This is a genomic window from Vallitalea maricola (genome assembly GCF_036985595.1).
Classification (GTDB): domain Bacteria; phylum Bacillota; class Clostridia; order Lachnospirales; family Vallitaleaceae; genus Vallitalea; species Vallitalea maricola.
This window is the reverse complement of record NZ_BTPU01000023.1, coordinates 57,672-115,342: the sequence shown is the minus strand read 5'-3', so window position 1 is coordinate 115,342 and position 57,671 is coordinate 57,672. Positions and strand designations below refer to the sequence as shown.

60 protein-coding genes and 7 tRNA genes (2 of these 67 cut by a window edge) are annotated in these 57,671 nt (G+C 30.8%); 14 read left to right on the top strand and 53 right to left on the bottom strand.

The annotated features are described in order from the left end of the window. From AACQ14_RS07835 to AACQ14_RS07800, 8 genes are all read right to left on the bottom strand, one after another. A protein-coding gene (locus AACQ14_RS07835; protein WP_339363022.1) for a sugar isomerase domain-containing protein crosses the window boundary here: on the bottom strand, positions 1–103 show its 5' portion. 638 nt of this gene lie to the left of the window's left edge; the window shows 103 of its 741 coding nt (coding positions 1–103); the start codon lies at positions 101–103; its stop codon lies beyond the left edge, outside the window. Then, entirely contained in the window at positions 81–1,076 is a 996-nt protein-coding gene (locus AACQ14_RS07830; protein ID WP_339363021.1) for a BadF/BadG/BcrA/BcrD ATPase family protein, read from the bottom strand. Before AACQ14_RS07830 ends, AACQ14_RS07835 begins: the two co-directional genes overlap by 23 nt. Beyond that, a complete protein-coding gene (locus AACQ14_RS07825) occupies positions 1,076–1,825 on the bottom strand; it encodes an SIS domain-containing protein (RefSeq protein WP_339363020.1) in 750 nt (249 codons plus the stop codon). The genes AACQ14_RS07830 and AACQ14_RS07825 overlap by 1 nt, the downstream gene beginning before the upstream one ends. Before the next feature lie 101 nt (positions 1,826–1,926). Beyond that, complete coding sequence (locus AACQ14_RS07820; RefSeq protein WP_339363019.1) at positions 1,927–3,279, bottom strand: ABC transporter substrate-binding protein; 1,353 nt, start codon at positions 3,277–3,279, stop codon at positions 1,927–1,929. A gap of 76 nt (positions 3,280–3,355) precedes the next feature. Then, positions 3,356–4,192, bottom strand: a complete 837-nt coding sequence (locus tag AACQ14_RS07815; RefSeq protein ID WP_339363018.1) for a carbohydrate ABC transporter permease — start codon at positions 4,190–4,192, stop codon at positions 3,356–3,358. A gap of 14 nt (positions 4,193–4,206) precedes the next feature. After that, positions 4,207–5,106, bottom strand: coding sequence for a carbohydrate ABC transporter permease (locus tag AACQ14_RS07810; RefSeq protein WP_339363017.1), 900 nt, complete (start codon positions 5,104–5,106; stop codon positions 4,207–4,209). Positions 5,107–5,208: 102 nt separating this feature from the next. Next, positions 5,209–5,913 carry a GntR family transcriptional regulator gene (locus AACQ14_RS07805; RefSeq protein WP_339363015.1) on the bottom strand — a complete coding sequence of 235 codons (705 nt, stop codon included), beginning with the start codon at positions 5,911–5,913 and terminating at the stop codon, positions 5,209–5,211. Positions 5,914–6,220: 307 nt separating this feature from the next. Beyond that, positions 6,221–6,436, bottom strand: a complete 216-nt coding sequence (locus AACQ14_RS07800; protein ID WP_339363014.1) for a hypothetical protein — start codon at positions 6,434–6,436, stop codon at positions 6,221–6,223. A 205-nt stretch (positions 6,437–6,641) separates the two neighbouring features. On the opposite strand from AACQ14_RS07800, the gene AACQ14_RS07795 reads away from it, so the two are divergent. Continuing rightward, entirely contained in the window at positions 6,642–7,715 is a 1,074-nt protein-coding gene (locus AACQ14_RS07795; RefSeq protein WP_339363013.1) for an HD-GYP domain-containing protein, read from the top strand. Positions 7,716–8,141: 426 nt separating this feature from the next. Here the strand turns inward: AACQ14_RS07795 and glpK are convergent, their stop codons facing one another. After that, positions 8,142–9,635, bottom strand: coding sequence for a glycerol kinase GlpK (gene glpK / locus AACQ14_RS07790; RefSeq protein WP_339363012.1), 1,494 nt, complete (start codon positions 9,633–9,635; stop codon positions 8,142–8,144). Positions 9,636–10,030: 395 nt separating this feature from the next. Here glpK and AACQ14_RS07785 point away from each other — a divergent pair, with 395 nt between their 5' ends. The 5 genes from AACQ14_RS07785 (at position 10,031) to AACQ14_RS07765 (ending at position 13,169) form a co-directional block, all read left to right on the top strand. After that, the gene (locus AACQ14_RS07785) at positions 10,031–10,309 is read left to right on the top strand and encodes an autorepressor SdpR family transcription factor (RefSeq protein WP_339363011.1); all 279 of its coding nucleotides are present in this window, start codon (positions 10,031–10,033) and stop codon (positions 10,307–10,309) included. Next, on the top strand, positions 10,296–10,937 hold the full coding sequence (locus AACQ14_RS07780; RefSeq protein WP_339363010.1) for an SdpI family protein: 642 nt from the start codon (positions 10,296–10,298) through the stop codon (positions 10,935–10,937). Before AACQ14_RS07785 ends, AACQ14_RS07780 begins: the two co-directional genes overlap by 14 nt. Before the next feature lie 181 nt (positions 10,938–11,118). Continuing rightward, positions 11,119–11,571 (top strand): hypothetical protein, encoded by a 453-nt coding sequence (locus AACQ14_RS07775; protein ID WP_339363009.1) that lies wholly within the window; start codon positions 11,119–11,121, stop codon positions 11,569–11,571. After that, a complete protein-coding gene (locus AACQ14_RS07770) occupies positions 11,540–12,481 on the top strand; it encodes a TIGR01212 family radical SAM protein (RefSeq protein WP_339363008.1) in 942 nt (313 codons plus the stop codon). The genes AACQ14_RS07775 and AACQ14_RS07770 overlap by 32 nt, the downstream gene beginning before the upstream one ends. 160 nt (positions 12,482–12,641) lie before the next feature. Continuing rightward, complete coding sequence (locus tag AACQ14_RS07765; protein WP_339363007.1) at positions 12,642–13,169, top strand: DUF4364 family protein; 528 nt, start codon at positions 12,642–12,644, stop codon at positions 13,167–13,169. Positions 13,170–13,333: 164 nt separating this feature from the next. Here the strand turns inward: AACQ14_RS07765 and yihA are convergent, their stop codons facing one another. The 6 genes from yihA to AACQ14_RS07735 all read right to left on the bottom strand — a co-directional run bounded on the left by yihA (position 13,334) and on the right by AACQ14_RS07735 (position 20,185). Next, complete coding sequence (gene yihA, locus AACQ14_RS07760) at positions 13,334–13,927, bottom strand: ribosome biogenesis GTP-binding protein YihA/YsxC (RefSeq protein WP_339363006.1); 594 nt, start codon at positions 13,925–13,927, stop codon at positions 13,334–13,336. Positions 13,928–13,943: 16 nt separating this feature from the next. Further along, positions 13,944–16,268 carry an endopeptidase La gene (gene lon / locus AACQ14_RS07755; RefSeq protein WP_339363005.1) on the bottom strand — a complete coding sequence of 775 codons (2,325 nt, stop codon included), beginning with the start codon at positions 16,266–16,268 and terminating at the stop codon, positions 13,944–13,946. A gap of 104 nt (positions 16,269–16,372) precedes the next feature. Further along, complete coding sequence (gene clpX, locus AACQ14_RS07750) at positions 16,373–17,677, bottom strand: ATP-dependent Clp protease ATP-binding subunit ClpX (RefSeq protein ID WP_339363004.1); 1,305 nt, start codon at positions 17,675–17,677, stop codon at positions 16,373–16,375. Positions 17,678–17,695: 18 nt separating this feature from the next. Further along, complete coding sequence (clpP, locus tag AACQ14_RS07745) at positions 17,696–18,277, bottom strand: ATP-dependent Clp endopeptidase proteolytic subunit ClpP (RefSeq protein WP_113672210.1); 582 nt, start codon at positions 18,275–18,277, stop codon at positions 17,696–17,698. Positions 18,278–18,327: 50 nt separating this feature from the next. Beyond that, entirely contained in the window at positions 18,328–19,614 is a 1,287-nt protein-coding gene (gene tig, locus AACQ14_RS07740) for a trigger factor (protein WP_339363003.1), read from the bottom strand. 376 nt (positions 19,615–19,990) lie between these two features. Continuing rightward, complete coding sequence (locus tag AACQ14_RS07735) at positions 19,991–20,185, bottom strand: alpha/beta-type small acid-soluble spore protein (protein WP_339363002.1); 195 nt, start codon at positions 20,183–20,185, stop codon at positions 19,991–19,993. A gap of 213 nt (positions 20,186–20,398) precedes the next feature. Here AACQ14_RS07735 and AACQ14_RS07730 point away from each other — a divergent pair, with 213 nt between their 5' ends. After that, a complete protein-coding gene (locus AACQ14_RS07730) occupies positions 20,399–20,800 on the top strand; it encodes a hypothetical protein (RefSeq protein WP_339363001.1) in 402 nt (133 codons plus the stop codon). Between the two features lie 158 nt (positions 20,801–20,958). On the opposite strand, the gene AACQ14_RS07725 is transcribed toward AACQ14_RS07730, so the two are convergent. From AACQ14_RS07725 to AACQ14_RS07705, 5 genes are all read right to left on the bottom strand, one after another. After that, positions 20,959–21,897, bottom strand: a complete 939-nt coding sequence (locus AACQ14_RS07725) for an ABC transporter ATP-binding protein (protein ID WP_339363000.1) — start codon at positions 21,895–21,897, stop codon at positions 20,959–20,961. After that, positions 21,897–22,934 carry an ABC transporter ATP-binding protein gene (locus tag AACQ14_RS07720; protein WP_339362999.1) on the bottom strand — a complete coding sequence of 346 codons (1,038 nt, stop codon included), beginning with the start codon at positions 22,932–22,934 and terminating at the stop codon, positions 21,897–21,899. The genes AACQ14_RS07725 and AACQ14_RS07720 overlap by 1 nt, the downstream gene beginning before the upstream one ends. 14 nt (positions 22,935–22,948) lie before the next feature. Next, entirely contained in the window at positions 22,949–24,379 is a 1,431-nt protein-coding gene (locus tag AACQ14_RS07715) for an ABC transporter permease (RefSeq protein WP_339362998.1), read from the bottom strand. A gap of 1 nt (position 24,380) precedes the next feature. Further along, a complete protein-coding gene (locus AACQ14_RS07710; protein ID WP_339362997.1) occupies positions 24,381–25,343 on the bottom strand; it encodes an ABC transporter permease in 963 nt (320 codons plus the stop codon). Positions 25,344–25,458: 115 nt separating this feature from the next. Next, positions 25,459–27,435 (bottom strand): peptide ABC transporter substrate-binding protein, encoded by a 1,977-nt coding sequence (locus tag AACQ14_RS07705; protein ID WP_339362996.1) that lies wholly within the window; start codon positions 27,433–27,435, stop codon positions 25,459–25,461. A 423-nt stretch (positions 27,436–27,858) separates the two neighbouring features. On the opposite strand from AACQ14_RS07705, the gene AACQ14_RS07700 reads away from it, so the two are divergent. Further along, the gene (locus AACQ14_RS07700; protein WP_339362995.1) at positions 27,859–28,275 is read left to right on the top strand and encodes a DUF3899 domain-containing protein; all 417 of its coding nucleotides are present in this window, start codon (positions 27,859–27,861) and stop codon (positions 28,273–28,275) included. A gap of 105 nt (positions 28,276–28,380) precedes the next feature. Further along, the gene (locus AACQ14_RS07695) at positions 28,381–28,854 is read left to right on the top strand and encodes a CYTH domain-containing protein (RefSeq protein WP_339362994.1); all 474 of its coding nucleotides are present in this window, start codon (positions 28,381–28,383) and stop codon (positions 28,852–28,854) included. 118 nt (positions 28,855–28,972) lie between these two features. Here AACQ14_RS07695 and AACQ14_RS07690 read toward each other — a convergent pair. The 19 genes from AACQ14_RS07690 to AACQ14_RS07600 all read right to left on the bottom strand — a co-directional run bounded on the left by AACQ14_RS07690 (position 28,973) and on the right by AACQ14_RS07600 (position 42,346). Further along, positions 28,973–29,054, bottom strand: a tRNA-Leu gene (locus AACQ14_RS07690). A 90-nt stretch (positions 29,055–29,144) separates the two neighbouring features. Next, positions 29,145–29,218, bottom strand: a tRNA-Lys gene (locus AACQ14_RS07685). A 4-nt stretch (positions 29,219–29,222) separates the two neighbouring features. Next, a tRNA-Gln gene (locus AACQ14_RS07680) sits at positions 29,223–29,294 on the bottom strand. 11 nt (positions 29,295–29,305) lie between these two features. Then, a tRNA-His gene (locus AACQ14_RS07675) sits at positions 29,306–29,379 on the bottom strand. A 34-nt stretch (positions 29,380–29,413) separates the two neighbouring features. Next, a tRNA-Arg gene (locus AACQ14_RS07670) sits at positions 29,414–29,487 on the bottom strand. A 43-nt stretch (positions 29,488–29,530) separates the two neighbouring features. Next, positions 29,531–29,601 (bottom strand) — tRNA-Gly (locus AACQ14_RS07665). A gap of 8 nt (positions 29,602–29,609) precedes the next feature. After that, positions 29,610–29,684, bottom strand: a tRNA-Pro gene (locus AACQ14_RS07660). Between the two features lie 66 nt (positions 29,685–29,750). After that, the gene (locus tag AACQ14_RS07655; RefSeq protein WP_339362993.1) at positions 29,751–30,248 is read right to left on the bottom strand and encodes a metallophosphoesterase family protein; all 498 of its coding nucleotides are present in this window, start codon (positions 30,246–30,248) and stop codon (positions 29,751–29,753) included. Between the two features lie 48 nt (positions 30,249–30,296). Further along, a complete protein-coding gene (locus AACQ14_RS07650) occupies positions 30,297–30,905 on the bottom strand; it encodes an XTP/dITP diphosphatase (RefSeq protein ID WP_339362992.1) in 609 nt (202 codons plus the stop codon). Between the two features lie 240 nt (positions 30,906–31,145). Continuing rightward, positions 31,146–31,865: a ribonuclease PH gene (rph, locus tag AACQ14_RS07645; protein WP_339362991.1), complete on the bottom strand. Its 720-nt coding sequence runs from the start codon at positions 31,863–31,865 to the stop codon at positions 31,146–31,148. Next, positions 31,852–32,346 carry a GerMN domain-containing protein gene (locus AACQ14_RS07640; protein WP_339362990.1) on the bottom strand — a complete coding sequence of 165 codons (495 nt, stop codon included), beginning with the start codon at positions 32,344–32,346 and terminating at the stop codon, positions 31,852–31,854. Before AACQ14_RS07640 ends, rph begins: the two co-directional genes overlap by 14 nt. 154 nt (positions 32,347–32,500) lie before the next feature. Beyond that, entirely contained in the window at positions 32,501–34,864 is a 2,364-nt protein-coding gene (locus AACQ14_RS07635) for an N-acetylmuramoyl-L-alanine amidase (RefSeq protein ID WP_339362989.1), read from the bottom strand. A 315-nt stretch (positions 34,865–35,179) separates the two neighbouring features. After that, the gene (locus AACQ14_RS07630) at positions 35,180–35,713 is read right to left on the bottom strand and encodes a Gx transporter family protein (protein ID WP_339362988.1); all 534 of its coding nucleotides are present in this window, start codon (positions 35,711–35,713) and stop codon (positions 35,180–35,182) included. Further along, positions 35,697–36,071, bottom strand: coding sequence for a NusG domain II-containing protein (locus tag AACQ14_RS07625; protein WP_339362987.1), 375 nt, complete (start codon positions 36,069–36,071; stop codon positions 35,697–35,699). The genes AACQ14_RS07630 and AACQ14_RS07625 overlap by 17 nt, the downstream gene beginning before the upstream one ends. Before the next feature lie 317 nt (positions 36,072–36,388). Continuing rightward, positions 36,389–37,186, bottom strand: coding sequence for a M23 family metallopeptidase (locus AACQ14_RS07620; RefSeq protein ID WP_339362986.1), 798 nt, complete (start codon positions 37,184–37,186; stop codon positions 36,389–36,391). A 176-nt stretch (positions 37,187–37,362) separates the two neighbouring features. Beyond that, positions 37,363–38,283: an alpha/beta hydrolase gene (locus AACQ14_RS07615; protein WP_339362985.1), complete on the bottom strand. Its 921-nt coding sequence runs from the start codon at positions 38,281–38,283 to the stop codon at positions 37,363–37,365. Between the two features lie 85 nt (positions 38,284–38,368). Next, positions 38,369–39,358 (bottom strand): DHH family phosphoesterase, encoded by a 990-nt coding sequence (locus AACQ14_RS07610; RefSeq protein ID WP_339362983.1) that lies wholly within the window; start codon positions 39,356–39,358, stop codon positions 38,369–38,371. Positions 39,359–39,412: 54 nt separating this feature from the next. Further along, positions 39,413–41,152, bottom strand: coding sequence for a lectin like domain-containing protein (locus tag AACQ14_RS07605; RefSeq protein ID WP_339363031.1), 1,740 nt, complete (start codon positions 41,150–41,152; stop codon positions 39,413–39,415). A gap of 33 nt (positions 41,153–41,185) precedes the next feature. Beyond that, a complete protein-coding gene (locus AACQ14_RS07600) occupies positions 41,186–42,346 on the bottom strand; it encodes a THUMP domain-containing class I SAM-dependent RNA methyltransferase (protein ID WP_339362982.1) in 1,161 nt (386 codons plus the stop codon). A gap of 275 nt (positions 42,347–42,621) precedes the next feature. Between AACQ14_RS07600 and AACQ14_RS07595 the strand changes: the two genes are divergently transcribed. Further along, entirely contained in the window at positions 42,622–43,455 is an 834-nt protein-coding gene (locus AACQ14_RS07595) for a DUF1189 domain-containing protein (RefSeq protein WP_339362980.1), read from the top strand. A gap of 122 nt (positions 43,456–43,577) precedes the next feature. Here AACQ14_RS07595 and yfcE read toward each other — a convergent pair whose 3' ends face one another. Then, positions 43,578–44,123, bottom strand: a complete 546-nt coding sequence (gene yfcE / locus AACQ14_RS07590; protein WP_339362979.1) for a phosphodiesterase — start codon at positions 44,121–44,123, stop codon at positions 43,578–43,580. 618 nt (positions 44,124–44,741) lie between these two features. Between yfcE and AACQ14_RS07585 the strand changes: the two genes are divergently transcribed. Then, entirely contained in the window at positions 44,742–45,056 is a 315-nt protein-coding gene (locus AACQ14_RS07585; protein ID WP_339362978.1) for a DUF202 domain-containing protein, read from the top strand. A gap of 100 nt (positions 45,057–45,156) precedes the next feature. Here the strand turns inward: AACQ14_RS07585 and AACQ14_RS07580 are convergent, their stop codons facing one another. Both AACQ14_RS07580 and AACQ14_RS07575 read right to left on the bottom strand, forming a co-directional pair. Next, positions 45,157–46,350 (bottom strand): ROK family protein, encoded by a 1,194-nt coding sequence (locus tag AACQ14_RS07580; RefSeq protein ID WP_339362977.1) that lies wholly within the window; start codon positions 46,348–46,350, stop codon positions 45,157–45,159. A 72-nt stretch (positions 46,351–46,422) separates the two neighbouring features. Further along, entirely contained in the window at positions 46,423–47,181 is a 759-nt protein-coding gene (locus AACQ14_RS07575; protein ID WP_339362976.1) for a peptidylprolyl isomerase, read from the bottom strand. A 210-nt stretch (positions 47,182–47,391) separates the two neighbouring features. On the opposite strand from AACQ14_RS07575, the gene AACQ14_RS07570 reads away from it, so the two are divergent. Continuing rightward, positions 47,392–48,438, top strand: a complete 1,047-nt coding sequence (locus AACQ14_RS07570) for an aldose epimerase family protein (protein WP_339362975.1) — start codon at positions 47,392–47,394, stop codon at positions 48,436–48,438. 37 nt (positions 48,439–48,475) lie between these two features. On the opposite strand, the gene AACQ14_RS07565 is transcribed toward AACQ14_RS07570, so the two are convergent. After that, entirely contained in the window at positions 48,476–49,183 is a 708-nt protein-coding gene (locus AACQ14_RS07565) for a PrsW family glutamic-type intramembrane protease (RefSeq protein ID WP_339362974.1), read from the bottom strand. A gap of 236 nt (positions 49,184–49,419) precedes the next feature. On the opposite strand from AACQ14_RS07565, the gene AACQ14_RS24910 reads away from it, so the two are divergent. Beyond that, the gene (locus tag AACQ14_RS24910; RefSeq protein ID WP_423247989.1) at positions 49,420–49,866 is read left to right on the top strand and encodes a PspC domain-containing protein; all 447 of its coding nucleotides are present in this window, start codon (positions 49,420–49,422) and stop codon (positions 49,864–49,866) included. A 123-nt stretch (positions 49,867–49,989) separates the two neighbouring features. On the opposite strand, the gene glnA is transcribed toward AACQ14_RS24910, so the two are convergent. After that, complete coding sequence (gene glnA / locus AACQ14_RS07555) at positions 49,990–51,420, bottom strand: type I glutamate--ammonia ligase (protein ID WP_339362973.1); 1,431 nt, start codon at positions 51,418–51,420, stop codon at positions 49,990–49,992. 273 nt (positions 51,421–51,693) lie between these two features. On the opposite strand from glnA, the gene AACQ14_RS07550 reads away from it, so the two are divergent. After that, positions 51,694–52,530 (top strand): AraC family transcriptional regulator, encoded by an 837-nt coding sequence (locus AACQ14_RS07550; RefSeq protein ID WP_339362972.1) that lies wholly within the window; start codon positions 51,694–51,696, stop codon positions 52,528–52,530. A 118-nt stretch (positions 52,531–52,648) separates the two neighbouring features. On the opposite strand, the gene AACQ14_RS07545 is transcribed toward AACQ14_RS07550, so the two are convergent. From AACQ14_RS07545 to AACQ14_RS07505, 9 genes are all read right to left on the bottom strand, one after another. Beyond that, complete coding sequence (locus AACQ14_RS07545) at positions 52,649–53,968, bottom strand: alpha-L-fucosidase (RefSeq protein ID WP_339362971.1); 1,320 nt, start codon at positions 53,966–53,968, stop codon at positions 52,649–52,651. Positions 53,969–54,102: 134 nt separating this feature from the next. Next, the gene (locus AACQ14_RS07540; RefSeq protein WP_339362970.1) at positions 54,103–54,651 is read right to left on the bottom strand and encodes a BMC domain-containing protein; all 549 of its coding nucleotides are present in this window, start codon (positions 54,649–54,651) and stop codon (positions 54,103–54,105) included. 93 nt (positions 54,652–54,744) lie between these two features. Then, the gene (locus AACQ14_RS07535; protein WP_339362969.1) at positions 54,745–55,014 is read right to left on the bottom strand and encodes a EutN/CcmL family microcompartment protein; all 270 of its coding nucleotides are present in this window, start codon (positions 55,012–55,014) and stop codon (positions 54,745–54,747) included. Positions 55,015–55,165: 151 nt separating this feature from the next. Continuing rightward, positions 55,166–55,795 (bottom strand): phosphate propanoyltransferase, encoded by a 630-nt coding sequence (pduL, locus tag AACQ14_RS07530; RefSeq protein ID WP_339362968.1) that lies wholly within the window; start codon positions 55,793–55,795, stop codon positions 55,166–55,168. 102 nt (positions 55,796–55,897) lie between these two features. Next, positions 55,898–56,176, bottom strand: a complete 279-nt coding sequence (locus AACQ14_RS07525; RefSeq protein ID WP_339363030.1) for a BMC domain-containing protein — start codon at positions 56,174–56,176, stop codon at positions 55,898–55,900. A 223-nt stretch (positions 56,177–56,399) separates the two neighbouring features. Next, the gene (locus tag AACQ14_RS07520) at positions 56,400–56,699 is read right to left on the bottom strand and encodes a BMC domain-containing protein (protein WP_339362967.1); all 300 of its coding nucleotides are present in this window, start codon (positions 56,697–56,699) and stop codon (positions 56,400–56,402) included. Positions 56,700–56,850: 151 nt separating this feature from the next. Beyond that, positions 56,851–57,129: a BMC domain-containing protein gene (locus AACQ14_RS07515; protein WP_113672246.1), complete on the bottom strand. Its 279-nt coding sequence runs from the start codon at positions 57,127–57,129 to the stop codon at positions 56,851–56,853. A gap of 67 nt (positions 57,130–57,196) precedes the next feature. Next, on the bottom strand, positions 57,197–57,508 hold the full coding sequence (locus tag AACQ14_RS07510; RefSeq protein ID WP_293753498.1) for a BMC domain-containing protein: 312 nt from the start codon (positions 57,506–57,508) through the stop codon (positions 57,197–57,199). Positions 57,509–57,541: 33 nt separating this feature from the next. After that, positions 57,542–57,671: the end of a zinc-dependent alcohol dehydrogenase gene (locus AACQ14_RS07505; RefSeq protein ID WP_339362966.1), read on the bottom strand. 1,082 nt of this gene lie beyond the right edge of the window; 130 of the gene's 1,212 nt are visible here — the last part of the coding sequence; the start codon falls outside the window, past its right edge; its stop codon occupies positions 57,542–57,544.

Genomic DNA, 57,671 nt, shown 5'->3' with positions numbered 1-57,671 from the left:
TATCACCTATTACCTTAGCACACTTATCTATAGTTTCGCCCTGTGTCTTTTCTATCTTATCCAATACTTTTTTCATTTCATCATAAAATCTTTCTCTTAACATTGCTGTCACTCCTCAAAATTGGATTTTTCTCTTGATAACTTTTCTGTAGATTATCTAAAATATCTTCATTAATTGTAATTCCATATTCCTTCATAGCCATAATCAAAGCCCCTACTGAAGGTTCAAACCTAGGTTCTTGTATAATAACTTTTGGAAATGCTTCTAACAGCTCATTTGTAAAAGGTTTGATTATAGTATCCTTCATCTTACTGACTCCGCCTGTCAGAACAACCGTAATAATTTCATTGTGTAATCTTAATTGAGAAATGGCTGTTTTAGCAAGATTGGCTAATTTTATTGCAGCTTCATTGATGATCTGTAATGATATCTTATCTTCTATACAAGCATTTTTATATACAACTTTACACAATCCAGCAATTTTCTCTCTATCTACATTATCCCTATACAGAGCTTTCCTCAACTGGATTATATTATTGATATTAAAATATTTTTCTACTTCATTAGATAATGTGGTAGTCAAATTATTCTCATAAGCTCTAATTACTTCTTTTAAACATGATAATCCAATATAATATCCACTGCCTTCGTCCCCTACCAATGGTCCCCAACCACCAAATGTCTTAAATTCATCTTTTTCATTTTTACCTATAACAAATGATCCTGTACCACTTAATACAACCACCCCTGGACAATCTCCTATTGCTGAATAATAGGTATTTAGCTCATCTGCTCCAGTTATTACTTTTTTACTTATATTTGAGTATTTTTTACTAATCTCTTCCCCATACTGTTTTAACCCTGGTATACATATTGTCAGACACCCAAACTCCCTATTAACTTGCTTTGATATTTCATTTATCCCATTATCCAGATTGGCAAAAGCCAATTTTTCATCAATGAAAATAGGGTTAGTAGGTCCATTTCTCAATATGTCTGATATGTATCCTGATTCATCACATACTACAAATTCAGTCTTGGTTCCTCCACCATCAATACCTAAAAATCTATTCATTAATATAGACCCCTTACCCTTGATTTATATTCATATATTAATTTACTATTATGTTCATCTCCACCAGGCATATTAGCACTAGTATATATAGGTGGAATCTTACCTTCTTCATAACAATTATTAACAATATCCAATATTAATCTCTGGACGATGAATATACCTGCTATAGAAGATACACTTCCTATTTTTTGATCGGTACTACCCACATCTATTATTGTATCTCCTCTTGGTACACAATTATCTATTACTATATCAGCTACATCCATCAGCTTTTTATTTGATTCATGCCTTGATTCTATTGTACTGGATGTTTGAATGGAAGTTATTGCAATAACATTCAAGCCTTTTTCTTTCGCTAACATAGCCATCTCTATTGGTACACTATTAATTCCTGAATTAGATATAATGATGATTGGTTCATTCTCTTTAAAATCAACACTTTCTATCAAGATTTCTGCATATCCCGATAACCGTTCAAGCTTAGTGCTTTTGATAGCTCCTTCATGCTGCATAAGACCTGGGTCGAGTATTGGATTGACTTGAACTAATCCACCTGCACGATAAAACATTTCTTCGACAATCATATGTGAGTGCCCTGTTGAAAACACATGCAGTATTCCTTTATTTTGTATGCATCTACTAATTATATTACTTGCTTCTTTTATATTTTCTTTTTGGGTTTTCTCTATATCGTTTAACATCTTTTTGACGTAATCTAGATATTTATTGATACAAATATTATTATTCATTATTACTTCCCCCAGATTGTATATTATTATATTGGTTTATAATTAATAACCCCTTATTAACTAATCCAATAATATGGACTCTATTTATATTCCTTCTTCAATTATTCAAAGAGCTCTGCTGATTTTTTCATGATATTATTTACTACCTTATCAACATCAGCTTCATCAAGCCATAGCTTTTCTCCTTCTTCTTTGAATATTGTATAGAACTGTGCTCCGTTAACAAACGTCTCAAATGGAACTGTATAATCAAGTCCATCTATGAATACATGATTATCAGGTCTCTTATTAACAAAATCAGTAGTATCAACGTCTTTACTTGCTGGTAGACCCATATTAGTATCTAATACAATCTGCTGACCTTCTTTACCTGATAAGAATTCAAGTACTCTCCATGATAACTCAGGGTTCTTAGCTCCTTTTGGTACTGCCCATGTATTAACAAAAGAGTGAGTTATTGATTTACCTTTCATTTTAGGTAAAGGTACTACAACATATTCTACAGCAGGACTAGCAGTATTGAAGTTATTACTAGCAGATAATCCACCCATAGTCATAGCTACTTTACCAGCTACAATAGGTGCCAAACTGCTTTTTCCATATTGTTTTGCTTGTGATTCTGAAGGTACTACTTTATGTTTGTAGATTAAATCATGTAAGAATTGAAGAGCTTCTTTACTTTCTGGAGTATCAAGTGTACATTTTGTACCGTCTTCATTGGCAAATGTACCACCATGTCCTATTAACCAATCATAGATACCGTCTGCATATTTTGGAAAATAAAATCCCCATTGGATTGGTTTTCCATTATCATCTACCTTAGTAAGTTTTTTTGCTATGTCAACGAATTCTTCCATTGTCCAATCCTCTGATGGAATAGGAACTCCAGCTTCTTCAAACATTGCCTTATTACAATACATAGCCATAGTAGTTACATCTCTGGCAACACTATACACTTTGCCTTTATATCTACATGATTCTTTAACAACTGGGTATAGAGAATTAAGATAATCATCAGTAATGAATTCATCTAGACATAGTATTGCTTCTGAATCTGCAAATTTTGGAACTTTATCCATAGCCAGCATCATTACGTCTGGAATAGAATCTCCACCACCAGCTATCATTGTTAGAATTTTATCTGCATATCCACTTCCAACCATAGTGAATTCTAATTCCAAATCAGGATTCAATTCTTCAAATCTTGTTTTTAGTTTTTGTAATGATTCTGACTTAGTAATATCCCACCATGATATAACTGTTACTTTTTGTCTTTTTACAGTTTCCTTATCTGTGTTACCAGATTCTTTGTTGCTAGTATCTTTATTATCTGTTGTTGCATTAGTCTTAGTTGAGGCATCATTATCTTTGTTTGTATCTTTTTTACCTCCACAACCTGACAAACCCATAACCAATGTTAATACAAGAATAACACTTATCAATTTTTTAAACATAATAAAATCCTCCTTATAATAGATATATAGATTAAAATTAGTTTATATATTATGGTGGAATCTCCACCTTAATACCTTATTTACCCCCAAATCCAGAGTCCATAGAAGTCTGTATAAAATACTTCTGGAATATTAGAAACACAACAAGTACTGGTATTAATGCAACAGTTGTACCTGCTAACAACTCTCCCCAATTACTGACTACACCTTGAAAATATTTTAACCCCACAGTTAAAGTCATCTTATCGTATGTATTCAAAACTATACTTGGCCACAAGAACGAATTCCATATTGATCTAAAAGATAATATTCCAACTGTTGCTATAGCTGGTTTGGAATTAGGCATGATGATAGTAAAAAACAACTTAAATCTTGAACATCCATCAATAATTGCCGCATCCTCTAATTCTTTTGGTATTGACAAGAAATATTGTCTGAAGAAGAATATGTTGAATGCATTAATACCAGTGAACAATGGCGGTATCATAATAGCTACATATTTATCAATCCAGTGAAGCATCCTCACTATTGAATAATTAGGTATCAAGGTAACATGGGAAGGCAGCATCATAGTAGCTAGAATCAGCATAAATATAATATTTTTCCCTTTGAACCTTAACTTAGCAAAAGCATAAGCAGCCATTGAAGACAGCAGTATCATAAGAGATGGAACTATCATTGAGATAAATAATGAGTTCCTTAAAAATGATGTAAATGGCAATAGCTCCCAAGTTCTCTTATAATTTTCAACTATAAATGGTTTTGGTATAAGTTTAAGAGGACTCTCATTATATAATTGTCCTGTAGTCTTGAATGAAGCACTTATAGTCCATATAAATGGAAAAATGCTTAATAATGCTAAAAATATCATAACAACATGAAAAATTATTTTACCTGCTTTTCTTTTCTTCATTTTCTTCACCCCACCTAATTAGTTTTATCTTCTCTAGTCTTAAATCTTATTAATGTAAAAACAAAAAGAATAGCAAAGAAAATCCAAGCCAAAGAAGAAGCATATCCCATTTTATAAAAGCTAAAACCAGAGGTATAAATGTAATACATTATAGTATTTGTAGATCCTGCTGGTCCACCTTCTGTCATTACATAAATAGATTCAAACATATTGAAGGATTCAATAATCAACATTATGAGTACAAAAAATGTTGTGTTGGAGAGCATTGGAATGGTAATGTACTTTATTCTTTTCCACTTAGTTGCACCATCCACTTTTGCAGCTTCATATAATGTTTTTGGTATTGTCTGAAGACCAGTCAGAAACATTATCATATAATAACCACTCATCTGCCAGATTCTCATAAATATAAGTGAGGGTTTTGCCCAAAATGTACTCTCTAACCAATTAGGAGGATTCTTTACCCCAAAAGAATATAAAATCGAATTAATGATTCCATTGTCTGGATTAAATATACATAACCAAACCATACTAACAGCAATTGTAGCTGTAACACATGGCATGAAAAAAGAAATTTTATAGAACTTTCCTACTTTACCAATACATCTGTTAATGGCGATTGCTAGACTCATTGATATAACAAGTACTATTGGAACTAGGAATATTACAAAGAATAAAGTATTTCCCATACAATTATAGAACTCAGGGTCTTTAAAAACTTTTATATAGTTCCCCAACCCTATGAATTCTGGTGATGATAATAAATCCCATTTCGTTAATGATATACAAAAAGAATAGATTATAGCTCCAAAAGTAAAAATTGAATAACCTACAAGAACAGGTAATATAAAAATCCAAGCTGTTAATGTTTCTTTTTGTCTTAAAGTAAACTTATGTGTTCTAAAACCCCACAAAACAAAAACCTCCTTTTTTATTTATTATGTCTACATGTTGTCATAACAAGTTAGTATATAGTATATGTCTGTATGTTGACATAACAAGTTCTTTTAAAATTTTTACGAATTAAGTTCCACTACAAATTTATATTTATCCCCTCTATATATTGATTTTACATACTCGAAAGGTTTGTTATCAATATAAGAAACTCTCTCTATTATTAACCCCACTGATTCAGGTTCAATATTCAATAATTCAGCAACCTCTGAATCGATTAAACCTGCCTCTATACTTTGAGTTCCTTTTGTAATAACGATTCCATATCTTTCACGTAAAATCTCATATAATGAACCTTCCAAATTACATTTATCTATATCTGGAATTAAATAAAAAGGTATGAATACTTTTTCTATAGCCATTCTTATACCATCTGCACATCTTATTCTTTCAATACAATATACTTTTACATTTATATCCAACTCTAATTTCTTAGCAATTTCAATTCTAGGTTCTATTACATTTATAGAGATTAATTTAGTCGACGGTACTAACCCTTTACTTTTCATTTCTTCTGAAAAACCCTTTATGGCATTTAATTGCATTCTCTTCTTCTCTAAGCTGACAAAAGAGCCTTTACCTTGCTTCTTTATAATATAGCCTTGATTGACTAATTCATTTAGTGCTTTGCCTACTGTAATTCTGCTTACATTAAACATATCTCCAATAGCTTTTTCTGTAGGCAGCTGCTCTCCTTCACCAATTTCACCATTATCTATTTTATGAATGAAATAATAAGTTATCTGTAAGTATTTAGGAGCATACATATTTAAATTAATATCGTTAATGAATTCCACCTCCTATTGTCATGTTGATATAACATGTTTTATGTATATACTATACTCTTAAAATAATATCTTGTCAAATATTATTTTGTCATATTTTACTATTTTTTGTCTTGGTGATATGTGTTTTTAGTATTAATGTACAAAAAAGTCTAAGATCAGAGGTTTTCTGTAATAAAAAATTAATCCTAAAAGCATTTAAGCTATAATAGGATTAATTTATAAATAAGATGTTTTACAGTAGAAAGCTACTGATATTTTACCAGTAGCCTACCAAGGAGTAGAAATATTATTTGCTATACTTATTTTTTTTATCTTTCATATTATTGTCGTACATGCTGTTGTTCATGTTGTTATCGTCCACGTTATTAATGTCTTCCATATTGTTGTTATACATATTATTATCCATGTTTTCGTCTCTCATGCGGTTACTACTGTTTTCATTATACATGTTGTTATCCATGTTTTCATTATTCATGTTTTTTGATTTATTTCTCTTAGCCATTTAATGACCTCCTTTTTAATTTACATCTTACAGTTATATTATTTGTTATAAAAATTATTTTATGCATATAAAAAAAGTATTATTTTACTTATTTTATAATAAAAAAATAAAAACTAGGTATAAAAAATTATTTTCATAATTAGCAAATTTTGGTATAATATTAAAAAATAAACTGGAAATATTATTTGAAAAGAGGTTTATTGATATGGAATATAAGATTAACAGAATAAGCATTCATGATCTGGAAATAGGTATGGAACTTGCCAATGATGTACTTACATCCAATGGTCTGATACTGATTCCATCTAATACTATTATTACCCAAAATCATATCTTTAAATTAAATTTATATCAAATACTAAGCGTAGATATAAAGGACTACATAGATCTTATAAAATATACCTATATTAATAATAATGACGATATAGAATTCACAAAAAAATTTTTACAATTCAAAGATAGCTATGATACCAATAAGAAAAAATTGACAAAACAATTAGATGACATCGGTAACGGTGGAAATGTTAACATTAGAGACCTTTTCAGGCTTAGTAATGATCTGATAAAAGCTCTCAAAACCAAGAGCGAGCTTTTCAATTACCTTAATCATTTAAGAAGTGTAGATGAATACACATATTCCCATTCATTGAATGTATCAATGCTGTGTAATATATTTGGTCAATGGTTACACCTAGATAAACAAGATATTGAAAACCTGACAGTTGCAGGACTATTACATGATATAGGTAAATTATCAATTGATACAAAAATAATTAATAAACCTGGCAAACTAACTGATGATGAATTTGCAATTATAGAAAAACATCCTGAAATAGGATTCAATCTTGTAAAAAATCTTGACCTTCCAGAAGAAATAAAACTGGGAATACTTATGCATCATGAAAAGATAGACGGCTCTGGATATCCTCTTCACTTAAAAAATACACATATACATGATTACGCTAAAATAATAGCTATAGCAGATATCTATGATGCTATGACATCAGTTCGTTCATATCACAAGAAAACTTCCCCATTCAAAGTTATAAGATTATTTGAAAGAGAATCCTATGGATTACTTGATACTAAGTATCTCTTTGTATTTCTAGAAAATATTGCTTATAATTATTTACATAGAACCGTAAGATTATCTAATGGTGAAGTCGGAAGAATAATCTTCATTCATAGGACAACTCCTTCAAAACCTATTGTGGATGTTGGCATTGCGATAGTTGATATGCAAGATGAAACAGATTTAGATATAGAAGAAATTATGTAAGGTAAAACCTTTAAAACAGGTCATTTTTTATATGAAGAACACCTTTAAAACATTTTTTTATTATTTTTTTAATAAAAATTTAATTTTTTTGTTGAAATTATATAAAATATATACTATAATGTGAATATATGAATGTGTTGTTTACCCTTCTTTTTAAGGAACGATACATATCATATACACTATATAACCCCTTATTAATTATTTATACTCCCCTCATCAAAATAACCACATGGAGACATGTGGTTATTTTATTGTTTAAAACCTTATGAATTAAGGTAATACCTTAACTTTTAATGTTATTATTATTTCTATATCTACCAGTTTTTTCATATATTACATAAAAAATACATCTTAATAATATTCTTAATAAAATTTTTATATTTATTTAATGAAATTTTTATTTAAGTAATATTTTTGTAATATTACCTATTCTTCCCATTTCATAGCTCTGGTAACTGCTTTTTTCCATCCTTTATATTTAATTGCTCTTATTTCATCATCCATCAAAGGATGGAATGATTTATCTATGTCAGTATCCCTATTTAGTTCATCCTTCTTCCAGAATCCAACTGCAAGTCCAGCTAGATAAGCAGCACCTAGAGCAGTAGTTTCAATGACTTTTGGTCTATCTACAACTACACCTAGTATATCCGCTTGAAATTGTAATAGGAAATTATTAGCTGAAGCACCACCATCGACCTTTAATCTCTCCAAGCTAATACCTGAATCTTCAACCATTGCATTAATAACATCCTTAGATTGATATCCAATTGATTCTAATGTAGCTCTTATTATATGGTTTCTATTTGTTCCTCTTGTCAATCCTACTATTGCACCTCTTGCATACATATCCCAGTAAGGTGCCCCTAAACCTGCAAATGCTGGCACCACGTATACGCCTGCTGAATCTTTTTCTTTCATAGCAAAATATTCACTCTCATCTGAAGAGAATATTAATCTCATTTCATCTCTTAACCACTGTATGGAAGCACCAGCAATAAATATACTACCTTCAAGGGCATATTCTACTTTACCATCTACTCCCCAGGCAATTGTTGTTAATAGTCCGTTGTTAGAACTAATCAATTTATCACCTGTATTCATTAATATGAAACTTCCTGTACCATATGTATTCTTTACCATTCCTGGTTCGAAACAACCTTGTCCAAATAAAGCTGCTTGTTGATCCCCTGCTGCTCCTGCAATAGGTATTCTAGCTCCGCCTAATGTTTTTTCATGAGTATATCCGTATATGCAACTTGATGGTTTCACTTCTGGCATCATTGAGATTGGTATATCCAACTCATCTAATATTTTCTGGTCCCATTGGAGTTTACGTATATTGAATAACATGGTCCTAGACGCATTAGAGTACTCTGTAACGTGAACTTCTCCTCTTGTCATATTCCAGATTAACCAAGTATCCATAGTTCCAAATAGTAATTCACCATTCTTAGCTCTTTCTCTCGCACCTTCCACATTATCTAGAATCCATTTAACTTTAGTTGCAGAAAAATATGCATCTATTATAAGACCTGTATTTTCTCTAATATAATCTTCTAACCCTCTCCCTTTTAATTCTTCACATATATCTGCTGTCTGTCTTGATTGCCATACTATGGCATTATAGACTGGCTTACCTGTATTCTTATCCCATACAACTGTAGTTTCTCTTTGATTGGTTATCCCTATAGATACTACTTCATTAACACTTACACCAGCTGTTTCCAATACCTCTCTCATAACACCGCTCTGAGTACCCCAAATTTCCATTGCATCATGCTCAACCCAGCCAGGTTTTGGATATATTTGTTTAAACTCTTTTTGAGCAGTTTCAACAATATCTCCTTTTTTATCAAATAGTATTGCTCTACAACTAGTAGTTCCTTGATCAAGTGACATTACATATTTCTTCTCCATAATAAAAACCTCCTCATTAAATATTATACTATATGAACAACATTTTTTATACATCATTTATTATAGTATCTTGACAATCTTTAACTAATAGAATATATTAGTAATATATTCATTTAGATATTTAACTAAACATATAATTTATGGAGGACTGCACATGGAAGAGATATTCGATTTGATACCAATGATTATTCCCCATATTGTTAGTTCAATCATATTAAATATTTTTCTCCTGCTTATTCAACAACATTATCACTAGAGTTAGTACAAGAAAATATAAAGTTAACCAAAAATATTATACAGTTAACTGTCTCCATACTTGTACTAACCATAGTATTTGTGTTATTATCAATTGTATGTTTTAGTAAACAGGAGTTATGACACACAGGAGTGATATAATGAACGAAGTATTTAAAGCATTGTCTGATCCTACAAGAAGAAAAATATTGGAATTATTATATGAAAAAGACATGACTGCTGGTGATATTGCTAATTGTTTTAATATTAGTAAGCCATCAATCAGCCATCATTTAAATATTTTAAAGAATTCTAAATTAGTTTTTACAGAGCGCCAAGGTCAAAACATAATATATTCATTAAATACTACATCATTTCAATCCATGATAAAATGGATATATGATTTTACAAGAAAGGATGATAATAATGAAAAAACCTAAGCTAACACTTATATTATGTATTATATCATTTATAGGAACTTGTATAGCATATTTCTATTTACCCGATATAATTCCTATACATTGGGGTATTAATGGAGAAGTAGACAATTATGGTCCTAAGTATATGGCAATTATTCTTAGTGCAATACCATTAGCTATTTATTTATTAATGAATACCTTACCAAAAATTGATCCTAAAAAGGAAAATTATAAAAAACACTCTAAAGCATATAATATTTTTTCATTTTATACTATATTATTTTTGATTATCATAAATTGGATAACAATTATAGCTTCTTTTGGTGTAAAAATTGACGTAGGTTTACTTATACCAATCCTAGTAGGAATTCTCTTTATTATTATTGGTAATTATATGCCTCAATTCAGACATAATTATTTTATAGGTATAAAAACACCTTGGACTCTTACTGATGAAACCAATTGGAAAAAAACACATTTCTATGGCGGATATGTTTTTATGATTTTAGGAATAATTATCATATTAATGGGAATTATATCAAACCCATTAATAGTATATATTGGTTTAGCTGTTTCAGCAATTCTATTTATATCATTATTTGTTTATTCCTACTTGCTTTATAAAAATAAGTATGCCTCAAAAAAATAAAAATGGAAATAATTTATATAATAAAATAATGTTTTTATTATATAAGTTTTAAGGAAAAAGGTTCTAATAACCTTTTTCTTTTTAATATCAACAATCCCATTCAAGTGGGTTTTTTTGTTTGTTTATTTCATCTTTCTTAGCATATATTATTTATATAGAAAAAAATAAAAGGATGAATCAAATGACTGACATAATAAGCGAAACAGAACTAGAAATCAAACTCAATGAATTTCGAGATGTATTAATCAACTATGATTACTCTGAAATTGAGAACGTCATATTTTTTGATATTAACTCTCTTAATTATTATATTGAAAACAACGAAGGAAATCCTTTTGAAAAACAATATGATGCAATTGAAAAAATATTAAATAGTATTTACCTATACTTGCCATGCAGTCTTTCAGATGATACTATAAATGTAATCTCAGATATTCTGAATGTTAAATATGGAGATGAAACTATAGTTAAACAGAATGTTCTATTCAATATCAAATTAGAGTTTATTGATATGGTAAAGAATATATCAACAGAAGAAGAATGGAAAAAATTAGTACAGTTATGTAAAAAAATCAGGAATACGAAAGAGAAACTCGAAAGGAATGAAAAAGAATATGAGTATTTGGGGAGATAAACCCTATTATTCATTAAATTACTATTTAAGAGAATTATACGGTGAGAAAATATATAAAATTGCAATAGATGGCGGTTTCACTTGTCCTAATAGAGATGGTAAGATTGGTACTAGAGGTTGTATTTTTTGCAGCGAAGGCGGTTCTGGAGATTTCGCTTCTTCAGCATCATTATCAATATATGACCAGATTGAAGAAGGTAAGAAAAAATTGTCATCAAAAAAAACAGGGAATAAATATATTGCTTACTTTCAAGCATACACTAATACTTATGCCCCTATCAATCGTTTAAAGGCACTTTTTAGGGAAGCAATATCCCACCCTGATATAATTGGTCTATCTGTAGCAACAAGGCCTGATTGCCTTGATAATGAAGTTATAAAACTATTAGCCACCATTAATAAAACCAAGAAGGTATGGGTTGAACTGGGATTACAATCAATTCATACCTCTTCTGCATCCTTTATAAGACGTGGATATGAACTGGATTGTTTTGATAGTGCTGTAACAAGACTTACAGAGGCTGGCCTTGACGTAGTTGTTCATCTAATATTAGGACTACCTAATGAAACAAAAGAAGATGTTCTTCAATCAGTAAAATATATATGCAACAAGAATATTAGGGGGATAAAACTTCAATTATTACATGTACTAAAAAATACTGACCTAGCCGATTATTACGCTGAAAATGATTTCAAGATATTATCAATGGATGAATATATTGATTTACTAATATCTTGTATAGAAATTATTCCGCCTGAAATTGTAATTCATAGAATTACAGGAGATGGACCTAAAAATCTATTGATTGAGCCTCTTTGGAGTGGTAATAAAAAAGTAGTTTTAAATACTATATTAAAAGAATTCAAAAACAGAAATACTTGGCAAGGTAAAAAACAACCTCTAATCTAGTATAATATTAAATACCCACTTGTTTATTTTCTTTTTTTAATATACAATAGTTGTTAATATATAAAGTGTTTTAATATATACTGACCACTATATGTTGTGGTTATCTAATATTATATATTTAGATAAATACATATTAGATCGGTTTTTAAGGAGGGTTTATATGAAGGGTTCAAATCATGAATTAAGTGTAAATAAGTTAATAATTCTTTATATGATTGAGAAATTAGACATGCCTATGTCATATACTCAGATTTCAGAATTTTTATTAGCTCATGAATATATGAATTATTTTTCACTACAGCAGTATTTTTCGGAACTAGTTGAAACTAATTTATTGGCTACTAAAGTAATAAATCATTCTACTAGATACTCTATTACCGAAAATGGCAAAAAAACATTGGAATATTTTGAAAATAGGATACCTGAAAGTATTTGTACTGAGATACTTAACTATCTAAAAGATAAAAAATTAGAGTTAAAAGATGAGTTTGAGATAACAGCAGAATATTATCCTAAGAAAAACGGGGATTATACTGTTAATTGTATCGCAAAAGAGAAAAAAGATCTGCTTATGGAAATTAAAATCAATGTTGTGTCTAAGGAACATGCTCTGAAGATATGTGATAATTGGAAGGAAAATCCTCATATGATTTATGGAAAGATATTGGAGGAGTTGTTGAAGTCTTAGATGGGGCTGAGCAATTAAGCGTAGCGGTATATAGATAGTTTTTCTTGCCTAGAGACGGTCTACGAAAAACTATCTATATACCGCTTTTGTTTCCCTTTGGTGACGGTTAAATGTGAATAACCGATATAGTTAGTTATTGAATTTAAAATAATTGTACCATTACTTTAGTTACTATTTTCTATGATATCATCAATGATTTCCCACAGGGTGTCTTTTCCTTGTTTTGTGGTTGCGGAAAATGGGACTATTTTTTTACGGTCTGTGATACCTAGGGATTTTCTTATGATACTTACGTGTTTATCTATTTGGCTTCTTTTTATTTTGTCTAGTTTGGTCGCGATTACGATTGGATCGAAACCGTTATATACTATCCAGTCGTATAACATTTTGTCGTTGTTGCCTGGTTCGTGTCTTATATCTACTAACAATAGTATTTGTTTTAATTGTTGTCTTTCATAAAGATAGCTTTCTATGAATTTTCCCCAGCGTTCACGTTCGGTTTTGGAAACTTTTGCATAACCGTATCCTGGTAAATCTACGAAGTAGAGTTTATCTTCAATATTGTAGAAATTGATAGTTTGTGTCTTTCCAGGTTGGGAGGATGTTCTTGCGTAGGATTTTCTGTTTATTAATGCATTAATAAGTGAGGATTTTCCTACGTTGGATTTTCCAGCGAAAGCAACTTCTAGTAGACCTGTATCAGGAAATTGAGAAGCATTTCCTGATACAACTTCTAGGTTTACATTATTTACGTTCATATTATCTCCTGCCTCTTTAATTAGTATTTATAATGGCTTCATCAATAACTTCATTCATACTGGTTACATAAATGACTTCTAGTCCTTTTGTAATTTCTCTATCCACTTCAGACATATTTTTCATGTTATCTTTTGGTATTAAGACTTTTTTAATACCTGCTCTTTTGGCTGCCAAGAGTTTTTCTTTTAGACCACCGATAGGTAGTACACGTCCCCTAAGGGTTATTTCTCCTGTCATAGCAACATCATTTTTAACAGGTTTGTTAGTAAGAGCTGATATCATAGCAGTTGCCATTGTAATACCTGCTGAAGGTCCATCCTTTGGTACAGCTCCTTCTGGAATATGGATATGGATATCAATGTTTTTATAAAAATCTTCATTAATCTCTAATTCTTTTGTCTTGGATCTAATGTAACTGATTCCTGCTCTAGCAGATTCCTTCATTACATCTCCTAGTTGACCAGTTAATTCAAACTTACCTGTACCTTTCATAGTATTAACTTCTATTGAAAGTGTATCTCCACCAACAGCGGTCCAAGCTAGACCTCTAACAACACCTACTTGGGATTTGTCGGCTATCCTATCAAAAGTATATAAGGGAATTCCCAGATACTTTTCAATATTTTGGTCTGTAATTTTTATTGATGGCTTATTATTAACTAATACTTCTTTTGCAGCTTTTCTACATATTTCTCCGATTCTTCGTTCTAAGTTTCTGACTCCAGCTTCTTTTGTATAGCTGCTTATAAGAGTTTTAAGTGCATTTTTACTTATTGATAATTGACCTTCTTTTAGACCATGTTTCTCCATTTGCTTCATAATAAGATGTCTAACTGCTATATGCATCTTTTCATTAGCTGTGTAACTTGTGACTTCAATGAGTTCTAACCTGTCTAATAGAGGTCTAGGTATAGTTTGTACAGAGTTTGCAGTCGCTATAAACAATACATCAGATAAATCAACTGGCAATTGTATATAATGGTCTCTAAACTTATTATTTTGTTCTGAGTCAAGCACTTCTAATAATGCAGATGATGGATCTCCTCTAAAATCAGAACTCATCTTATCAATTTCATCAAATAACATCAATGCGTTACTTGAACCTGATTGTTTTAATCCATTAACGATACGTCCTGGCATAGCCCCTATATAGGTTCTTCTATGTCCACGTATTTCGGCTTCATCTCTTACTCCACCTAGAGATATTCTAACATAATTTCTATTCAAAGCTTTTGCTATTGACTTGGCTATGGATGTTTTTCCAGTACCAGGAGGTCCTACTAAACATAAAATAGGGCTATCTGTTTTAGCTGATAATTTTCTGACTGCTAGATGTTCAAGTATTCTTTCTTTTACTTTTTCAAGTCCGTAGTGATCCTTATCTAATATATCTTGAGCTTTAGTAATATTCTTTGATTCTTTTGTTTTTCTATTCCAAGGTAATTCCAACAAGCATTCAATATAATTTCTAACAACTACACCTTCTGAAGAACCATTAGGTATTTTTTTCATTCTATCAATTTCTTTTTCTACCGTTTCTTTGACATTTTTAGGTGCTTTTAGCTTTTTAAGCTGTTCTTTATATTTTTCTACTTCTTCACCCAAACCATATTTATCGCCTAGTTCATTTTGAATTACCTTGAGTTGTTCTCTTAGATAGTACTCTTTTTGATTTTTATCTATTTTTTGTTTTACTTGGATTTGAATATCTTTTTTAATTTTACTTAGTTTTATTTCACTCTTTAGAATTGATATAGTCATCTTTAACCTTTGAGCTGGGTCAATTTCTCCTAATATTTTCTGCTTGTCTTCAAGTGAAATATTTATGTTGGAGGCAATACTGTCTGCTAACTTACCAATATTCTTGATTCCCAACATATTTTTTATGGTTTCTATAGAGTACTGTGGGTTTACTTTTGAATATTCTTCTAGACATTCAAATGTTATTCTAAGAAGAGCTTCCTTTTCTTCTTCGCTAATTTCAGCTTTGGTTTTATCTATTTTTTCGATTTCAGTCATTATAAATGGTTCTTCTGAAATAATATTCTTAATTTCTCCACGGTCTAATCCTTCGACTAATACTCTTATTATATTTCCTGGCAGCTTGATTAATTGCTTGATCTTCGAAATGGTTCCAAACTTATATAAATTATCTACTAATGGTTCTTCTTCCTTTGCATCCTTTTGAGCTACTAGAAAAACTAACTGTTCATTGGTCATAGCTTCTTCTAAAGCATTAACTGATTTTTTTCTGTTCACGTCAAAATGTATAATCATATCAGGTAATACATTAATGCCTCTAAGGGCTAATAAAGGAAGTTTTATTGTCGTTTCTTCCATATTTATGTAACCTCACTCCTTAAAGTATTTTAATCACATGAAATTCATAGTTTTAATAAAAATCCCCCTACTAGGCAGGGGGTATTTATGTTAGGAAACAGGTCCTAAGCAGTTTCATTTTCATTTTTGCGTTTTGTTCTCTTTTTAGCTACGGGCTTTTTTAGTGATTGTATATTTTCATTAATGACTAATTTCGGTTTTTCATTACCCTCAATTACATCTTTCGTAATGACACATTTCTCAATCTTATCATTTGAAGGTATCTCAAACATGACATCAGTCATGATTTCTTCTATAATTGCTCTAAGCCCTCTTGCCCCTGTTTTTCTATCAAGAGATTTTTTAGCTATTGATATTAGGGCATCATCATCAAATTCTAACTCCACACTATCCATATCAAATAATGTTTTATATTGTTTAACTAGAGAATTTTTAGGTTTTACAAGTATATCAACTAGAGCTTCTTCTGTTAAGTTATTAAGAGTAACATTAACAGGTATACGACCTACAAATTCTGGTATAAGTCCAAATTTAATCAAGTCTTGTGGTAATAGTTCTTTTAACACATGACCTATTTGCTGATTCTTGATACTCTCTACTGTTGCCCCAAATCCCATGGATTTTTCGCCAATACGTTTTTGAATTGTTTTTTCTAAACCATCAAATGCACCCGCACAAATAAATAGAATATTAGTTGTATCTATTTGAATAAATTCCTGGTGTGGATGCTTTCTTCCACCTTGTGGAGGAACAGAAGCAATAGTACCTTCTAAAATCTTTAATAGTGCCTGTTGAACACCCTCACCACTTACATCTCTTGTTATAGATGGATTATCGGATTTTCTAGCTATTTTGTCAATCTCATCAATATATATAATACCTTGTTCAGCCTTTTCAATGTCAAAATCTGCTGCCTGAATAAGACGTAGTAATATGTTTTCAACATCTTCGCCAACATAACCTGCTTCAGTTAAAGAAGTAGCATCTGCAATTGCAAAAGGTACACCTAACATTTTAGCTAATGTTTGAGCCATGTATGTTTTACCTGAACCTGTAGGTCCAACCATGAGTATATTACTCTTTTTGAGTTCTACATCCTCATTCTTAAAATCACTTCTTATTCTTTTATAATGATTATACACAGCAACTGCTAATGTTTTCTTAGCATCTTCTTGACCAATAACATAATCATCTAAAAATGTCTTTATCTCAAGAGGCTTCGGTATATTTTCAAGATCTTGTGCTTCTTTGTAATCTTGGAACTCTTCTTCTATGATTTCTGCACATAATTCAATACATTCGTCACAAATATAGACGTTAGGTCCTGCGATAAGCTTTCTTACTTGATCTTGAGCTTTGTGACAGAATGAACATCTAAGTTGTTTCTTGTCTTCATATTTATTAGCCACTGCTTCACCTACTTTCGGCTATCTTTTTTCAAACACTTTGTCAATAAGACCATATTCTTTAGCAGCTTCAGCTGTTAAGAAGTTATCTCTATCAGTATCTTTCTCAATAACCTCTAATGGCTGACCAGTCTTTTCACTTAAAATTTTATTAAGTTTCTCTCTAATCTCGATTATTCTATCTGCATGTATCTTGATATCAACAGCTTGCCCTTGGATTCCTCCAAGTGGTTGATGTATCATTATTTCTGCGTTAGGTAAAGCATATCTTTTCCCTTTCGCTCCACCAGCAAGTAAAAATGATCCCATACTAGCAGCCATACCAATACATATTGTTGATACATCTGGTTTAATGTATTGCATAGTATCATATATAGCCATTCCTGCAGTAATTGATCCTCCTGGACTATTTATATATAAATGAATGTCTTTTTCTGGGTCTTCAGCTTCTAGAAATAATAACTGTGCTACAATTACACTTGCAGCTGCATCAGTAACTTCTTCTCCTAAGAAAATAATTCTTTCTTTTAAAAGTCTAGAAAAAATATCGTATGATCTTTCTCCTCTGCTAGTTTGCTCTATGACATAAGGTACTAAACTCATAATTATTTACCTCCTCTTCCTTTTATCTTACGCAAATGATATACTTATTATTACACTTCTTTAGCTTGCTCAGCAATAAAATCAAGTGCTTTACGATTTTTAATATCATCTTGAATAGATTCTTTTTCTTCTTCACCAATAGTCTCTGCTATTTTGTCATATTCCATATTGTATGCTTCTGCCATTTTTTGTAGTTCTTCTTTTAATTCATCTTCTGAAACTTCAATCTCTTCAGCTTTAGCGATAGCTTCTAATACTAATCTAGACTTGATTCTCTTTTCTGCATCAGTCTTCATAGTTTCTTTTAATGTTGCCATGTTTTGTCCAGTGAATCCAAAATATTGCTCTAGTGATAAACCTTGATATTGTAGTCTTGTAGCAAAATCATTAGTCATATTTTCAGCTTGTAGATCAATCATAGGATCTGCTATTTCCATTGTAGCATTTTCTATAACTTTTCCTAAAACATCTTCTTGTTTTTTACTTTTTGCGGTATTTTCTTTTTGCTCTAAGAGTTTTGCCTTAATATCTTCTTTATATTCATCAAGAGTGTCAAATTCAGATACGTCTTTTGCAAATTCGTCATCTGCTTCTGGTAATTCTTTGAATTTGATTTCGTTAACTTTAACTTTGAATAATGCTTCTTTTCCTTGTAGATCTTCTTGTTGATAATCTTCTGGGAAAGTAACATTAACTTCTACATCTTCACCAATAGTCTTTCCGATTAATTGTTCTTCAAATGTATCAATGAAAGAATGTGAACCTATAGTTAATGAATAATTTTCTGCTTTGCCACCTTCAAATGGTTCTCCATCTACAAAACCTTCAAAATCAATTATAACTTGATCGTTGTCTTGAACAGCTCTATCAGTTATATCAACTAATCTTGAATTCTTATCTCTTACTTTTTCAATTTCACCAGTGATATCTTCATCTGTTACTTCTATATTATTCTTTTCAACTTCTATATTTTTATATTCTCCTAAAGTAACTTCAGGCTTAACAGCAACTTCTGCAGTAAAAATCATTGATTTTCCTTTTTCTACTTGTTGTACGTCAACTTCTGGTCTTGAAACAACCTCTAAATTATTCTCTTCTATAGCTTTATCATATGCTTCTGGAATTATGTAGTTGACAGCATCCTCGTAAAAAATTTCTGCACCATAAGTCTTTTCAATTAGTTGTCTAGGTACTTTGCCTTTTCTAAAACCTGGAACAGTTATCTTACTCTTGTTCTTATTATATGCATGCTTCATGCCTTCTTCAAAGCGATCTGCATCGACTTCAATGGTTAGTTTAACCATGCTTTTTTCTAGTGTTTCTACATTTACGTTCATTTTAAAATTGTTCCTCCTTAATTTATATAGTAGGAAAGTCATTTCTTCCCTTTTTTATTATCTTTGAAGATGAAGTGTCCTTTTCTCATATTATTATCATTCTATATAAAAGGGCATAGCTATTCCTGTTTAACCATTTGTATATTATAACATAGTGACTATGATAAATCTACACATTTTTACTATTATCTTAATTCACTAATTAAGACTTTTACCATAAATTCTATTATAAAGATGTATTAATGTTAGATAAATCAGTCACATTAATTAAGTATGGTTTTTTCTAAAAGGTTTTATACATTTTTTTCTAAATAAAAAAATCCCAGAAATACTATCTCTAGGATTTTAATATGATTTAATTATCGTTGTTAAGTGATTAATAAGAACCACCTGATGACATAGATTGCTCTTGGCTTTGAATCATTCTTTTAACCATTTCTCCACCTACTGAACCAGCTTGTGCAGAAGTTAAATCTCCATTATAACCTTGTTTTAAGTTAACGTTAAGCTCGTTAGCTATTTCATACTTAAATTTGTTAAGTGCATCTGTTGCTTGCTTGTTATATGCCATTTAAAATCACCTCCGTAATCATAGTATTAACTATAATTATTTTTTTACTATGGTATTTGTAACCATTAAAAAACCATTTATTACATATGATTTTGTATGGATAATAAGTTATAATCTATTTAGATAAATTTTTTATAATAATTCCTTAGTATAGTATTTACACTTTTGCAAAAAAGTGTTTATTAATAATTTAATTTTTCAGGAGGTTTTTACATGGCTACATATCTTGATTATTATAACAATCATCTTTCTCCAAAACTAAAAAAAATAGATTTATTTTTAAAAACTGAGGAAAAGGATGTTTTTGATATGGATGTTGTCTCAGAACTATTAAATATCTCAAATCATGAGATAAAAAAAATTATGAGAAATAATGATATTGATAGTATAACAAAACAATCTTTTATTATGATTATGTTTTATGGAAGTAGCGACATATGCAAATTGTTTTCTAGAGAAGTAAAACGAAAAGTACCTAATTCTTATAGTCCTTCAGATATTTCATATATTTATCAATTGCCTTATGAGAGCGTGATACAAGCTGCTGAAGAAGCAAGCATCGAAAATATTACAACAAAAAATATTAATAAATTATTTTCGTACATATATGTTTAGACTCCAGATAAAATTATATTTTAACAGGCTATCTATTATCCTAGTTAAATTATAATTTTTTAAGTTTATTGATTTTCATTTCATATCTACAAAAAATATTTATAATCAAAATAAAATAAGACTACATAGCAAAATTTCTATGTAGTCTTATTTTTAGTTTATCTATATATTGCGTCCCACTTTTCTATTTCTTTTTCATTACCATAAATGAAGTGACCTGGATCAACTTCAACCCATTCTGGTTGATGAGTTGAATAATCATGTTCTTTTTCTGGTAAATAAGCATGACGTCTTCTAGTTCGTTCAGTAATAGGGTCTGGTAGTGGAATAGCTGACAACAAGGATCTTGTGTATGGATGTAAAGGTTTTTCAAATAATTGTTTACTTGTTGTAAGTTCCATTATTTTACCTTTATACATAACTGCTATTCTATCACTAATATACTTAACCATTGATAAATCATGGGCAATAAATAAATATGTTAATCCTCTTTTTTGTTTCAATTCATTCATCAAGTTTACAACTTGTGCTTGTATTGAAACGTCAAGTGCTGATATAGGTTCATCAGCTATTATGAACTTTGGCTCAACAGCCATAGCTCTAGCTATACCTATTCTTTGTCTTTGACCACCTGAGAACTCATGAGGATAACGGTCAGCATGTTGCTCATTGAGTCCAACAATTTTTAACATTTCTATTACTTTTTCACGTCTATCATCTTTGTTTTTAGCCAATTTATGAATATCTATTCCTTCAGCAATAATATCTTCAACCTTCATACGTGGGTTAAGACATGCCATTGGGTCTTGGAAAATCATTTGCATATTTCTATTAACATTGGCAATAACTTTTTTAGGAACTCTACCGTCAATTCTGTCGCCCTCCATGAATACTTTTCCACCTGTAGGGTTATATAATCTTATCATAGTTCTTCCTGTAGTTGATTTCCCCGAACCTGATTCTCCAACCAAACCAAATGTTTCACCTTTATATATTTTGAACGAGATATCATCAACAGCTTTGACAACACCGCTTCTACCTATTTTAAAGTGTTGCTTTAGATTTTGGACTTCAACTAATACTTCTTTTGAACTCATTAGCTGTTCACCTCCTCTAAACGTTTTCTTCGTTTAACTATAACATCAGGAGGTGTTATTTCCGGTGCATTTTCATGTAATAGCCATGAAGCTACTTTATGAGTGTCACTTATATCAAACATCGGTGGTTGTTGTTCAAAATCAATTTCCATAGCATATTTACTTCTTAAAGCAAATGCATCACCAACTGGTGGTTTAATCAAGTTTGGTGGCGTACCAGGAATAGCATATAATGCTCCTTCTGTTTCCAAGTCTGGCATTGAACCAATTAATCCCCATGTATATGGATGTCTTGGATCATAAAATACTTCATCACTTGTTCCAACCTCAACCATTTTACCAGCATACATAACAGCAACACGGTCAGCAACATTTGCTACTACACCTAAATCGTGAGTTATGAATATAACTGAAGCACCAATCTTTTGTTGCAAGTCTTTAACTAAGTCTAAGATTTGAGCTTGAATAGTAACATCAAGTGCAGTAGTAGGTTCATCTGCTATTAAGATAGTAGGCTCACAAGCTAATGCAATAGCTATAACTATTCTTTGTCTCATACCACCAGAAAATTGATGAGGATATTGCTTCATTCTTTCTCTTGGACTTGGTATTCCAACCATATCTATTAATTTAACAGCTTTCTCAAAAGCTTCTTGTTTAGAAACTTTTTGATGGAGTCTAATAACCTCCATTATTTGCTTTCCAATTGTCATTGTAGGATCTAATGAGGTCATAGGATCTTGGAATATCATAGCCATTTTATTTCCTCTAATTGAATGCAGATGAGATTCTTTCATTTGTGTTACGTCATGACCTTCAAATAAAATATGCCCATTCTTATAATATCCATTATCAGCTAATAGTCCCATAATACCTTTAACTGTTACTGATTTACCTGATCCTGATTCACCAACAATAGCAAGTGTTTCACCTTTATGTAAATCAAAAGATATACCTCTAACAGCCTGCACATCCCCAGCATGAGTTCTGAAAGAGACTTCTAAATCTTTGACTTCTAATACTTTATCTTTATTCATCTTCTTTCTCCTTTCTATCTCATACGTGGATCTAATGCATCTCTAAGTCCATTAGCTAATAGGTTAATAGATAACATTAAAATTGACATAACTGTTGCAGGTATCAATAACATACTTGGTATAGTTTGGAAAGCTTCATAACCTTCATTTACTAATACACCAAGTGAGGACATTGGAATTGGTAATCCAATACCTATAAATGTTAAAAATGCCTCATAGAATATAGCACCAGGAATTGAGAAAGTTGCCATTACAAGTATTTGCCCAATAATGTTAGGGAATAAATGTTTAGCCATTAATCTTCTTTTGGAAGCTCCCAAAGTTCTAGATGCCAATATATATTCTTGTTCTCTTAACTTAAGTATTTGAGATCTAACAACTCTAGCTACTGTTATCCATCCTGTTAAACTCATAGCCAATATTAATATAATTAATCTAATAGTTGCTAATCCTTGCTCCCCTGGCAATAGTCCATCAATAAACCCTTCTATTCTGTCACTAATACTAATAAATATAACCATCAGAACTAGTGCTGGAATACTTCCAAGTATTTCAGTAATACGCATCATGACAGTATCAACTTTGGTTCCACCATAGAATCCAGATATAGTACCATATAAAATTCCAATGGTAAAGTCAACAACTAGAGAGGCCAAAGCAATAATTAATGAAACTCTTACACCAATCCATAATCTAGTCCAAAGGTCTAGAGCTAGTTTATCTGTTCCTAACCAAAAATAATGATCTTTTATGTTTTGAACAGCATAATAGTCAACATCCATTTTTAACATTTCAACGCCGTATTCATCAATACTTGAACTAATTAATCTAAATGTTCCAGGCTTATACTTAGTATAATCACTTACTAATTCTTCATATGGTAATTCAAGAATTTCTTCTGTAGCAAGTACTTTAATTTTGGCCGTTAAAACATCATTATCATTATTATAGATACTAATTATATTAATCTCATAAGGATGATATGGTATTCCTAATTCTTCAACTAATTGCTTTCGTTTTGTAGGTTTCTTTAATTCATTGAACTCATCAGTCTTAGGTAAATCACCAACTATCAAATCAAAAGAACCTCTGTCTATAGTTGCATGACCATCAAATATACCTAATTTCTCTATTCCAGGTATTCTAGGTGGAAGATAAGATATATCCTTTTTAGGAATTTCGACTCCATTATCATCAAGTATTATAGGTGATGAATCATATCTAAAAACCGTTCCATCTGCATTTTTTTGATTAATAGGACTTATAGGTCCAAAAATAGCTAGTATTATTAATATTATAATTGCATAAAATCCTACCATAGAAGCTTTATTCTTTCTAAGCCTTCTTCGTGCATCTTTCCAAAAGGAAACACTCTCGGTATTTATTTTGTCTACTTCTGAAAAATCATGTTGTTTTAATACAAATTTTTCTTTAGATAATGCCATCTTATACTCCACCTCCTTTTAGTCTAATTCTTGGATCAATAACGCCATATAATAAATCTACAACTAATATAACCGAAACATATAAAAAGCTTATTACTAAGTTAACACCTAATACAACAAAATAGTCATTACTGAATATTCCAGTAACTAATAATTTACCTAATCCAGGCACACCGAAAAATTGTTCTACAACAACTCCTCCTGTAAGTATATTAACAGCTAAAGGACCTATCATAGTAATTACTGGTATTAATGCATTTCTAAGGGCATGCCTAAATATAACCTTAGGTTTACTTAGTCCCTTAGCTCTTGCAAGTAAAATATAATCACTATTTAATACTTCTACTAATTCAGAACGCATATATCTCATAGTTGATGATATAACATATAGAGATAATGAAAGTGCTGGTAGAAGAGCTGAGTAAATAGAGTCCCAAATTGAGATTTTTCTAAGAGCATCAACAGGATTATAAATATATGGGAACCACCCTAACTTACTACAAAAGAAATATTGTAAAAATGCTGCTGCTACAAATCCAGGTATAGACACACCTATAACAGCCATTATAGTTATAATATTATCCCATATCGAATTCCGATAAATAGCTGCTATTGCACCTAGAAAAATTCCAACAATAACACCAAAAATTAGAGCTATTGTTCCAATTTTTACAGTATGCGGTAATTTCATACCTATTAACCCTTTAACTGGTTGGTCTTGAAGTTTAAAAGAAACACCTAAATCTTGTTTCACTACTAGATTTTTTATATATCTAAAATACTGAACATATGCTGGATCATCAAGCCCGTATTTTTCCTCTATCATTTCTATTTGCGCTTGTGTAATTTTAGGATTAGCAAATGGCGAACCTGGCATTAATCGCAATAAAAAAAAGTTTATCGTTAAAACAATAAATAGAGTTAAAATAATAAGAGCTATCCTTTCAATTGTATAACGAAACATTAATGAACCTCCAATCAATTAATACTTTAGCGAATTAAAATATTACATAACATAAGTTTTGGCAGTGTTACCTGCCAAAACTTGAAAATCATATAAAATTTTAAATTAGTAAAGTCTACTCAAATTTAACCCATTTATATATATAATCTGCACCAGATTGTTGTAAAGTCATATTTTTAACTTTTGGATTACAAAGAAGTAATCTACTTTGTTGATACATAGGTATCACTGCTTGATCATCTTCAAGTAATATTTTTTCTATTTCAACTAATTTTTCGAAACGTTCTTTAGCTCTAGAAGGATTTGTTAATTCTCCTGTTTTAGCTGACTTAAGAACTTCATCATATTCTGGGTTATTATATTTACCATTGTTATATTCTGAATCAATTGTAAATATTTCTAGGAATGTTGGAGAGTCTGGATAGTCTGGACCCCATCCTGTCCAGTTCATAATGAAATCACCTTTTGCAGTTCTATCTAATCTTTCTCCCCAAGGTATTGTTGATATTTCCACAGTACATCCTGGTAAGTTTTTCTCCATCTCATCTTTAATATGAGTTGCATTCTTTTTATCATTTTCTCTTCCACCAAGCATTAAATCTATAGTTACTTCAGTCATACCTAAATCGTTCATTGCTTCATTCCATAATTTTGTTGCTTCTTCTGGATTATAAGTATTATAACCTTTACCACCACCGTATAAATCTTCAGCTACTTCACGGAAATCTTTACCGTCATGATTTGCACTAGCTACGAATCCACTTGGTACAAAACCATCTGTAGGAACAGAACCATTTTTTAATACGATATCTGTTATATATGATTTATCAATAGCCATGTTAATAGCTTTTCTTGCTCTAACATCTTGTAATACTTTTCTAGCTGGAGTTAAAGCCCCATTCCATGGGTTAATTTGTAGATACTGAATTCCTGATTCTGGTAATAATAAAGCATCTGGTCTATTACCGTATTTATCTACATTTTCACCTGCTAATGGTGCTCTATCTACTTGTCCGTCTAAGTACATATTAACACGTGTATCATTATTAGCATCTTCAATAACACGAGAATCAATTGCATCTAAGTAAACATTTTCTGCATCCCAGTAATTTTCATTTTTAACTAGGTAATGTCTTTCACTGATTTTCCACTCTTTGAATATGAATGCACCATTATATAAGAAATCTTTTGCAGATTTTCCATATTTATCTGCTCCAACTTCGTTATAGAACTTCTCATTTGCTGGGAATAAAGCAGGGAAACATAATAAATCAATTAAATAAGGAACTGGTGCATCTAATTCAACTTTGAAAGTGTAATCATCTTCAGCTGAAATAGCTACAGTCTCTACTAGTTCTACTAATTTTTCTTTAGCTTTATCTACTGAACCATAAGTTCCTTCTAAATCAGCTAAAAGAGTTGTTACTTTTTCTTCAAGTGCTTTTTTAGCTTCGTCATATTGTTCTTTAGCAGTAGCTTCATCAGTATCTTCATAATCTTCTACTTTTAAATTCTTTAATGACTTATCATTTTTTTCATAAGTAACTATTTCATTTTGCAATTTGAAAGCAGTAGCACCATTTTTGATTGCACATGTTTCAAATAAGCTTGCATATTGAGCAGCTTCTGCTGGATCCAATAATTTTTTCCATGCAAATACAAAGTCATTAGCTGTTACTTCTCCATAAGGTTCTCCATCAATAGTAACCCATTGAACACCTTTTTTTAAGTTAAATGTATATGTAAGTCCATCTTCTGAAACTTTATATGTATCAACCATATCTTCTTTAGGAGTCCCATCTACACCTTTAATAAATAATCCTCCAAGAACATTTCCTAATATTTGGAAAGAAATGTTATCTGTTGATTGCCATGTAATTAACTTAGGTATATTAGTTACATCAAGTAAACGTAATACTTTTTTCTCATCATCTGCTGTTTGATCTTTATCTTTATCTTGATCTTTATCTCCATTGTCAGTTACTGTCTTGTCGTTGTCACTTGGCGTCGTCTTTTCCTTATCTTTGTTGCCACATGCTGCTAGTGAAAATGTCATTGTCAACACTAGTAGTAAAGCTAATAATTTCTTCATAAAAATCCTCCTTTAAAATTGTTGTTATCCCACCCTAGATATTATCTTTTTATGTATCCTTTTAGTCGGGTTTTGATAATTTTGTGTTACTCTGTGACCAGTAAAACAAGATTATACTTAAATAATTATATATCATATTTTAGTCTTTGTAAAGGTTTTGATAATAGGTTAATATGCTAACACTCTGCCATATCATAGCATTCTGGTATTAAAATTCATGCGATATTTTGTAGGTTTATAGCCGTTTTTGTATTTTAAAAAGCAATAATGAATTATAAGCTCGAATAGTTTTAGTCTAATTATGATGAAATTAAAATCTATGTATGTTGAAAACAAATAGATTATGCTATAATGTTTATGGTTATTTTTATGTTATGTAAAAAAATACTATAAATTGTAAAGCACATTCATCGGAGGATTATTATGAAAAAAAATGCAAAAAAAATCATTATTTATATATTGATTGCTATTTCTGCTAGTTTATTACTTGCTTTTTTCGACAAAAGATTAGAAACCCAATCAATTACTCTATACCATATTTTTTTAGAAAAAATGTTTTTGGTTAATTTGTTTGCTTTTATCATAACTGGTATAGTATTTGTTGATGATCAAGGTGTTTTTAATATTTTTAGATACTCTACTAAACATTACAGAGCCACTGTTTCAAAAAAATATAAGTATCGTCTTGAACAAGAATATTCATTAAAATCTAAACAAGAAATAAAAGAATTCCTTAAAGAGAAATATCTCTATGCTCCTAAAAAACACAGCTCAACCACTACTATTTTTTATTGTAGTATTATAATAATGATATTTTATTTACTATTTGTTAACTTATAATTATAAATTCACCTTTTCCACTCCAAAAACCCTTGCATTCAGGCTTAATTAAAGGTGGGAAAGTTTAATTTCGGATGACTAAAATGTGAAAGGATCAGTAACCCTATGGAAATAGAAAAAAAGTATCTCATCAACATACCATTTGACAAAATAACAAGATATCCACATATTAACATAGAACAAGGTTATATCTGTACCAATCCTGTCATCAGGATAAGAAAAACTGATGAATCTTACTATGTTACCTATAAATCTTCTGGTTTAATGGTAAGGCAAGAATTTGAAGATGAAATTTCAAAGGAACAATATAATACTTTAAAATCCAAAATAGATCATAATATAATTAGTAAAAAAAGATATTATATTCCTCTGGATAAATCATTGACTGTAGAACTGGACATTTTTAATGATAAATTAGAAGGACTAATCATGGCAGAAGTGGAATTTGACAGCGAAGAGTCAGCAAACAATTTTACTCCACCTAGTTGGTTTGTGAAAGAAGTAACATTTGATTCTAGATTTCATAATAGTAACTTATGCAAAGAAGAAAATATTCGTTTTTTGGATGTTCAATTATAATCATGTTCATTAATGAAGAATAATTTTATACTCATGTTCATTGCATATATATTTATATTAAGTATACTATATATCTGCATACAAGCAAAAAGCACTTGGATACCAAGTGCTTTTTCAATGCGGATGAAGGGAGTCGAACCCCCACGCCGTTAGGCGCTAGATCCTAAGTCTAGTGCGTCTGCCAATTCCGCCACATCCGCGCATTGTGTAAATTACCTATACAATAATATAACAATTATTTAATGATGTCAAGTAATTTTTTAATTTTTTTCTTACTTTTTTGTAAATCATGAGCCACCTGGGATTCGAACCCAGGACACCTGGATTAAGAGTCCAGTGCTCTAGCCAACTGAGCTAGTAGCCCAAAACTGGGTAGGCAGGATTCGAACCTACGCATACTAGAGTCAAAGTCTAGTGCCTTACCGCTTGGCGACTACCCAATATATTATAGGGTGAGTAATGGGATTCGAACCCACGGCCTCAAGAGCCACAATCTTGCGCTCTAACCAACTGAGCTATACCCACCATATATTTAGCAACTTATTATTTAATTGCCTAGCGTGCCTGCAGGGATTCGAACCCCGGACACGTGGCTTAGAAGGCCACTGCTCTATCCAACTGAGCTACAGGCACATCACAAGTTCAATGCCTTGTCTGTAATCATTTCTAATTACAAAGCGGGTGATGGGAATCGAACCCACGTATCCAGCTTGGAAGGCTGGTGTTCTACCATTGAACTACACCCGCATAAGGTATCGGGGTGACAGGATTCGAACCTGCGGCCTCTTGAACCCAAATCAAGCGCTCTAGCCAAGCTGAGCCACACCCCGTTGCTTATGATATTTGATATCCTTTTTCGAACGCAAGAGTTATTATACACACGCTTCAAACAAATGTCAATAGTTTTTTTGTTTTTTTTCCATTTTTTTTATTGTAATATGGAATTTACCGTTCTCTTCTATCTCTAATATACCGAAACTACACCCTTTACCATCCCTAGGTAATGAAATACTACCAGGATTAATAAGTGTAATATCATCTATATTATCTACTAATGATACATGTGTATGTCCAAATAGTACAATATCTACCTTTTTCTGTTTAGCAGCCTTTAATATAGTATCATACTCCCATTTAACATCATAGTAATGTCCATGAGTAATCAATATTTTCAAACCATAAAAATTAAGTATTTTTTCTCTAGGTGCATAAGAATTAAAATCACAGTTACCTGGAACAAAATCTACAGGTACATCAGAAATGATTTCTAGCTCTTCAACATCTCTCTCATAGTCACCCAAATGAATTATTCTATCAATATCTTTTGTATCTTTAATTACTTTTATTACATTTCTCAAATTTCCATGCGTATCACTAATTACAAGTATCTTCATATATTCTCTCCGTTTAATGGCTCTAACTGTTCTTCATATTAAATACAACTAATTGCAGCCGTTTCTATAGCTTTTCATCTTAGCCTTCATACTTCTTAAGGCTTTACCTCTATGACTTATCTTATTCTTTACTTCGTTATCCATTTCAGCTGTTGTACATGAATATTCTGGTACATAAAAAATAGGATCATAACCAAATCCATTGTTTCCTCTCTCTTCATGGAGAATAATCCCTTCTACCGTACCTCTAGTAGTTAAAATCTCACCATCAGGAAATACCGCAGCAATAGCACACACAAACCTTGCAGTCCTATCTTTCTCCTCTACTCCTTCCAACTTATCAATAATCATCTTATTCTTTATCCTATACGAAGTATTCTCTCCACCAAATCGAGCAGAATAAATACCAGGAGCCTTATCAAGATAATCTACTTCAAGTCCCGAATCATCAGCCATAACAATACATTCAGCAATCTTCATAACTTCTTTAGCCTTGATGATTGCATTCTCCAAAAAAGTAGACCCATCCTCAACTATATCTATATTTATCCCTGCATCCTCCATAGATATAACCTCATAATTAGTATCCTCCATAATCATATTTATCTCTTTTATCTTTCCCCTATTCTTAGTAGCAAAAATAATCTTTTCCTTCATCAACACGTCTCCTCTTATCTTCAGTAATAATCTATTAAATCACCAGTAAAATCTAATTAATCTAATTAATGATATTATATAATATCAACATCACTACCTAACACTGTTACCTATTCTACCAACGTAACCACTAGAGTTTGTGTAATAGTTGATTTTTACGCAGACCGTCTGCTCCTCAAGGTAAGGCAAGTAAAAATCAATATTACACACTCCTCTACCCTCACGTTAGACAACTAATAATTAATCCTCCAATATCTCTTTTTGCAACTTAATAAGCTCCTCTACTCCTTTTTCACCTAAATCCAATAACTTATTCAACTGTTTCCTAGTAAAAGGAGATTCTTCCCCCGTACCCTGCACTTCAATAAGTTCTCCTTTATCAGTTATAACAACATTCATATCAACTTTCGCATGACTGTCTTCTGCATAACATAGATCCAATAATTCCTCATCACCAACTATTCCTACACTAATAGCAGCCACATAAGAAGAAATAGGTATCTTATCTATCAATCCATCATTCAATAGCTTTTTACAAGCTAATACTAACGCTACAAAAGCACCTGTTATGGAAGCAGTCCTTGTCCCACCATCAGCTTGAATAACATCACAATCCAAAGTTATTGTTCTTTCTCCAAGAGCCTTATAATCTACTACAGATCTAAGTGCTCTACCAATCAATCTCTGAATCTCAACAGAGCGGTTATTCTTTTTTAATCTGCTGATATCTCTAGTATTCCTATCTAGAGTAGCTCTAGGCAGCATAGAATATTCAGCAGTCACCCAACCTTCTCCTGAATCCTTTTTAAAAGGAGGAACTCTATCTTCTACAGAAGCATTACAAATAACTTTCGTTTCACCCATTTCTATTAAAACTGAACCCTCTGGATATTTAATAAAATCCTTTGTAATCTTAACTGTTCTAAGTTCATCATTTTGTCTTCCATCAATTCTGCTCAATTGTTTTCATCCTTTCTTCCCATTCATCTCTTGTGTATCCTTTTATACTTGTTCCTTCATTAAGAACTTCTCGGTTACCCTCTATAAAAAGTGAAAATTCTTCTACTTCATTAATAGAAAAGACTGTTGCTAGAATCTGATCCACCATAGACATTTCCCTAGCAGTACCACCATAATTAAGTATATCTTCTGATACCTCAATTTCTAGAGAACCATTAATAAACAAAATATTAGTGATTGTCACTTCCTCTGGTATAAATGAATAGTGACCTTCATTATTGTCAAACAAGTATTGTAATGTATATCTTATGTTTTCTTCTACATTTTTATTATTTTTTAAATCAATTTCCTGACTAGTCAATATTCCTTCATCTTGTTTTTCAAATTCATAATAAAATATATTACTCTTCATAGAAATAATATTAATAACCAAACCCATAGTTATCAATGATACGACAAAAGCATTTATAACACTATACATAATCTTCCCCCTCTTATTTGTAAATATTTGGTAATTATATTTTATACCTAATTAGTGAAAGCTACAACAGTGTTTTTTTGTAATATTGTGCATCTTATTGTAAGTAGAATATATTTGTAGGGAACAATCATGTAATTGTTCCCTAGATAAATGTCTATCTTCCAGTTGGATATTTTTTGAAAGCTTCTAGTATTGCTTTGTATATTGCATTAGCTGTATTCTTCTTAAAAGTTTCACTTTTCAATTTTGCAACATCAGTAGGATTGGATAAGAATGCTACTTCTATTAAAACAGCAGGCATATCAGTATTTCTAAGTACAGATAGATTACCTGATTTGATACCTCTATCTTTCGTTCCTACCGCACTTACAATTGCCTTTTGGAATATTTCTGCAAGTTTTATTGAAGTCATACCAGGTTTACTTGATGGTGCTAAATAATATACTTCTGTTCCATGAGCACTTGAAGTATACCAGTTGTTATGTACACTAACGAAAAAGTCAGCTTCAATATCATTAGCTAAATTAGCCCTTTCAGGTAATGTAGGGTATGAATCATCAAGTCTGGTATAATATACTTTGATATCTTTTTCTTTATCTAGATATTCTTTTAAATATAATACAATATCAAAATTAAGCTCTTTTTCTATTAATCCATTATCTGATGCACCAGGGTCTTTTCCTCCATGTCCTGGGTCTATCACTATAACCTTAGAATATAATTCTTTTGGCTTGAACGCTTTAATATATATATTATCTTTGTCCTCAGTTATTCTATAGTCATAAACGCTATTCTCATCAATTGTTAATACTGTATTACCTTTATCATTTTTAATATCAACTGAGTTAATAATACCGTCATTAATTCTTATTGTACCATTACCAAATAACTCTTTATAATCACCAGGTAACTGAATTATGTATTTTCTATTTGTGTAGTCATCTGTACATTTGATATTGGATAAATTAATTGCATTACCATTCTTTTGAAGTACTATAGTCGGATTATAATAATTAATATATTTAATATTATTATAAGATGGTTCAATCAGCTGAATAATAGTAGCAGAGCCACTTTCTTCTGATATTGTATAATCTGCTTGTCCATCTGTCTCGATTACAATTCTAGTTGTTGTCTCATCAAATTGTGCGGTTCTGATTTCTTTTACATATTGTCCTTCTGCTGTTGAAGATCTAGTACTAAGCAGAGATTCTGTATTTGGTAAATCAAAAACTATTCTATCAGGATTACTTAATCTAAATGGTTTTACATCAGGAGCTTTAACTCCTAAAATTTTAATATAGTCACCTTTGTCATTTTGTCCAAGATGTATACCATAGATTGAATTATTTTGAACTTCAATATTTATTTTTTTCCTATCTTCTGATAGATAAACATTGAATTTATATCCTTCACCTTTTAAATCAAATACGATTCTTGTTATCGTATCTGCAAATTGACTGGAGCGAACTCCTGTTATTATAGGGTTATCATCAAATGTCTTTTCATATTTGTCCATATCCCATTTCGAATTATCTACATCAATGATTAATCTGTTTTTCCAATAAGATTTCTTAACATCTGTAATGGGGCTTGAAGCTTCTATAACAAATTTCTTATTAACTTTGTCACTTTCATACTCTATAGATTTGACCTTCGTAGTTGGGCATAATTTTCTGGCAATAGTTGTCTCTGTATATCTATCATTTATTTTTGATAGTACATTATCGTCAACCATCCATACTACTGGATTGTTTTTCAACTCAGTTGGTAATTCATTCTTTGCTCCACTAGATTCCAAGCTATCTAATAATTCACCTTCATTATCGCTATCATTATTTGAGTTTTGATCTTCACTAGACTCAGAGTCTTCATCTGTTTCATTATCTTTATTGGTGTCCTCTACATCAGTTTGGTCATTTTCTGACTGGTCATCTTCCCCTGATTGTTCATCTGTATTATCCTCACCTTGTTGGTTACTATTTTTGGTCATTTCAGCACTATATTCTTCTCCATTCCAGTTAACTTCATATCCAAAAGTCTCTACAATGAATCTAATAGGCACCATTGTTTTCCATTTCTTAGTATTTACATTTTGTATCAGCTTAGCTGGTACATCCAACATAACCTCTTTATTATTAACTATGGCTTTCTTGTCGTTAATTTTAAGTACAATAAACTTATCTTCATATGATATGTAAGCCTCTTGCTTTGGTCCGTTCCAATCTACCTTAGCTCCTATCTGTTCTGATTCACATACTTCCCTTACTGGGACTAATGTTCTTCCTACTTTCTTATCGTTTACATCTTCTGTTATTACGATAGCAGGCATGTCCCCAGTTTCAATAACTTTTCCATCAACTACAAGTTTTACAAATCTATTTTTATATTTATAAATTTGTCCATCATATTTAATAAAAAATTTTCCGTTATTAGTAGTTTCTGCACTTGCATTAACTGAAAATAGATTTAACATTATCGTAATTGTTAATACAGTTGTAATGATTTTCCGTATCATGACTCTCCCCCTTGTTTTTTGCTTATTAACTTCCCATCATTTAGTAAATATCTAAGTTCTACAAAATTATAACAAAAAAAACTATATTAAAAAAGATACTATTGCATTATGTAATACAATCGTAATATTTTGGGTTTTTATGTAATATTTTCGTAATATCCCTGTTATTGTAAATATACATTTTTTCAATATAAATAAGCATAACAAGTAAGCCTACTACTATTTTTCACATAGATAATAAACTCGACAAATTACTTTCCATTTATTTTTATCTACTAATTTCCTGGGAAATATGTCATTTCTTATATGATATCCTTATTTAAATATTCTATTTATGTATGGTAATAAGTAATTAACTGTAAATCCAATAAGTATACCCGTAACAATACCAGAAAAAGCTAAAATAGGAAAATACGCTGCTGCTACATTAATGCTTTCAGTAGTTATAGCTACCACTATCAATTGTCCAATATTATGGGATACCGCTCCAATGATACTTATCCCAGCAATACTTATTTTATCTTTACTATAATGTATAAGTAAAAACATTACTATCAAACTAAGTATACCTCCTGATAAGCTATACCATATTGTTATGAAAGAACCTGTGAAAAAGCTATTTAGAGTTACCCTTAGTATAACTAGCAAAAAAGCTTCTCTGAAACACAAGAAATATAGACTTATCAGAGTAATAATATTAGCCAGCCCTAATTTTACTCCTGGAAAAGGCATTACTGGTACAAATGTTCTTTCAAGATACCCTAATACTAAAGCAAAAGCTATTAACATAGAAATGAATACCATTTTCTGCACTTTGGTTAGATTTTTAATTTTACTGTGATATAGCATCTAATCCGTCCTCCATATCCCCAACAATTTCTACATAAATCTTATGGGGAAGGCATACAATGGTGCTACCTACTTTATTAATAAAACCTGTTCTGACACATACTTGATCTGGGCAATTAGCTTCAAGCATCTCCACACCATTATCATGTACTTTTATAATATTATAACCATCTTCTCTTTCAACCTTAATTTCTTTCTCATCACTCAACTTAATTCGTTCATATAATTCCCCTTCAACTTTAATTTCCACATATAATTTATTTATATCCATTTTACTAATTCTATATTGATTAAAAAGATAAAATAACCCTGCAACTATTAATATACCGATTATAATTCTTATATCATTTCGTTTCATTATTGTGAATCCTTTCATTTATTATATTATAGCTTTTTCTATTATTTGTTTTGCTATGAGTCAGTATATTAATACATTGTATCATAATTTACCATTTATCTATCAAAATAAAACCAAGCTCATCTAAAAGAGTAATACAAATATTTGCATTTTTTAATCCAATCAACCCTTATGCAACTTATAAAACCTTAAGAATGTTATATGAATCGCCTTACTTAGACCTATTACATTGAATAGAAAAGACTAAGACCGGTATGCAGATGAATTGCTTTGACTTGTCTTGTGCAAGAATCATTTTAGCTATCAGGTTATTCGTTTCATTCCTTAAAGTCTATTGGTAATCCCTCTGACAAAGTAGGAATTGCTGTATTAAGCGGATTATTTCTTTGGTGTTGGATATGTAAGTGAGGCTCGGAGGTTGTACCCGAATTACCTACCTTTGCGATTATTTGACCTGCCTGCACATAGTCCCCAACAGATACCTTTACACTATTGACTTCTAGATGTGCTAAAATCAAATAAGTTTTACTCTCTTCAATTTCCATAAATATGTAATTCCCAAAAGAACTCGTGAAGTCTTCGGTATTGGGTGGAATATCAGGTTCTGTGTCCTCAACTCCTATTACTAACCCAGAAATAGGTGCTATAACATTTTTCCCGAAAATACCGTAATCCGTTAAATCACTAGAATCTATATCGTACGGCTCAGACAAAATATCATAAGCATAACATTCAGATGGCCATGCAGAGTGAGTTATATATTCTCTTCCACCAAATAATACAGGATTTTCAACTGGCATCAGCATGGATACAGTATCTGCCTCGTTTGCCTTTGTAGGATATGTAAGAATACCAACCCCAAATAATACCGTTATTGGGATTGAAAAAGCAATCGAAAACAGTAAATATCTAAGATTCCACCTCGTATCTTTCTTTTTTAGGAATCTAACTACATAAACAACGATTTGTGGTAATAATGACAAACTGGCAATAGGGGCAAAAATAAATACCAGTAGATTCCAAGCATACACTCCTGGCATACCCCCGATTACATAAACACACATAACACAAGATAGTAGTACAATTGTTAATATTAAAATAAAGCGTTTTTTCATATGACCTCCTCAAGTAAATAATAAATTGTTTTAGATAAAAATCAACCAAAAAGCTTATCTAATAATTCTAGCAAACATATGAAATAACCTAAATAATTTACATTCTATAGATAATTACAAGTTGCATAAGGGTTGGCTTAATTATCAACTGTAAATATTTGTAATAAATTAACTCTTTAGAGCTTAATAAAATCTAGTATATCATTATAAACTTCATTATTATTTGTTTCATTAATTATTTCATGTCTTCCACCTTCATATAATATAACCTTCACATTATATCCTAATGATTTATATGTATCCGTAATCTTTTTAATTCCTTTTCCCATATCACCAACAGGGTCATTATCACCAGAAATAAATAATATAGGTAGGTTCTTAGGCGTTTTAAGAATATTACGTTTCTTAGAAATATTTGATAGCCCTTTTAATAGGTCCACATAAAATCTAGAGGTACACATAAAACCACATTTCTCATCATATACATATTTTTTAACTTGTTGTTCATCCCTGCTCAACCAGTCATATTCTGTCTTGTTAGGTGCAAATTTCTTATTGAAACTGCCAAAGCTAAGGTCCGTAAGCAACTTACTCTTATGCCTGTTTCCTTTTGTTAAACAGATAAGTCTTGCTACTCCAATTCCTGCCACTCCCAAGAAACCTTTTGTAGCACTTGTTCCACTTATAACAGCTCCTTTAATCTCATTTCCATACTTCTGTATGTAGCCACGTGTTATAAGGGACCCCATACTATGCCCTAACACAAAAATATCAGTATTCTTATTTTCTCTTTTTATATGTTCTGTTACCTTATATGCTTCATCTATAACATTATTCCAACCTTCTTTGTCATTGAAAAAGCCTATATCTTCTTCTACATCTAGACTCTGTCCATGCCCCCTATGGTCATGAGCATAAACACCATAACCATTATCCGTAAGGAACTTGGCAAACTCTCTATACCTTAAACAATGTTCTGCCATTCCATGATTAATCTGAACAATACTATTAATTTTTTCATTGTTTTCTGGCATCCAACTAGCTACAAAAATCTTATGTCCATCTAATCCGTCAATTTTAAATGTATTTTCTATCATAAGATCACCCCAAAGATATAATATTAGAATAATAGCATATTAATATAATATCATTAATAGCTAGTAAAAGTAAACGTATTTTTTTTCACAAATCACTATCTTCCTTTTCTACATAGTTAATAGCTCTATGTCTAATAAATGTATCTAATCGTTTATTATTCAAGAAATCCATATTATCAATAGGCATGAATCCCCCAGCCATCTCGTCATGTCCACCACCAACACCTCTATGTGCCATAATGAATCTCATTAATTTATTAGCTTTTATTTTAGTACTTCCACTTCTAATAGAAAATTTTACTCCATCTTGTCTCTTGGCATAAGCTACAACAACAGATACACCTTCTATTGTATTAACCATATCACTAATAGTCCCAAGAAGTGAATCATTACAATCTTCTATATGGACAAAACCTAAATAACCATATATTTCTACACTATTTAATGCTTTTGCGTATGCAATTAAATCAGATTTTACAATCTGATTTAATTTCAGTGATTTTATCATACTAATATCTGCTTGATTATATAAGAAATAAAACATTTCTATATCAAGATCATTAACCCGCCTAGACAGATTATCAGTATCCATCATTATCCCATACAATAGCGCAGTAGCTACGTTAACAGTCAATGAAATATCATTAGAATAAAAATATTCTGCTACTATTGATGAACATGCACCAATATCTGACCTAATATCTTTAAAAAGATAAGTATCTGTATCATTAACAATCTCATGATGATCGATTACCATCACATTTTGCTTAATCAGATTAGTTACATTAGAGTTACCTAACTGTGTATCAACCAATATGACAAAATCATTTTTATTGTACTTCATTTCATTTTTCACTGTCATTTTTATATTGAATAATTCAACCATCTTTTTTGAATTAGCTTTTTCAATTGTCTGCACATGAATAATCTTTGACTCAATTCCATACTTTTCTAATAAAAACTTAATACCTAAACTGCTTGCTATAGAATCTGGGTCAGGAATATTGTGTGGTTGTATATATACCTTTTCAGCACTTTTTAGTTGTTCCAATAATTCTTTTAATTTATCTTTCATTATTGCCTCCATACAAGCGATTACTTACCAACATCAGTACTATTCTTCTGTTGGTTAATCATTATCAGAAGACTCTATTTCATCTGTAGCTTGATTGGATACATTTTGACTTTCTGATTGCTCAGCAATATCTTTAACTGGTTGGTCAACCACTATGTCTGTAAATGCTTTCAAGCATACATTACTTTGTAATACTTCCTCAGTATCCTCCCAAATTTCTCCATCATAACTTATATAGCCTTCACCATCACTTAAATCAACTTTGCCCAGCCATTTAACATCCCTGTCAAATTCAGCAGCTATAGGAAATTTCGTTCCAGGAGTAGTCATCTTGACAATGACTGCAAATTTCCTATTGTTTTCAAGTGTTATAGGTTGTTTTAGATTAATAGTATAATAACCACTATATTCCCTGAATCCACTTTCAAGGAAAATCATATTTTTCAAGTCATCCTTATCTGTAAAGTTTTCTACCAGGTATACTTCATATTTAGAATTAATCCCTGTTGTATAAAAGCTAACAGCTTTTAACTCTTCTTGTTGATTACCTGTTTCATAAACATTAGAAAAATATCCTGTGTCTGTATTAAATCCTAATTTTCCTACCAATCCAAGCCAATCTGCTTGATATATTTTATCATAATTATCATTATCTTCTATTTTACTATATACCATATTTTGTTTACCTATATAAGTATCATAATAAGAAATGTAAAAATATCCTTCTTCGCCAAAATCAGTACCAAAACTGTTTTTACAGATGAAAGCACCATCCTCTTCTGGTTGTATTATAAAATTCTCCTTAGGATATTCGTCGTCCCATCCAACAATAACTACATCATGGTTAGTTTCTTCTTTACCATTATAGTTCAAGGAATAAGTATTTTTGTTGTAATACTTTTCATTTTCTGCATCCCTATATTCCCAATAAATGGATGTATGAACGCCTCCGTAATTCTTAACAGTATCTTTTATGGTTTCAAAATTATCAGCAGGTATAAAATAAGCTTCTTGTAGATGTTTAACACTTTTTACATCTTGTGATGAAATTCCGTCTCCATAGACATCATCACTTTCCATTATAGGACCAGACCATCTAGCGAAATATGCTAATGCAAGCATAAAATCTCCACCTTGATCTTGAGTCAAGTTATAACCATGTTTCAGGCTGACATTGTCTTCTGAAAAATCATATATTTCCCCGGTTTGTTTTAATAAACTAGATTCAATGGAACCAAGCGCTGCAAATGCCCAACATGTACCAAGCTCTTTTTGATCCTTGACAGAAGTAACATTTCCTTCCTCTCTTAGATCAAACCTAGCATTAGCTTTATCTTTATAAGGACCATGATCAGAATTGATGATAACTACTCTATTATCACCATCCCATAATACTTCACATCCAAAAGCTTCCATAACAATTCTTATTGGTAGATAAATCCTGCTGTTTTTATTTACAGCATATGTATCATTTTCAATTTTTTCTTCGTTTTTATATATAAACTTTTCACCTATTGGAACATTAACTACTATATCCTCATGTGTTATAACTACTAAATTCAACTCTCCTACCCACTCTACCTCAGCTCCAAACGACTCTAATGTAAGCCTTAGGGGTACCATTGTTCTGTTATTATCATCAATATATGGTATTCCATAATATTCGTCATATACTATATATTCATTATCTAAAATAACCGAAACCTGTGGTGTATCGATAGCACAAATAGAAGTAGGCACAATAAAGACAACTGTAAATACATATATTAAAAGCATTTTTATGTTTTTTTTCATCTTCAATATATAACCTCTTTTCTATAATGTATTTTAATTAATAGGATTCACTCTTTTAGGAGGTTTACTTCCAAAGTATTGATATAAATTAGCCTTCATCATTCCAGTGTACAACTTCCTTTTCTTATCAGCATTCTTTCCAAAATATCTCTCAAATTCATCAAATGCAGTGATAATAAAATAAGACCAATCCTCAAGATTTTTATCAAAAGTAATTTTCATATCTTTGTACAATTCTATTACGGTTTCCTTATCTCCAAGTCTCTCCCCATAAGGTGGATTAGTGATAATAAATCCATATTTCTTATTATTGCTGGTTTTTCTCATATCCCTTTCTTGAAAGTGAATTTTATCTTCAACACCAGCATTTCTCACATTTTCTCTTGCAAGTTTTAAAACTTTATAATCTATGTCATAACCAGCAATGTTTAATTCACATGTTGTATCTATAACATCATTTGCCTCATCTACTGCCTTAAACCATGATTTGACAGGAATAATGTTTTTCCACTTTTCAGCTGTAAATTCTCTATTAAGTCCTGGAGCCATATTCATAGCTATCATTGCAGCTTCGATAGGAATAGTTCCGCTGCCACAAAACGGGTCAACCAAGATTCTATCTTTGTTCCAGGGTGATAATTGAATTATGCCCGCTGCCAAAGTCTCACTAATAGGTGCTTTGCTAGTAAATGTTCTATATCCTCTTTTGTGTAAAGCTTCACCACTTGTATCTAAACATATAGATACTCTATCTTTTTTTATGAAAACTCTAATAGGATAGTGCTCACCATCTTCATTAAACCAATTGACATGGTATGTTTTTTTCAATCTTTCAACTATTGCTTTTTTAATTATTGATTGAATATCTGATGGACTAAAAAGCTTGGATTTAATGGAAGAAGCCTTTTTAACCCAAAACTTGCCATCTTGTGGTATCCATCTTTCCCAAGGTAAATCTTTTGTTTTATCAAATAATTCTTCAAAACTAGTAGCAGTGAATTCTCCTACATTAATCATTACTCTCTCTGCTGTCCTTAGCCAAATATTCGATCTACAAACACCCAGTTCATCTGCTATATAGGTTATTCTTCCATCTTCTACTCTTTTAATTTCATAACCTAATTTTATAATTTCCTTTTTTAAAATAGACTCGACCCCAAAAATACAAGGTGTTGTTAATTCAATATATGACATCGTTTTGCTCCTTTATCAATTAGTGTATATTAGAAGTTATCTTCATTAGTATTTACTCCTACATTATACTTTAAATAAATCTATTCTACAATAATCTTACACATTAAATCTTTGTTACATATCTTTAACTTACTCAATTTTCCGAAAAAATATTACAGCTAATGCCCATAGAATCTTGAACTTAAAAAAAATTTATGTTAACATACAAGAGAATTAGGTAATTAATTCCATTCCCAAAATATGTATTAAAAATTTATGATGAAGGGGGATATAATATGGAAAGTATAAAAAGCCCTAATATCTTTGTGAAATTCATAAAAAGTTTTACTGATTTTCATGTTTACAATAGTATAAGACATGAAAGATTAGGTAAATCTTTTGGTTATCTTATACTCTTAGCATTATTCATTGGAATTACGTTAAGCATAGTTGTTTCTGTTAAGACTAATACTTCTATTGACAATACTATAGAATTATTACAATCAGATGATATGCCTGAGATAACTGTTCGTAATGGTATCCTTAATATTGATATGAATGAACCTTTAGTATTGACTAAAGATCATGATTTTATATTTATCGTTGATATGACAGATAAGTATACTTTAAATGATTTAGTAGGTTATTCTATGGGATATTTAGTTACTCCTGAACGAATTATCATCAACCAAGCAGGAAGCCCTCCTATGCCATTAGAATTCAAAGATTTGAGAGATTTTAATATTGATAAAAATTCAGTATTAGAGATATTAAATAGTTTTAGAGGACTTGCAATTGGATTTATTGTCTTTTTGATAATTGCTGGAACTGTTTTACTAAAATTATTTGAAAGCTTAATGGTAAGTATCATTGGACTTATTGCAAATTCAGTATTAAAAACAAACCTAAGCTATAATGAAGTATATAAAATCGGTATTTATGCTTTGACTTTACCGGCACTTATAATGCTCTTGATTAATTGCTTTGGCTTGGCAGTAGCACTTGGATTTAAATTAATCATATATTACGGAATTTCAACTATCATTGTTGTTATGGCATTAAAAAACATATCAAAAACTGATAACAGCGATACCCTTATTGATGATAGTAATAAATATGATAATTATTAATTCCAAGTAATTCTAACCAAAATAATTAGACCAGTATCTCTTATAATCTAGCAATTAAACTATTTATGTTAGTTGCAAAACATTATAATAGGATATTGGTCTTTTAATAACTTTGTCATAGATTATTCTAATATAATTGATTTAATTATATTTCCATCAAAATCTTTTATGAGAAATTCTTTTTCTTCAATAATCCCATAGCTATTTGGATTATCTTCCTTAGGTAAAGAGATAGAGCCTGGATTAAGTATATATCTATTATCTAATTTCTTAGCAACAGGTATATGAGTATGTCCATGAATTATTATATCTCCATCTTCTATAGGTGGCATGTTGGATTCATTAAACAAATGTCCATGAGTAGCAAATATTCTTTTGTCATTATGAAATATGATATTGTAATCACTCATAATAGGAAATTCCAGAACCATTTGATCTACTTCTGCATCACAATTTCCTCTTACACAAATAATCTTATCTTTTAATTCATTAAGTAGCTGTAAAACTTTTTTGGGTTCATATTCTTTTGGTAGTGAATTTCTTGGTCCATGATATAAAATATCGCCAAGCAAAATTATATAATCAGCACCTTCTTCTTTAAATTTTTCTATTGCTTTTGCAGCATAATAAGAAGATCCATGTATATCTGATATAAACATTAACTTCAAGTGTATCACCTTCCTTAATTATTCATAGTAAATATTATTCCATAAATGTAAAGCCAGGTCAATAATTGATTTGTTTGAGTTTACCTGCATTAATTAATAGATGCAATATTTAAATTTCTTATAAAACAAGAAAGAGAATCATAAAATGATTCTCTTTCCTCTGGGTTATAATGAGAGGGGATTCTCTATTATATTTTTGTACGCCTTTGCGCTTCTGTATAATATTATGTCGATTTTAATGTCACATTATGTCCAACATTATGTCTATTATTATGTCGTCAATTAGAATTATATATAAGATAAGTGTAATTAGTATGTATTTAATTTGTCTTTTATGTGTCTTTTTCTGCTATTTTTTTACAAATAATTTTATATTTCTTATGTATTATAGATTTATTCTATATATTTATTACATTAATGATATAGTACGCAGTAAATAATCATATAAAACTTCTTGCTATTTTGGTCAAAAGTGTTATAATATATTTATAATATAATATAAAAGATATAATCAATATGGAACAATTCTATTCCACTATACTTGATATCAATACTTTAATCCATTTTGGACTAAAGTTATTTTCATATAGAATATAATGTAAAGGGGTGAATATTATAATGCAATATAGAGCTCAAGAAGATGAAGTTTATTCTTTTAAAAAAGAATCCTTGATATTGAGAGATTTACTAGCCACTGACAGAACCTTCTTAGCAAATCAAAGAACACTATTAGCATACATAAGAACTGCTCTTAGTCTAATTGTAGCTGGTGCTTCCTTTATTAAATTTACTGATAATCTCGTAATAGAAATTATTGGAATGATATTGGTACCATTCGGAACTATAATAGGAATAGTAGGATTAATTAAGTTTATAAAGAGAAATAGGGATCTTAAGAAAATAAAAAGCATAGCAAATTACGATATAAACTAAATATCAACGGTTCTATTTCATATGGTTAAAAGTAGAACTTTCCTATAAGGTGTATATAACGAGCTTAAATTATAAAGCTCGTTTTTATTTATATTTGAATTCATATTAACTTGTTCTTTATAAATAATTGGGCAGCTCCTAGCGCTATTGCATTGTCTTTATAATCGCCACCCTTGACAAATACAATATTGCTTTGATTTCCTGAAATATGTTTTTCTATATACTTAAGTAAAAAATTATAAAATATATCAGATAAATTTATGATAGGTCCACTTAGGATAACTTTACTAGGATTAACAATAGTAACATAATTAGCTAAACCAATTCCCAGTATTTTAGCTGCAAATTCAAACACTTCATTAGCTAGATACTCACCTGATTCAGCTGCTTTGATTATATCATTGAAAGTTATGCTGTTTGTGTTTTTATTGATAGTTGTAGCTCTTCCCAATTTCACAAGGCTGACATATTTTTTAACAATAGATAAAATTGATGCATAACATTCTACACATCCTGTTTTACCACAATAACAAGGTTCTCCATCATAGTTGACTACCATATGTCCAAAAGCATCATTTGCATTATTGATAGTAGGAATTATTCTACCATTTGCAATAACTCCCATCCTTATACCTATACCACAGTTTACATAGACAATATTGGAATATTCAATTAATGAACCAGATAAAAACTCAGCATATACAGCAGTATTAGCACCATTATCAATAATTATCTCCATATCCAGAGCTTCTTCCAGCATGTCCTTGATAGGTACATTATTCCAACCCTTTGCATAAAAGTTATTTGGTTTGAATATAATGCCTAGTTTAGAGTCTAATGGGCCTATAGTGCCGAGACCTCCACCAACTATTTTTTCTTTTATGATTCCCAATCTATTTAATCCTTTATTAAACACCTCTTTTATACTTCTAACAGTTCTATCAGGTGTCATATCCTGTTTCATCTGAAATTGTTCATCAAATAGAATTTCTCTCTTAAGATTTGTTATGATAACTTTTGAGTAAGTTCTTGAAATATCAATTCCAACAAAATAATATTCAAATGGGTTGACATCAAATAATGTTGGCTTTCTTCCTCCCGTTGATTCCTGCTCACCTATCTGAACAATAAATTTAGAATTCATTAATGTAGTCATAGATCTGTTAAGAGTAGTAAGTTTCATATTGGTATATTTTATAATCTTTTTTTTAGTAAGAGGTCCAAAACGTAAAATTATGTTAAAAACTTTTTTGTTGTCCTCTGTTAGATTTTCAACATATTTATAAAATTCCATATGTTCACATCCTTAAAAAGAGGGCTGTCTATCTTCCATAAATATATTAAGACAACCCCTTTTAACTTCTAATTATTTTAATCCATCTTCATTGATTTCAACATTATACTGCTCTTTTAATGCATTGAACTTATCTGTGTATACCTTAGTTTGTTCATTTCTTAATAGAGTTTGTTTGATTTGTTCTTTAACTTGTTCATAAGTCTTGATTGCAGCTTCTTTTTTCTCTTCAACAATAATTAAATGATATCCGAATTGAGTTTTTACTACATCACTTAATTCTCCAACTTTTAATTCAAATGCTGCTTTATCAAATTCTGGAACCATTCTTCCTTTACCAAAGAATCCTAAATCTCCACCTTTATCTTTTGATGGACAAGTTGAATATTCTTTAGCTGCTTCATCAAAAGCTTTTCCTTCTTCTATTTCTTTTCTTATTCTATTAGCCTCTTCTTCTTCTTTTACAAGAATGTGTTTAGCTCTTACTTCTTCTGAAGAAACAAAAGACTTTCTATTACTGTCATAATAAGCTTTCATGTCCTCTTCGCTTACTGTCACTTTTTCTAGTAATTTTTGGATAGCAAATCTTTGTAAAAGACTATGAGTTGCTTCTTCTAAGATTTTTTTAAATTCTTCTTCTTCGTCTAATTTGTTAGCAGAAGCTTCTAAATAAAAAAGCTCAGCAGCAACAAGTTCATCAAGTAATCTTTTTCTTCCCTCTACTGTACTTACTTCCATCATTTGTTGTTGTGGTAAAGAACGCATAATATTCATTAAGTGCTCTTTTGTAATTTCTATACCTTCCACTTTAGCTAATACATTATTATCCATTGTAATCTCCTCTATTATTTTATTTGAAAATGCTATATTTATAAAAATTCATGTCTATATAATAATATTATATATGTACCAAATTTGCAATACAAATAATAATACTTCACATATACCACCTAGACTATTTTTGCGGTAAATTTAGATGTGATTTAAAATTGAAAGACTAAATAACTTATTGTATAATCTATACTAAAGGAGTGAATAACTATGGAAATTAAATCTACTAATTTTGGTTTTACAAAATCCGGAGAAGAAGTAACCAAATACACATTATACAATGATAATAATTGTAGTATAAGTATTCTTAATTATGGTGGAATCATTAATAATATAATGGTGCCTGATAAAGATGGTAATTTTGAAAATGTAGTCCTTGGTTTTGATACATTTAAAGAATATGAAGAAAAGTCACCTTTTTTTGGCAGCCTTGTAGGACGAGTAGCCGGAAGAATCTCAAATGCTTCATTTGAGATAGATGATACTACTTACAACTTAGCTGCAAATAATAATGGAAACACTCTACATGGTGGTTTAAAAGGATTTGATAAAGTTATATGGAACGTGACAGGGATTGTAAAAAAAGATAGTGTATCTCTATATCTTAATTATATAAGTAAAGATGGAGAAGAGGGCTTCCCTGGTAATCTTGATGTAAATGTTACTTATACCTTTAATAATGATAACGAATTAGAAATCTATTATAGTGGTAAAACAGATAAAAAAACAATCGTTAATATGACTAATCATTCTTATTTCAACTTATCCGGTAATGGAAAAAGAGATGTATTAGAACAATATTTACATATTAATGCAGACAAATATGGTCTTGTTGATACTGAAATCATCCCTATTGGTGTGGCTGATGTTAATGGAACTGCTTTCGACTTCCGAGAAATGAAATTAGTTGGCAGCGATATTAAGAATGATGAAATACAATTGAAAAATGCCGGCGGCTATGACCATCCTTTCATGCTTAATGATGATGGCAATATCTCAGCAGCTATGTATGATGAAAAAAGCGGACGTTATATGGAAGTTGTCACAGACCAGAAAGCTGTAGTTTTTTATGCTTGTAATCAAATGGAGGCAGGTATGAAATTAGCTTCTAATATGGTTACAAAAAAACATATAGCTTTATGTTTGGAAACACAATATTATCCAGATGCTATTAATCAAGATTGTTTTGACTCGAATATCTTAAGCCCAGAAGATACATATAAGGCTTATACCAAATACAGTTTCAAAATTAAATAGTCTAAAAATTAGATATAAGGGGCTGTCTCAACAGCCCCTAATCAAAATCATCATTATCATTCATATACATCGCTTTAGATTCTTTATAGTATCTATTCAATTTCCTAAGATTATAACTCCATAAAAATATAACAAATGGAATAAATATTATAAATAGATTACTGCTTTTTGACATTAAGATATAGTCATATAATCCATGTAATAATACTGGAATCCACAAAGATAATCTTAGATAATATTTTCTTTGTCTTTCACTCTCACCAAACTTAGCCAATGATAAATAATATCCCATAGTTATGGCAAACAACATATGGGCAGGGACTGAAAAAATGGCTCTCTGCAAACCGATTGTAGATACATTAGAATATCTAAAAACTACATAAAGTACATTTTCTACAGTAGCAAATCCCAGCGATGCAAAAACTGCATAAACAATACCATCAAGTTTTTCATTGAAAGCTCTATGATTATACGCAAAACTCTTGACTACTACTCTTTTAACAAATTCTTCGGTAAAACCAGCAACTATAAAAGCTACATATGCAATTCCTAATAATCCAATAAATATGTTAAAATATGCTAATATCCTTTCTATAAGTATAGCAGGTAAAATGCTTATACCACCAAAAATAAATATTTTAATCAGTAGATGCAATGGTTCTTTATCATATCTATCCGTCAAATATATTCCTAATGCTAGTGCAATACCTGGTGTAATAGCTACAACATACAAATCAATATCCATGTTATTCCTCCGTTATCACTAAAACTTTTATATCATGTAAAAAACAATTCATATTCATTATTATTAATCCAAACTTAATCTTATATTAATCTTATTGTGTTATATTATAAAATGTAATATAATAAAACACAATATAATATAAATTATATATATTAATATGTACAACTTATCTGTTTCATATTAATAATATTATTTATTACTTCAAATACTAAAAATATGAGAAGGGATGTATGACTATGGATAAAAGAATTTATCGCTCAAGAGATAACCAAATGATTTGTGGTGTTTGCTCAGGTATTGCAAAATATTTTAATATAGACCCAACTATTGTTAGAATTCTATTTCTTATAACACTTTTTACATGGGGTTCTGGTGTATTGATATACATAATCTGTTCAATTGTCATTCCAGTTGAACCTATAGAATATGCTCATAACACTTATGATAGCAACACTCATGATAATAATGCTTATTATGATAGTAATACTTATGAAAATAACACTCCGGAAAAAAGAAATAATTTCTCCAATAGTAATGGTAGAACAATTCTTGGAATCATATTAGTTATTATTGGTGGTGTATCAATATTAGAAAAGATATTTAATTGGTTTAGTTTTGACTTAGTATGGCCAATCGCTATTATTGGAGTTGGATTCCTAATCCTTACAAAAGATAGAAATTAAGAATAATCGGTAAGCAGCCCATACAGCTTACCGTTTTTTAATATGTTTATCTTTTTATTAAAATCATAATATACTTAAATAAAAGATTAGCAATAAATTATTTATCACTAATCTTTTTCATACCTATAAATCAAAATACATTTCAAATTCGATTGGATTAGGCATAATATTTACTTTTGATGCGTCACATCTAATACGTTTTAACTGGTCTCTGATTATACCTTCTGTGAATACTCCGCCCTTTAATAAGAATTCGTAGTCTTTTTCTAGTTCATCTGCTGCTTCCTCAAGAGATTTTGGTAATCCTTTTATCTTAGCTTTTTCTTCTTCAGGAAGGTTAAAAATGTTAATATCGTATGGACCATAACCTTCTTCAGTAGGATCAATCTTATTTATTATTCCATCTAGCATTGCCATCATTAGAGCTGAATAAGCTATGTATGGATTACATGTTGCATCAGATGGTCTGAATTCAAAACGCTTAGCATCAGGTTTTTTAGCATAACCTGGAATTCTAATAACAGAACTTCTATTAGCTGTAGCAAAACAAATACTAACAGGTGCCTCATATCCAGGTACAAGTCGTTTGTATGAGTTAGTACTTGGATTGGTGAATGCCATTAGTGCTGGTGAATGTTTTAGTATTCCACCTATTGCATATAGTGCTGTATCACTTAAACCAGAATATCCATTTTCATCATAGAAGATAGGTTTGGAGTCTTTGAATAATTGAAAATGTACGTGCATGCCATTTCCTGCTTCACCAAATATTGGCTTAGGCATAAAAGTTACTGTTTTACCATTTCTGATTGCTTCGTTTTTCAAAACATATTTAGTTAACATAGTTCGGTCAGCCATTTCCAGCAAACCACTAAAACTCAATTCTATTTCTAATTGACCAGGTCCTCCTACTTCTGTATGATGATATTTCACTGGTACGCCTAATTCTTCTAGAGTTAATACCATCTTATTTCTAAGATTGTAACTAACGTCATTAGGAATATCCACGTGGTAACCATTATGATGACCAACTTTAAATCCTAGATTCTTAGTGTCTTTATTCCCCATATTCCAATCTGCTTGTTCAGAATCTAGATAAACTTCCATATGGTTAGGAGTGGTTTTATATGATATATGGTCTAGAATATAAAATTCAAATTCAGGTCCATATAAAGTTTTGTCTGCAATGCCTGTTTCTATCATATATTTTTCTGTTTTTTCGGCAACATATCTTGGATCTCCTTCAAACCTTTCTATCTTATCTCCTATAGAATAGATATTACCAATCATGGTTAATGCAGGTACTTCATTAAAAGGATCTACAAATGCACTGCTTAAATCTGGAATAAATACCATATCTGATTTTTCAACTGTTAGAAAACCATAGCTTGAACCATCAAAACCAATACCATCTTCAAGAGTCTTTTCAGTAAATCTTGTTGCTGGAATGGTTAGATGATGCCATTTTCCGGCTAAATCAATAACTTTAAAGTCGATGACTTTAATATCATTTTCTCTACAATAATTTTTTACATCATTTAAATTTTTAAACATATAGCATCCCCCTAAATCAATAAGTTTTGGTAACTGCATTTTAAATCATATTATATGTTATTACAACATCAAATAGTTTATATAATTATTAATTTAAATATTCCTAATTAAATTAATTTTTTGGTGGGAAAACTTTATTATAATGCAACTTAATTACAAGTCAGTCAGAAAAAATGTTTTGTTCTGACGTGGTTTTTGCAAAATAGTATATTTTCTATGTTATAATTAAAAGAGAATGGAATAAACGTTAATCAAATATAAGGTGGAGTTATAATGAACGAGTCTTTACTTGCTGATGTAAAAGTCAATTTGCGTATAATGAGTTATACTAAGGTGTCACCAACTTGGGGAGAGGTGATTTCCAAACAGGAATTTAATCGTTTTTATTATATATGTGATGGTGAAGGATTTGTTGAGATAGATGGTAAGAAGTACTTTCCAACAAGTGGAGATTTAATATTATTACCGGCGGGTAAAAAGGTTTCGTTTGGTACAATAAATGATAATACATATTTAAAATACTGGTGTCATTTTGATGCAAAAATTGGTGATAGTAATTTGTTTGATTATATTCAATTACCTTATGTAGTTGCTGTTGAAGATTATCATCATGTTATTAAATTATATAAGAAACTTTTGGGTTATTACGACCATGAGGATTTACCTGCTTTACTTATGATAAAGTCATTATTAATTGAATTGATTGCATTATATATTAGAGAAGGTAACAAGGATAGTGACTGTGATGTCCCTACTTTATGTTTTAATGAAAAAATTTCTTTTATACTTCATTATATTGAAAAAAATATATCAAAGCCTCTTAGCAATCAAATACTGGCTGAAAAACTTAATTTTCATCCTGGTCATTTTATAAGGTTTTTCAAGGCTTCTTTGGGTATATCTCCTATGAAATATATTCTAAGACTTAGGATGAAACAAGCTGAGTTCTTGCTTTTATCTTCTTATTTGAGTATATCAGAGATTGGTGAGAGGGTTGGGTATGCTAATGTTTATCATTTTTCTAAGGCATTCAAACAATATGTAGGTTATTCACCATCGGAGTATCGTCAGCATTTCAATAATACTGATTTGCTTAATTCTGATGTATAGGAGATTACATTATCAGTAGTGCTAATTATTTGAACACTAATTTATACTTTTAAAATACTAAATAAGGGCTTTCCCATAATTACATTATGAGATACAGCCCTTGCTATTATTTTATACTTTATAGGAAAGTCTGGCCCATATTTAATTGAGGATAGTAGCTAGCTCGATTGCACTTAGGCTTTTTATCAAAGTCTAATTTGAAAACAGGTATTCCAACTGATTGGTTTGGATTAGTGTCAGGTAAGTTCTTAAGAATGATTCTATGACCGTTTTGTATGAAATCAACTGGTGTATCATCTTTCAATAATCTTACTTCTTTTAACTGGGCATTGCATATACCAGCAATCACTAGACTATTATTGGAAGGCCATATTATATCCCATACATATAAGATATTATCTTCACTGGTCACGCTACATATTCCACAAACATTCGTATTACCTATTTTATCTTTTTGCCCATATACAGCTTTACCGTTCTCTTGGAGCCAAATACCAACCTTGGTTAATGGTTCAATTACCTCTTCTGGAATAGTTCCATCTGGTTTTGGTCCTACATTTAGTAAAAGATTGCCTCCAAAAGCAGTTACTTTTTGAATCATTCTTATGATTTGTTGAGGTGTATAGCTATAAGGTTTTGCTTGTTCAGAATCTATATATCCCCAGCTTATGCCATTAAAAGTCATACAAGCTTCCCAATCTTTTTCACCCGGTGTTAGATGTTCTTCTGGTGTACCAAAGTCTTCAGGTAATAAGCTTCTGTCATTTATGATGATATGTGGTTGTAATTCACGTACCATTTGGTTAAGTTCAAGAGAATTCCAGCCTTCTGGCGATTCCATAGGACGTGGTACATCATACCATAGAATATCTATCTTACCATAGTTGGTCATTAGCTCTCTATTAAGCTCTTTTATATAGTTTGTAAAACGAATACGTGCTTCTCTATCAAAAGCACATTTCCAGCTATCTTCGTGATGCCAATCCATAAGTGAAGAATAAAAACCTATTTTAAGGTCAAACTCTCTACAAGCATCTACGAATTCTTTTACCAAATCTCTCTTTGGTCCATAATTTACTGAGTTATAAGGATTTACTTTAGAATCCCATAAACTGAAACCTTCATGATGTCTTGTTGTCAATACCATGTATTTCATTCCTGCTTTTTTAGCAAGTTCAGCCCACTTACGAATAGTACCTTCTTTTGGTTTAAAAGTCTCAGCTAACTTTTCATACTCTTTTATATCATAATTTTCTAATGCCATAGCCCATTCATTTCTTCCTAATTGTGAATAAAGCCCATAATGGATAAACATACCGAATCTTGCATCTCTCCACCATTTCATCCTATCATCTCTGCTTTTAGCTATATCAGCTTCATAATCCGCCTTGCATTTTAACATATACATCCCTGCTTTCATAAAATATTTGTTACCCATATTTTATATAAAACACTAGAATTTTAGAATGTCTTCAATGAGCAAGAATTTATATATTATTAACATAAACCGATTTGTGAGTCTACCAAATAAAAAAAGCCACTGAACTAATCCAGTGACTACATACCTATATATTATTTAATGATAGCATCCCATATCATAGGATCAGGACTTGCTATTATTGAATGACTAATCAATTTGTCTTTTTCAGTTACATATCTTATTGCAGCTTTTGAAGATGCTTCAACAGCAGCTACTTCACCTGCAAATAATACTAATGCTTTTCCGCCAAGTTCTCTTGCCATCTTTATCTTCAATATGTAACACCTTGCTGTCTTAGCTATCATATCGGTAGCTTCAATAAGGCATGGCACATTAGAAGTTTCTATAATACCCATTGCTTCATCTTTATTTATTTCGTATTTACCATCAAATGCATTAAAAATACTCTCATGGGGATTACCTAATATAAAATAATCTGACATAAGTTCTTCATACTCTTTACTCTTATCAATAGCCGCATTCACTGCACTTAATTTACCGCGTATAATGACCATATACTTTCCGGGACATGTTATCAACGACTTTACAATACTAACATTTGCAGCTTTTACCATCAAATCCGTTACAGTTATACCCATGGCAATATTCTTAAATTCAACCATACCTAGAGCATAATCCATTATTACCACCTCAGTACTTCAATAATATCTATATATATTGAACTTAAACATCTAATTCATTTCAATAAATTCAACATATTTTCCTTGATCCAATCATAGTTTATCTATTATATCGTTTTCATCATCAATTATTCCAACGACTGCCGCATCAATAGATGCCTCTCTTGTTGCCCCTATCCTTGCAGCACTTCCCAATGCCACTAGAACATAATCACCGATACCTGCACCAACTTGATCTACCGCAACTATTCTCTTGTCTGTCCCCATATTAGATGCACTCTCAATAATCAAAAATTTGCTTCCAACCAGATTATTCAATTTTCTAGTTGAAACCAATGTACCTATTACCTTACCAACTATCATTTTATATTCACCTACTTATGACTATTTATCATACTCTAACTACCGATCGCTTCTCAGAGTAAGGCAAGTGATTATAACACTATACCCCTGACTCATTTTTTTCTAAGGAAATAACATTGTACACTGTCATTTCCTTAGAAAATTATATTATTTATACAATTTCAACGCTATCATTACACTTGATACTAAGTGCATTTGCCTCGTCAGTATCAATATGCATCTGCAATGTGTATGTATCATGAACACGAACTAATACGTTAGTCAACATACCACCTCTGTCACTAGATACTCTCACTTTTACAATTTGTTTATCTTTTACACAATAATCTACAGCATCCTTAGGTGACATATGTATATGTCTCATAGCTATAATACAGGCATTATCTAATGATATGGCACCCTTAGGTCCAACTATGGTAATTGGTGCCGCATTATCAAGTTCACCAGAAGGTTTTACAGGAGGATTGAGTCCAAGTCTCACAGCATCAGTTTTAGATACTTCAACCTGAGTCTTTGGACGAATAGGTCCAAGTACTCTAACATTCTCAATAGGTCTAAGTTTCGTTCCGACAATCGTTACTGTTTCTTTTGCTGCATATTGACCACCCATCAACTCTTTAATAGGTGTCAGCTCATAACCTTTTCCAAATAGTCTATCAACATCTTCTCTGCTTAGATGTACATGTCTAGCGGACACACCTACTGGAATACCACCCTTTGTCTGGTTAATTTGTTCTAACACTTTTTTTGATATTAAATCAACTAATGCTGATTGATCCACGCTACATCAATTCCTTTCACTTTCTTAAAACCTATGAAAGTTTTACGTATAACTCAAGTCTATCATTCAAGTTCTGTCAGATATTAAAATTTATACCTAAGACTATTTTATGCTTGGTAAAATTTTACTTACATCACCATGTGGTCTTGGTATTACATGAACTGCTACTAATTCTCCTAATCTTGATGCTGCCTGTGAACCTGTTTCAGTTGCAGCTTTAACTGCTCCTACATCTCCTCTTACCATAACACTTACAAGTCCTGAACCGATTTTTTCAGTTCCTATTAATGTAACATTAGCTGCTTTCACCATTGCATCTGCTGCCTCGATTGCTGCTACTAAACCTCTTGTTTCTATCATTCCTAAAGCTTCCATTCTAATTTCCTCCTTATTGGTTTTAATAATATTCTCAGATTTTATTTCTTCAGTAATAGTTTCTTTTGTAGCTGATTTTTTCTTAGTATTTCTTGTCTTACGAGTATTCTTTGTTTTCTTTTCTTCTGGTTTCTTGTCTTTCTTTTCTTCAGGTTTGTCTACTAACTTTTCCTCTTCCATGACTACTGTTTTATCTACAACTTTTTCTTCATTTTCCATAACTTCTGGCTTATTCACCACCATTCAAGTATTTATATTTCTCAGTACTCATTTTAATCAATTTATCCAATTCTTCATGAGGACTGGGAATAACTGCATGAGCTGCCAACTTGATATCTTTCATATTTGCCACATAGTCAACAGCTTCTGAGACAGATGAGACTGTTCCTGTCACAATAATAGTTACAAGCCTTCCACCTAATTTCTTTTCCCATGTCACAAATTCTACATCAGCAGTTTTCAACATACCATCTAATGCATTTATTGCAGGCACTAATCCTGATATTTCAACTAAGCCTAAAGCCTTCACTATTTTTCTTCCTTTCTATATATCAAACTTGAATTTATGTCATAGTGTCAAAAGCAATCTTACCCTATATAATTAAAATTATACTTTTGACACCATAACCAATTTGTGGGTCCCTCAAGTCCGATATATTTGACTGGGTTATCAATCAAAATTAATTAATACTTGGTAGTATTTTTTCAATGTCTGTATGTGGTCTTGGTATTACATGAACTGCCACTAATTCACCTAATCTTGATGCTGCAGATGAACCAACTTCTGTAGCTGCCTTAACTGCTCCTACATCTCCTCTTACCATAACACTTACAAGTCCTGAACCAATCTTCTCAGTTCCTATTAAAACAACATCTGCTGCCTTTACCATTGCGTCAGCCGCTTCAATAGCTGCTACCAATCCTCTTGTTTCTACCATACCTAATGCTTCTTGCATAATAATTTCCTCCTTGTTTTTGATTTATTATTTTCTATGATTAATATTCTTGTTTACTTATTAAATCAATCTAACCTTTTAGACAATTAAGTCCTAACATTTTTTCTGTTTCCTCAGTTGGTCTAGCTATCATATGTTTTGAATATACACCAGTAAGATTATTGGCTGCTTCTTCAGCAGCTTCCAATGCCGCTTTTACATCATCAATTCCACCACGGATTTTCAAACATACCAACAATGGAACAGGTAGTTTATCAGCATTTAGAGGTTTATTCTTATCAAATGACTGTATAGTAACATTACCAGCTTTGCATGCTGCGTCAGCTGCTACAAAACCTGCAACTAATCCAAAAACTTCTATAAGTCCTACTGCTTGATTCATAGAAACATTCCTTTCATATTACTAAGAGTCATCTTACTTATTGACATAAGCTATCTTGATTCCAGCTTGTTTCATATTGGTATCCATTGCTTCATTAAGTTTATCAAGTGGATATTCATGTGTAATAAGATCTGTAATCGGTAAATCAATTCCTTTTGCTCTT

Coding starts and splice junctions, on each gene's coding strand:
- AACQ14_RS07715 (WP_339362998.1), bottom strand. CDS start 24,379: ATGGCATTATCTAAAGAAAAATTTGTATTAAAACAACATGATTTTTCA.
- AACQ14_RS07570 (WP_339362975.1), top strand. CDS start 47,392: ATGGAAATTAAATCTACTAATTTTGGTTTTACAAAATCCGGAGAAGAA.
- AACQ14_RS07615 (WP_339362985.1), bottom strand. CDS start 38,283: ATGATAGAAAATACATTTAAAATTGACGGATTAGATGGACATAAGATT.
- AACQ14_RS07765 (WP_339363007.1), top strand. CDS start 12,642: ATGAAGGGTTCAAATCATGAATTAAGTGTAAATAAGTTAATAATTCTT.
- AACQ14_RS07625 (WP_339362987.1), bottom strand. CDS start 36,071: ATGAAACGAAATGATATAAGAATTATAATCGGTATATTAATAGTTGCA.
- glpK (WP_339363012.1), bottom strand. CDS start 9,635: ATGGAGAAGAAATATGTAATGTCACTTGATCAAGGAACTACTAGTTGT.
- AACQ14_RS07545 (WP_339362971.1), bottom strand. CDS start 53,968: ATGGGTAACAAATATTTTATGAAAGCAGGGATGTATATGTTAAAATGC.
- AACQ14_RS07655 (WP_339362993.1), bottom strand. CDS start 30,248: ATGAAGATACTTGTAATTAGTGATACGCATGGAAATTTGAGAAATGTA.
- yihA (WP_339363006.1), bottom strand. CDS start 13,927: ATGAACGTAAATAATGTAAACCTAGAAGTTGTATCAGGAAATGCTTCT.
- AACQ14_RS07605 (WP_339363031.1), bottom strand. CDS start 41,152: ATGAAAAAAAACATAAAAATGCTTTTAATATATGTATTTACAGTTGTC.
- AACQ14_RS07630 (WP_339362988.1), bottom strand. CDS start 35,713: ATGCTATATCACAGTAAAATTAAAAATCTAACCAAAGTGCAGAAAATG.
- lon (WP_339363005.1), bottom strand. CDS start 16,268: ATGGAAGAAACGACAATAAAACTTCCTTTATTAGCCCTTAGAGGCATT.
- AACQ14_RS07725 (WP_339363000.1), bottom strand. CDS start 21,897: ATGAGTTCAAAAGAAGTATTAGTTGAAGTCCAAAATCTAAAGCAACAC.
- AACQ14_RS07780 (WP_339363010.1), top strand. CDS start 10,296: ATGAAAAAACCTAAGCTAACACTTATATTATGTATTATATCATTTATA.
- AACQ14_RS07580 (WP_339362977.1), bottom strand. CDS start 46,350: ATGGAATTTTATAAATATGTTGAAAATCTAACAGAGGACAACAAAAAA.
- AACQ14_RS07795 (WP_339363013.1), top strand. CDS start 6,642: ATGGAATATAAGATTAACAGAATAAGCATTCATGATCTGGAAATAGGT.
- AACQ14_RS07700 (WP_339362995.1), top strand. CDS start 27,859: ATGAAAAAAAATGCAAAAAAAATCATTATTTATATATTGATTGCTATT.
- AACQ14_RS07575 (WP_339362976.1), bottom strand. CDS start 47,181: ATGGATAATAATGTATTAGCTAAAGTGGAAGGTATAGAAATTACAAAA.
- AACQ14_RS07775 (WP_339363009.1), top strand. CDS start 11,119: ATGACTGACATAATAAGCGAAACAGAACTAGAAATCAAACTCAATGAA.
- AACQ14_RS07620 (WP_339362986.1), bottom strand. CDS start 37,186: ATGAAAAAACGCTTTATTTTAATATTAACAATTGTACTACTATCTTGT.
- AACQ14_RS07830 (WP_339363021.1), bottom strand. CDS start 1,076: ATGAATAGATTTTTAGGTATTGATGGTGGAGGAACCAAGACTGAATTT.
- AACQ14_RS07770 (WP_339363008.1), top strand. CDS start 11,540: ATGAAAAAGAATATGAGTATTTGGGGAGATAAACCCTATTATTCATTA.
- AACQ14_RS07805 (WP_339363015.1), bottom strand. CDS start 5,913: ATGTATGCTCCTAAATACTTACAGATAACTTATTATTTCATTCATAAA.
- AACQ14_RS07600 (WP_339362982.1), bottom strand. CDS start 42,346: ATGTCATATATTGAATTAACAACACCTTGTATTTTTGGGGTCGAGTCT.
- AACQ14_RS07720 (WP_339362999.1), bottom strand. CDS start 22,934: ATGAATAAAGATAAAGTATTAGAAGTCAAAGATTTAGAAGTCTCTTTC.
- AACQ14_RS07695 (WP_339362994.1), top strand. CDS start 28,381: ATGGAAATAGAAAAAAAGTATCTCATCAACATACCATTTGACAAAATA.
- AACQ14_RS07540 (WP_339362970.1), bottom strand. CDS start 54,651: ATGGATTATGCTCTAGGTATGGTTGAATTTAAGAATATTGCCATGGGT.
- AACQ14_RS07730 (WP_339363001.1), top strand. CDS start 20,399: ATGGCTACATATCTTGATTATTATAACAATCATCTTTCTCCAAAACTA.
- AACQ14_RS07785 (WP_339363011.1), top strand. CDS start 10,031: ATGAACGAAGTATTTAAAGCATTGTCTGATCCTACAAGAAGAAAAATA.
- AACQ14_RS07710 (WP_339362997.1), bottom strand. CDS start 25,343: ATGTTTCGTTATACAATTGAAAGGATAGCTCTTATTATTTTAACTCTA.
- AACQ14_RS07585 (WP_339362978.1), top strand. CDS start 44,742: ATGCAATATAGAGCTCAAGAAGATGAAGTTTATTCTTTTAAAAAAGAA.
- glnA (WP_339362973.1), bottom strand. CDS start 51,420: ATGTTTAAAAATTTAAATGATGTAAAAAATTATTGTAGAGAAAATGAT.
- AACQ14_RS07825 (WP_339363020.1), bottom strand. CDS start 1,825: ATGAATAATAATATTTGTATCAATAAATATCTAGATTACGTCAAAAAG.
- AACQ14_RS07635 (WP_339362989.1), bottom strand. CDS start 34,864: ATGATACGGAAAATCATTACAACTGTATTAACAATTACGATAATGTTA.
- AACQ14_RS07650 (WP_339362992.1), bottom strand. CDS start 30,905: ATGAAGGAAAAGATTATTTTTGCTACTAAGAATAGGGGAAAGATAAAA.
- AACQ14_RS07820 (WP_339363019.1), bottom strand. CDS start 3,279: ATGTTTAAAAAATTGATAAGTGTTATTCTTGTATTAACATTGGTTATG.
- AACQ14_RS07595 (WP_339362980.1), top strand. CDS start 42,622: ATGGAAAGTATAAAAAGCCCTAATATCTTTGTGAAATTCATAAAAAGT.
- AACQ14_RS07735 (WP_339363002.1), bottom strand. CDS start 20,185: ATGGCATATAACAAGCAAGCAACAGATGCACTTAACAAATTTAAGTAT.
- AACQ14_RS07510 (WP_293753498.1), bottom strand. CDS start 57,508: ATGAATCAAGCAGTAGGACTTATAGAAGTTTTTGGATTAGTTGCAGGT.
- tig (WP_339363003.1), bottom strand. CDS start 19,614: ATGAACGTAAATGTAGAAACACTAGAAAAAAGCATGGTTAAACTAACC.
- AACQ14_RS07535 (WP_339362969.1), bottom strand. CDS start 55,014: ATGATAGTTGGTAAGGTAATAGGTACATTGGTTTCAACTAGAAAATTG.
- AACQ14_RS07800 (WP_339363014.1), bottom strand. CDS start 6,436: ATGGCTAAGAGAAATAAATCAAAAAACATGAATAATGAAAACATGGAT.
- AACQ14_RS07565 (WP_339362974.1), bottom strand. CDS start 49,183: ATGGATATTGATTTGTATGTTGTAGCTATTACACCAGGTATTGCACTA.
- clpP (WP_113672210.1), bottom strand. CDS start 18,277: ATGAGTTTAGTACCTTATGTCATAGAGCAAACTAGCAGAGGAGAAAGA.
- AACQ14_RS07815 (WP_339363018.1), bottom strand. CDS start 4,192: ATGAAGAAAAGAAAAGCAGGTAAAATAATTTTTCATGTTGTTATGATA.
- AACQ14_RS07550 (WP_339362972.1), top strand. CDS start 51,694: ATGAACGAGTCTTTACTTGCTGATGTAAAAGTCAATTTGCGTATAATG.
- AACQ14_RS07640 (WP_339362990.1), bottom strand. CDS start 32,346: ATGTATAGTGTTATAAATGCTTTTGTCGTATCATTGATAACTATGGGT.
- AACQ14_RS07705 (WP_339362996.1), bottom strand. CDS start 27,435: ATGAAGAAATTATTAGCTTTACTACTAGTGTTGACAATGACATTTTCA.
- AACQ14_RS24910 (WP_423247989.1), top strand. CDS start 49,420: ATGGATAAAAGAATTTATCGCTCAAGAGATAACCAAATGATTTGTGGT.
- AACQ14_RS07610 (WP_339362983.1), bottom strand. CDS start 39,358: ATGAAAGATAAATTAAAAGAATTATTGGAACAACTAAAAAGTGCTGAA.